Here is a 55,148-nt window from a genome sequence, read left to right as displayed (position 1 = left end):
CCGCAGCGCAGGGTGCCGCCGCAGTCAATAATGGCGATGCCAATTTCGCTTTCTGCCGGTTCACCTTCTTTAAATCCATCAACCGCCTGCCAACCGGTCAGGCTGGCGAGCTTATCGACGATCGCCGGGCGGGTGCCTGCGGTGATATAGACAATCTTTTTGCCCTCAACGATGTCGAGCTCAAGCGGGCCGCCCCAACCGCCGGTCCCTTTTTCAATACGAATACGGGTCATGATGTCGCTCCTGACAGATGCACTTTCTGGTCAAGTTGAATAGCCATTTTTCTTTCGAAAATAGAGGTGGTCAGGTCGGTGATCCAGCCGCGGAAGAAGTTGGTCACCAGGCCAACCAGCAGGTAGCTCACCGCCAGCGGGCCAAGCGGCAGGCCCAGCGTGGTGAGGCCGTTGGCGATGCCGAGATAAACAAACAGCTCGCCGGGGTTGATGTGCGGAAACAGCCCGTTCATCGAATGACAGCTATAGGAGGCCGCTGCGTAGTAGCTCGGTTTGTATTTCTCCGGCATAAAGCGGCCAAGGCTTAAGGTCATGGGGTTGCAGAAGACAAAGGTACCGATGCAAGGCAGCAGCAGGTAACGGGTAAGCGGGTTGCCGGCGCAGCGCTGCGCCAGCTTTTCGATCCGCTGCTGGCCGATAAAGTTGATCAGCGCGTTCATGATCACCAGCAGGCTTATCAGCAGCGGCAGGATCCCGGTCACCATACCGGTAAACACCTCGCCGCCTTTCTGAAACAGGCCGATGAACCACTCAGCGCCGTGGGTAACGATTTCAATCATTGTTCTCTCCTTCAGCGTATTATTTTTCTTGCTAACTGGAGGCTGATTTTAATCACTTTGAAAGGTTTAAAAGTGTTAAATTGATCGCAAAATGAAAGATAAATATTTTATTTTGAAAGTTCAGGGGCGGTGAGTGAAAAAATTAACGTGCGGATCGAACTCGGAGAACGTGCAAAAAAAGGACTATTTTGTCTGCAAATGTATTGCCGCTTCCTTGTTGGCGGGCGCATGCTTTACCATAATTACCCTTTGCCGATTTTGTTAAATGGAATTCCCATGTTGAAGCGTCGCTATCTGGCTTTACTCCCTTTATGTGCACTTCTGGCTGCCTGCAGCAGCAAACCTAAGACCCCCGCGGAAGCGGAGATGGCGAGCGGAACCGGCGGTTTTTTGCTGGAACCGCAGCATAACGTGATGCAGATGGGCGGCGATTTCGCCAATAACCCTGCGGCGGCGCAGTTCATCGATAAGATGGTGGCGAAACACGGCTTCGATAGACAGCAGCTCCAGGAGATCCTGTCGCAGGCTAAGCGCCTGGACTACGTGCTGCGGCTGATGGATCGCCAGGCGCCGAGCGGGTTGCCGCCGACCGGGCCAAACGGCGCCTGGTTACGCTATAAGAAACAGTTTATTACGCCGGATAACGTGCAGAACGGCGTGGTGTTCTGGAACCAGTATCAGGACGCGCTGAACCGCGCGTATCAGGTCTACGGCGTACCGCCGGAAATCATCGTCGGCATTATCGGCGTGGAAACCCGTTGGGGCCGGGTGATGGGCAAAACCCGCATCCTCGATGCGCTGGCGACGCTGTCGTTTAACTATCCGCGCCGCGCTGAATACTTCTCCTCTGAGCTGGAAACCTTCCTGCTGATGGCGCGCAGCGAAAGCGATGACCCGCTGGATCTGAAAGGCTCCTTTGCCGGCGCGATGGGCTACGGCCAGTTTATGCCGTCGTCGTATAAGCAATACGCGGTGGACTTCAACGGCGACGGTCATATCAACCTGTGGGATCCGGTTGATGCCATCGGTAGCGTGGCGAACTACTTTAAACAGCACGGTTGGGTGAGCGGCGATACCGTCGCGGTGCAGGCTCTGGGCCAGGCGCCGGGTCTGGATAACGGCTTTAAAACCAAATACAGCGTTTCACAGCTGTCGGCGGCGGGGTTAACCCCAACGCAGCCGCTGGGCAACCATCAGCAGGCCAGCCTGCTGCGGCTGGATATCGGCACCGGGTACCAGTACTGGTATGGCCTGCCGAACTTCTACACTATCACCCGCTATAACCACAGCACCCACTACGCGATGGCTGTCTGGCAACTGGGGCTGGCGGTTTCGCAGGCCCGCGGCGGGTATTGATCCTTTCATCCAGCCGACAAATTTCGAGTTCCCCGGATGGCGGCGCGTAGCGCCTTATCCGGGCTACGGTCTGGTATCCGGTTGGTAGCCCCGGGACGCTGCGCTTATCCTCCGGTTTTTTCCCGTCTGCGTGCCTCTTGTTGACCTTTGTTACATTTCCTCTCGCTGACGCAGATTTACATTCTTTTCTGAATCCCATATTGTTATGTTATAACATTTTGATGGGCGGGAATATGTTCACATCGGTTTTTATGGCATCCGGCGCGGCGCGCGTGGCAATCGCCAGCGGACTGCTGGCGGCGCTATGGCTGGCCACATGGTGGGCGGTGGCGCTGCCATGATTGAGCTGGATCACCTGGTTGCCGGGTATGAAGGCATGGCAATCACTCCGGCGCTAAGCGGCGTGATTGCGGCGGGAAGCCTGACGGCGATTGTCGGGCTTAATGGCTGTGGTAAATCGACGCTGCTGAAAACGCTGGCTGGATTTATTCCACCGGTTAGCGGCCGGCTGAACTGGCGCAAAGGGCGGCCAGTGGTCGGCTGGCTGGCGCAGCGCCATGCCCTGGAATCACAGTTTCCGCTGCTGGTGCGCGATGTCGTCAGCCAGGGGGCATGGCCGCGAGTCTCGCTGCTGCGCGGTCTGGGCGGCGGCGAGCGTCAGCGCATCAAGGCGGCGCTCGAGCGGGTGGGGCTCAGCGCGCTGGCCAATACGCCGATTGAAGAACTCTCGGGCGGCCAGTTCCAGCGCATGCTCTTTGCCAGGGTGATGGTGCAACAGGCGCCGCTGGTGATGTTGGACGAGCCGTTTACCGGCGTCGATGAGGCCACCAGCCGCGAGCTGATGGCGCTTATCGTCGATATGCATCGCGAGGGGCAAACGATACTGGCGGTGCTGCACGATAACCAGTGCGTGGCCGATTTCTTTCCCGAGACGCTGCTGCTTGAACCCCAGCACGCGCGCTGGGGCGAGACGTCAAGTGTGCTTCCTGCCTTCAACACCGCGAGGCAGGCATGATCTGGCATACCTTTTTTCAACCTTTTATTGAATTTGGCTTTATGCGCCGGGCGCTGGTGGTGTGCTTCGCGCTGTCGCTGAGCACCACCATGTTAGGCGTGCTATTGCTGCTGCGACGGATGAGCCTGATGGGCGATGCGCTGTCGCACGCCATTCTGCCGGGGGTGGCGGCGGGTTATCTCCTTAACGGCATGTCGCTGCTGGCGATGAGCGTTGGCGGATTTATCGCCGGGATCGCGGTGGCGCTGGTGGCAGGCTGGGTCAGCCGGCGAACGCCGCTGAAAGAGGACGCCAGTTTTGCCGGGTTTTACCTCGGCTCGCTGGCGCTTGGCGTCACGCTGGTCTCGCTGCGCGGCTCCAGCGTTGATCTGCTGCACCTGCTGTTCGGTTCGATTCTGGCGGTGGATAGCGACGCGGCGTTCTTTGTCACCGGCGTGGCGAGCCTGACGCTGCTGTGCATTGCGCTGTTTTATCGCGGGCTGGTCAGCGAGGCGTTCGATAGCGCCTGGCTACAGGTCAACGCGCGGCGGCTACCGGCGCTGCTGCACGGCCTGTTTCTCGCGCTATTGGTACTGAACCTGGTGGCGGGGTTTCAGGTGCTCGGCACGCTAATGGCGGTAGGGCTGATGATGTTGCCCGCGGTAGCGGCGCGCTGCTGGGCACGAACGCTGCCGGGCATTTTGTTGCTGGCGGCGGCGATCGGCGCGTTTTGCGCCTGGATGGGATTGAGCCTTTCGTGGGCAGTGAATTTACCCGCCGGGCCCGCCATCGTGCTGACCGCCAGCGTACTGTTTTTTATTTCAGTGTTTTTTGGCACGCGCAGCCGGCTGGTCGTTGGCTGGCGCAAATTGATGGGGTAAGGAAATGATGAAACGAAGTGCAGTGGTGATGGCGTTAGCCGTGGGGCTGATGGCGCAGGGGGCGATGGCAAAAACGCTGAACGTGGTAAGCAGTTTTTCGGTGTTGGGCGATATGGTGCAGCAGGTCGGAGGCGAGCATGTTCATGTCGATACGCTGGTAGGGCCGGATGGCGATCCGCACACCTTTGAACCCTCACCGAAGGATAGCGCGCTGCTCAGCAAAGCCGACGTGGTGGTGGTCAACGGGCTTGGCCTGGAAGGGTGGCTGGATCGGCTGGTGAAAGCGTCCGGTTTTAAGGGCGAATTAGTGGTGGCTTCAAAAGGGGTTAAGACGCATACCCTTGATGAAGACGGTAAAACGGTGACCGATCCGCACGCCTGGAATAGCGCCGCTAATGGCGCGTTGTACGCGCAGAATATCCTTGATGGCCTGGTGAAAGCCGACCCGCAGGATAAAGCGGCGCTCCAGAGCAGCGGTAAGCGTTATATCGAGCAGCTGACGGCAATTGACGGCTGGGCGAAGGCGCAGTTTAGCGCCATCCCGCAGGCGAAGCGTAAAGTGCTGACCAGCCATGATGCTTTCGGCTATTTTGGCCGCGCTTACAACGTGACGTTCCTTGCGCCGCAGGGGCTCTCATCCGAGAGCGAAGCCAGCGCGGCGCAGGTGGCGGCGTTGATTAAGCAAATCAAAGCCGATGGCGTACATACCTGGTTTATGGAGAACCAGCTGGACCCGCGTCTGGTGCAGCAAATCGCTGGCGCAACGGGGGCGCAACCGGGCGGCGAGCTCTATCCGGAAGCGCTGTCTAAGCCGGGCGGCGTGGCCGATAGCTACGTTAAAATGCTGCGCCATAACGTCGAGCTCATCGCCAATAGTATGAAGTAACAGGTTGTCTGGTCGTCCCGGTTGCAGCGGGACGGCCCATTTTTAGATCCCCCCTCGTAAAATCACCACCTCGTCCCCATATCTCTGCCGAAAGTGCTATCTTTGATGGCCTCTTTATCTGGCTTAAGCGGGGCAAAAATGACCGATTCAGAATTAATGCAGCTAAGCGAACAGGTTGGGCTGGCGCTGAAAGCGCAGGGCGCGACGGTGACCACCGCGGAGTCCTGCACCGGCGGCTGGATAGCCAAAGCGCTGACCGATATTGCCGGTAGCTCAGCGTGGTTTGAGCGCGGTTTCGTGACCTATAGCAACGAAGCCAAATCGCAGATGATTGGCGTGAGCGAAGTGACGTTACTGGATAACGGCGCGGTGAGCGAACCGGTGGTTGTCGAGATGGCGATTGGCGCGCTACGCGCGGCGCGCGCCACCTATGCGGTATCGGTCAGCGGTGTCGCCGGCCCGGACGGCGGCAGCGCGGAGAAGCCCGTCGGCACCGTGTGGTTCGGCGTCGCCTGTGCGAACGGGCAGGGCGTGACCCGCCGCGAATGCTTTGCCGGAGACCGCGAAGCGGTGCGTCGTCAGGCGACGGCCTATGCGTTAAATCTGCTCTGGCAACAATTTCTACAAAATACTTGATACTGTATGACCATACAGTATAATTGCCTCAACTGAACAAATATTAACGGCGAAGCGAACGCGCTTCACCTCGCATGACAGGAGTAACAATGGCGATCGACGAAAACAAACAGAAAGCGTTGGCGGCAGCACTGGGCCAGATCGAAAAGCAATTCGGTAAAGGCTCCATCATGCGCCTGGGTGAAGACCGTTCCATGGACGTGGAAACCATCTCCACCGGTTCGCTTTCTCTGGATATCGCGCTCGGCGCAGGCGGTCTGCCAATGGGCCGTATCGTTGAGATCTACGGGCCGGAATCATCGGGTAAAACTACCCTGACGCTGCAAGTTATCGCCGCAGCGCAGCGTGAAGGCAAAACCTGTGCGTTCATCGATGCCGAACACGCGCTGGATCCGGTATATGCCCGCAAGCTGGGCGTTGATATCGACAACCTGCTGTGCTCCCAGCCGGATACCGGCGAGCAGGCGCTGGAAATCTGTGACGCGCTGGCGCGTTCCGGCGCGGTAGACGTTATCGTCGTCGACTCCGTGGCGGCGCTGACGCCGAAGGCGGAAATCGAAGGCGAAATCGGCGACTCTCACATGGGCCTCGCGGCGCGTATGATGAGCCAGGCGATGCGTAAACTGGCTGGTAACCTGAAGCAGTCCAACACGTTGCTGATCTTCATCAACCAGATCCGTATGAAAATCGGCGTGATGTTCGGTAACCCGGAAACCACCACCGGTGGTAACGCGCTGAAGTTCTACGCTTCCGTGCGTCTGGACATTCGCCGCATCGGCGCGGTGAAAGAGGGCGACAACGTTGTCGGCAGCGAAACCCGCGTGAAAGTGGTGAAAAACAAAATCGCCGCGCCGTTCAAACAGGCTGAATTCCAGATCCTCTACGGTGAAGGCATCAACTTCTTCGGCGAGCTGGTTGACCTCGGCGTGAAAGAGAAGCTGATTGAAAAAGCGGGCGCCTGGTATAGCTACAACGGCGACAAAATCGGTCAGGGTAAAGCGAACGCTATCTCCTGGCTGAAAGATAACCCGGCGGCGGCGAAAGAAATTGAGAAGAAAGTTCGCGAACTGCTGCTCAACAACCAGGATTCCACGCCGGACTTCGCGGTTGACGGCAACGACGCAGAAGAAACCGAACAAGATTTCTGATATCGTCTAAAAGAGTGACAAAGGGCTGCTGATGCGGCCCTTTTGCTTTTCTTAGATTATCGAGGTGCCTGTGACTGAGACTTCACCACGCCGCTCCGGCTATGCGCGTCTTTTGGATCGCGCAATTCGTATTCTGGCGATGCGCGATCATAGCGAACAGGAGCTGCGGCGTAAGCTGGCGGCGCCGGTAATGAGTAAAAACGGGCCTGAAAAGCTGGACATCACACCGGAGGAGCTCGAACAGGTTGTCGGCTGGTGCCTGGAAAACCGCTATCTTGATGACCAGCGTTTTGTACGCCAGTTTATCGCCAGCCGGAGCCGCAAGGGCTATGGGCCGGCACGTATCCGCCAGGAGTTGAATCAAAAGGGCATTGGCCGCAGCGACATCGAAAGCGCGATGCGCGAGTGTGAAATCGACTGGGCGGCGCTGGCCAAAGAGCAGGCGCAGCGTAAATACGGCGAACCGTTACCTTCCGCCTTTACTGAAAAAGTTAAAATCCAGCGATTTTTGCTGTACCGCGGCTATCTGATGGAAGATATCCAGGAAATCTGGCGAAATTTTGCAGATTGACCCATCGGGGATTTTACTTCCCTCTAAAGAAAACTTATCTTATTCCCACTTTATTCCGTCGGGCCGCTGCTTGTGATTGCATAATCAGCGTCCAGGGCGATTATTCCTTATACACAAAATCATTCAAGCTGCATCACGGCGGCAAGAGAGAACAGCTTCTGGGGCGTACGTGAGTTCACTACCGGGAGAGGACGTTCCGCCAGGTCAGAGGCGACTTGAAGGATGAAGTGTAGCTTGATTTCAGGATAATTATGAGCAAGAGCACCGCTGAGATCCGTCAGGCGTTTCTCGACTTTTTCCATAGTAAGGGACATCAGGTAGTTGCCAGCAGCTCCCTGGTGCCGCACAACGATCCGACCCTGCTGTTTACCAACGCCGGGATGAACCAGTTCAAGGATGTCTTCCTTGGTCTCGACAAACGTAATTATTCGCGCGCGACCACCGCGCAGCGTTGCGTGCGTGCGGGCGGTAAACACAACGATCTGGAAAACGTCGGTTACACCGCGCGTCACCACACCTTCTTCGAAATGCTGGGCAACTTCAGCTTCGGCGATTACTTCAAGCAGGATGCCATCAAATACGCATGGGAACTGCTGACCGGTGAGAACTGGTTCGCCCTGCCAAAAGAAAAACTGTGGGTTACCGTTTACGAGACCGATGACGAAGCTTTCGACATCTGGGCCAATGAAGTGGGCGTTCCGCGTGAGCGTATTATCCGCATCGGCGACAACAAAGGCGCGCCGTTTGCTTCTGATAACTTCTGGCAGATGGGCGATACCGGTCCGTGCGGCCCGTGCACCGAAATCTTCTTTGATCATGGCGATCACATCTGGGGCGGCCCTCCGGGAAGCCCGGAAGAAGATGGCGACCGTTACATTGAGATCTGGAACATCGTCTTCATGCAGTTCAACCGTCAGGCTGACGGTACCATGGAGCCGCTGCCGAAGCCTTCCGTTGATACCGGTATGGGGCTGGAGCGTATTGCCGCTGTTCTGCAGCACGTTAACTCCAACTATGACATCGACCTGTTCCGCAACCTGATTGCGAGCGTGGCGAAAGTCACCGGCGCGACCGATCTCACTAACAAGTCGCTGCGCGTTATCGCCGACCACATTCGTTCTTGCGCATTCCTGATTGCTGATGGCGTGATCCCGTCGAATGAAAACCGCGGCTACGTGCTGCGTCGTATCATTCGCCGCGCGATTCGCCACGGCAACATGCTGGGCGCGAAGGACACCTTCTTCTGGAAACTGGTTGCTCCGCTTATCGACGTGATGGGCGCTGCCGGTGAAGAACTGAAACAGCAGCAGGCTCTGGTAGAGCAGGTGCTGAAAACCGAAGAAGAGCAGTTTGCGCGCACACTGGAGCGCGGGCTGGCGCTGCTGGATGAGGAACTGTCGAAGCTTAAAGGCGACACGCTGGACGGCGAAACCGCCTTCCGTCTGTATGACACCTATGGCTTCCCGGTTGACCTGACTGCGGATGTCTGCCGCGAGCGCAACATCAAGGTTGACGAAGCAGGCTTTGAAGCCGCGATGGAAGAGCAGCGCCGCCGCGCACGTGAGTCCAGCGGTTTCGGCGCTGACTATAACGCGATGATTCGCGTTGACGGCGCATCGGAATTTAAAGGCTACGATCATCTGGAGCTGAACGGCAAAGTTACTGCGCTGTTCATCGACGGCAAAGCGGTTGATAGCGTCAGCGCGGGTCAGGATGCGGTTGTAGTCCTTGACCAGACGCCGTTCTATGCGGAATCCGGCGGTCAGGTAGGCGATAAAGGCGAACTGAAAGGCGCTGGCTTCTCCTTCGCGGTCAGCGATACGCAGAAGTACGGCCAGGCTATTGGTCATATCGGTAAAGTCGCCAGCGGTTCCCTGAAAGTGGGTGACGCGGTGCAGGCCGATGTCGATCAGGCTCGCCGTCAGCGTATCCGTCTCAACCACTCCGCGACGCACCTGATGCACGCGGCGCTGCGCCAGGTCCTCGGTACCCACGTGGCGCAGAAAGGCTCACTGGTTAACGATAAAGCGCTGCGTTTTGACTTCTCGCATTTTGAAGCGATGAAGCCGGAAGAGATTCGTGCGGTAGAAGATCTGGTCAACGCGCAGATCCGTCGTAACCTGGCTATCGAAACCAATATCATGGATATCGATGCCGCGCGTGAATCCGGCGCCATGGCGCTGTTCGGCGAGAAATACGACGATCGCGTTCGCGTACTGCGGATGGGCGATTTCTCCACCGAGCTGTGCGGCGGTACTCACGCGGCGCGTACCGGTGATATTGGCCTGTTCCGTATTACCTCTGAATCCGGTACCGCCGCAGGCGTGCGCCGTATTGAAGCGGTGACCGGCGAAGGGGCGATTGCCAGCCTGCATGCGCAGAGCGATCAGCTCAGCGATATCGCGCAGCTGCTGAAGGGCGATAGCCACAGCATCGGCGATAAAGTTCGCGCGGCGCTTGAGCGTACCCGTCAGTTGGAAAAAGAGCTGCAGCAGCTGAAAGAGCAGGCTGCAGCGCAGGAGAGCGCTAATCTCTCCAGTAAAGCCGAAGAAATTAACGGCGTTAAGCTGCTGGTCAGCGAGCTGACCGGCGTTGAGCCGAAAATGCTGCGTACCATGGTTGATGATCTGAAAAACCAGCTCGGTTCGACGGTCGTTGTATTAGCTACGGTAGCGGATGGTAAGGTTTCTCTGATTGCAGGTGTGTCTAAGGATGTGACAGACCGCGTGAAAGCAGGGGAGCTGGTTGGTATGGTCGCCCAGCAGGTGGGCGGTAAAGGGGGCGGTCGTCCGGATATGGCGCAAGCCGGCGGTACCGATGCGTCTGCTCTCCCTGCTGCGTTAGCCAGTGTGAAAGGCTGGGTCAGCGCAAAACTGTAATAACTATAAACGCATTTACCCTAAATAATTCGAGTTGCAGGAAGGCGGCGACGCAGCGAATCCCCAGGAGCTTACTTAAGTAAGTGACTGGGGTGAGTGAGGAAAGCCAACACACATGCAACTTGAAGTATGACGGGTATAGGTGCCGTAACCTGATGGGAGCGGCATCTTGCGTCATAAGTACTGATAACGATAAAGTCGGGTTGAAGTTGTGTAGATCGGCTAAACTTAGGTTTAACAGAATGTGATGCCGTGACTGCTTACACCGCGAGGTGTTTGTCATCGCTTACTTTTTGGCGTTATATGATGGATAATGCCGGGATGCGAGAGACCCGACTCTTTTAATCTTTCAAGGAGCAAAGAATGCTGATTCTGACTCGTCGAGTTGGTGAGACCCTCATGATTGGAGATGAGGTCACTGTGACAGTTTTAGGGGTTAAGGGTAACCAGGTACGTATTGGTGTCAACGCCCCTAAAGAAGTCTCTGTACATCGTGAAGAAATCTACCAGCGTATCCAGGCTGAAAAATCCCAGCAGTCCAGTTACTAAGCTTTCCGCGCCTCGCTTTATTGTGAGGCGCATCCCTCCGGCGGTCGTTTTTCTCTTTTCTTCTCCTTTTTCTTCTCTCGCGACATCCTCTCTTTTGTTTTTATTCGCCGTGCGTCATTTTTCGTTGTCGCTTTTGAGTGGCCGTAAAGGGCTATTTCCTGTTGATAAAATACTCTTTTTGCCGTTTTTGCAGGCTAATTGCGCGTGAAGTGTGCAAACGGAAAAAGCTCTCGAAAAATTGTTTGACTTATAAGTCTCAGAAAGTAATATGTGCGCCATCGCAGCGACGAAGAGCAGAAACAAGTTCTTCGAAGCACTCGCAAGAGGCGTGTTGTGTGGTGAGGTGGCCGAGAGGCTGAAGGCGCTCCCCTGCTAAGGGAGTATGCGGTCAAAAGCTGCATCCGGGGTTCGAATCCCCGCCTCACCGCCATTTTGCATCCGTAGCTCAGCTGGATAGAGTACTCGGCTACGAACCGAGCGGTCGGAGGTTCGAATCCTCCCGGATGCACCATCTTCTCTCTGTAAACAGAAAGAAGAACGCTGTGAAAGCAGCGGCCCGCAGTGCGAGGCGTAATCGAGTCACTCTACCGATTACTCCATCATACTCAGTGTGGCATGTGTTAGTTGTGACACTGACGCGTAGTAAAGCAAGTTTCCCGATGCATCCGTAGCTCAGCTGGATAGAGTACTCGGCTACGAACCGAGCGGTCGGAGGTTCGAATCCTCCCGGATGCACCATATTCTCCTTAGTAACAGCAATATCGTTGTTACATGGTCTGCGAAATTATCGCCAGCACCAGGGAGGATAACGTTGCGTAAGCAACGGCCCGTAGGGCAAGGCGTAGACGAGTCATCCTCCCGGATGCACCATTCTTGCCTGATTCTGAATTATTCAGATGAATTCTGTAGTAAACTAGTTATTCCGATGCATCCGTAGCTCAGCTGGATAGAGTACTCGGCTACGAACCGAGCGGTCGGAGGTTCGAATCCTCCCGGATGCACCATATTCTCGCCACGAGATTTGCAACAGAATAACCTCGCAGTTAAATAGCTTTTCCGATGCATCCGTAGCTCAGCTGGATAGAGTACTCGGCTACGAACCGAGCGGTCGGAGGTTCGAATCCTCCCGGATGCACCATATTCTCCTTAGTAACAGCAATCTCAATGTTGCATGGTATGCGAAATTATCGCGAGTACCAGGGAGGATAACGTTGCGTTAGCAACGGCCCGTAGGGCGAGGCGCAGCCGAGTCATCCTCCCGGATGCACCATCTTCTCTTCAATAAAACTCTCCAATTTTCATCCCATCAGTACGACGCATTTTATCTCCTCGATAATCAACACATTTCTTATTGGCAAGTCGCTCTTTCCACTATAATTTATCCCTGTAGATCTACCTGAACCGGGTGTGATGAATGCAAGGAGAGAAATCAATGAAATGGTTCAAAGCAATACCTGCCTTTTGCGCAACGCTTCTGGTCGCCGTATCTCTGGCAGGCTGTGCCGGATCGTCCACCAAAGAAAGCACCGGCGGTTATATTGACGATACCGTGGTAACCACCAAGGTAAAAAGCGCGCTGTTTAACGAAAAAGATATCAAATCCTCAGAAATTAGCGTGCAGACCTTTAAAGGCCGCGTACAGCTGAGCGGTTTTGTATCGTCGGCTGAGAGCGCTAAACGTGCGGTAGAGGTCACCCGTCGCGTGCAGGGCGTGCGCGTGGTTGAGAACGACCTGCGAATCAAATAATACGGTTTTCGCTATCCCGAGTTGATTAAGGCGCCTGCAGGCGCCTTTGCTGTCTCTGGCCCCCCGCGACAAAACCCGCCTTTTGCGATACAGTAACGTTTCCTTATCCGGTTTGTGAGAACACGATGTACCAACGTTACGCAGGACTGATTTTCGATATGGATGGCACCATCCTCGATACCGAGCCGACGCATCGTAAGGCATGGCGTGAAGTATTGGGCCGTTACGGTATGCGTTTCGATGAGCAGGCCGTGGTCGCGCTCAACGGTTCTCCAACCTGGCGTATTGCCCAGGCGATCATTGAGCTGAATCAGGCTGATTTAGATCCGCATCGTCTGGCGCAGGAAAAAACCGTCGCCGTCAAAGCGATGCTATTGGATAGCGTACGCCCGTTACCGCTGATAGACGTGGTAAAAGAGTGGCATGGCCGTCGACCTATGTCGGTCGGCACCGGTAGCGAAAGCGCTGTCGCCGAAGCGCTACTGGCGCATCTTGGCCTGCGTCACTATTTCTCCGCGGTGGTGGCTGCCGATCACGTGACGCAGCATAAACCCGCGCCCGATACCTTCCTGCTGTGCGCGGAGCGCATGGGCGTCGCGCCGGAAACCTGCGTAGTCTTTGAAGATGCCGACTTCGGTCTCGAAGCGGCGAAGCGCGCGGGTATGGATGCTGTGGATGTGCGTCTGTTGTGAGCGACGCGCTGTCGCTCCTGTCGCTCTTTGCCAGCAGCTTTTTAAGCGCCACTTTACTGCCCGGCAACTCGGAAGTGGTGCTGGTTGCTATGCTTCTTACGGGGGCAAGTCAACCGTGGCTGCTGGTATTAATAGCAACAATCGGCAATAGCCTTGGAGGGGTAACTAACGTTATTCTGGGGCGCCTGTTCCCGCTGCGCAAGCAATCGCGCTGGCAGGAGAGGGCAACCGGCTGGCTTAAACGCTATGGCGCGGTGACATTATTATTGAGCTGGGCGCCTGTTATAGGCGATTTGCTGTGTTTACTGGCGGGATGGATGCGCATTTCCTGGGGACCAGTGCTCTTTTTTTTATGCCTTGGTAAGGCGTTGCGTTATATCGTCATTGCGGCGGCAACCCTTCAGGGCATGACGTGGTGGCACTAATTGGACTGATTGTTCAACCATTACAATTATGCTAATTCAAACGATTTCGACAGGCGGGAGGTCAAATTGATCCCGGATGTATCACAGGCGCTGGCCTGGCTGGAAAAAAATCCGCAGGCGCTGCAAGGCATTAAACGTGGGCTTGAGCGCGAAACGCTGCGCGTTAACGCCGACGGCACGCTGGCCACGACCGGCCATCCTTTAGCTTTAGGTTCGGCGCTGACCCATAAATGGATTACCACTGATTTTGCCGAAGCCCTGTTGGAGTTTATTACTCCAGTGGATGGCGATGTCGATCATATGCTGACTTTCCTGCGCGATGTGCATCGCTTCACCGCCCGCCAGCTCGGCGACGAGCGGATGTGGCCGCTGAGCATGCCGTGCTATATCGCGCCGGGTCAGGATATTGAACTGGCGCAATACGGCACCTCTAACGTTGGCCGGCTGAAAACGTTGTATCGCGAAGGACTGAAAAATCGCTACGGCGCGCTGATGCAAACCATTTCTGGCGTGCACTATAACTTTTCGCTGCCGATGGCGTTCTGGCAGGCCAAGTGCGGCGTGGAAGACGCGGAAAGCGGCAAAGAGGCGATCTCGGCCGGTTATTTCCGCTCGATTCGTAACTACTACCGTTTCGGTTGGGTGATCCCGTACCTGTTCGGCGCGTCGCCAGCGATTTGCTCCTCGTTCCTGCAGGGTAAACCGACGACTCTGCCGTTTGAGAAGGCCGGAAACGGCATGTATTACCTGCCATACGCCACTTCTCTGCGTCTTAGCGACCTCGGTTATACCAATAAGTCGCAAAGCAATCTCGGAATTACGTTTAACGATCTGCACGAGTATGTGGCAGGATTGAAGCGGGCGATTAAAACGCCATCGGAAGAGTACGCTAAAATCGGGCTTGAGAAAGACGGCAAACATCTGCAGATCAACAGCAATATTCTGCAGATTGAAAACGAGCTGTACGCGCCGATTCGCCCGAAACGCGTGACCCGTAGCGGTGAAACGCCGTCCGATGCGCTGCTGCGCGGCGGCATTGAGTATATCGAAGTGCGTTCGCTGGATATCAACCCATTCTCGCCGATCGGCGTGGATGAGCAGCAGGTGCGCTTCCTCGATCTGTTTATGGTCTGGTGCGTGCTGGCCGATGCGCCGGAAATGAGCAGCAGCGAACTGCTGTGTACCCGTACTAACTGGAACCGGGTGATTCTTGAGGGCCGTAAACCGGGCCTGACGTTGGGGATTGGCTGTGAAAGCGCGCAGTTCCCGCTGGCGCAGGTGGGTAAAGATCTGTTCCGTGATTTACGTCGCGTGGCGCAAACGCTGGACAGCATCCACGGCGGCGAGGCGTATCAACAGGTGTGCGATGAGCTGCAGGCCTGCTTCGACGATCCGGAATTAACTTTCTCAGCGCGCATTCTGCGTTCTATGATTGAAGAAGGGATTGGTGGTACCGGGCGTAAGCTGGCTGATGAGTATCGTACGATGCTGCGCGATGAACCGCTGGAAATTTTAAGCGAAGAAGATTTTATCGCCGAACGTGATGCGTCGGTCGCGCGACAGAAGAAAGTGGAAGCGGAAGATAGCGAGCCGTTCGAGGCGCTTTTAGCACGACACGCGTAGTAAAAAGCGCTACAAAAGAAAAAGGCCACATCACTGTGGCCAAACTTTCATCTCTGATTCAGGGATGATGATGATAATAAATGCGCGTCTTTCATATACTCAGACTCGCTGTTGAACGAAGAGTTCATTTTATTTTAAAAAAAATCACTATCGGAGGTGAAGAATGCCGTTGTTAGATAGTTTCACAGTCGACCATACCCGAATGGAAGCGCCTGCGGTGCGCGTCGCGAAGAAAATGAACACGCCGCACGGCGATCAAATCACCGTTTTCGATCTGCGATTCTGCGTACCGAACCAGGAAGTGATGCCGGAGCGCGGTATTCATACACTGGAGCACCTGTTTGCTGGTTTCATGCGCGATCACCTGAACGGTAATGGCGTGGAAATTATCGACATTTCTCCGATGGGCTGCCGTACCGGTTTCTACATGAGCCTGATTGGTACGCCGGAAGAGCAACGCGTGGCCGATGCCTGGAAAGCGGCGATGGCTGACGTGCTGAAAGTCAAAGATCAGAATCAGATCCCTGAGCTGAACGTCTACCAGTGCGGAACCTACACCATGCACTCGCTGGAGGAAGCGCAGGATATCGCCCGCCACATCATTGAGCGTGATGTTCGCATCAACAGCAACGATGAACTGGCGCTGCCGAAAGAAAAACTGCAAGAACTGCACATCTAGTGCGCTTGTGTCGGCCCGGCCATCGCGTCGGGCCGCTCTCCGCTTATCATGTCGACAACGCTCTCCTTTTCCTTCCAGCACCGCGCGCTGGTGCCATTTGCCCATGATTACGCCCACGGCGATAGCGAACCAATGCATTGCCACGACTGCGCTCAGTTATTGCATATTCTCAGCGGCGTGGTTCGGGTGGAAACGCCGGTCGGATTCTGGGTCGTGCCGCCGGGGCGCGGCGTCTGGCTACCGGCACATACGCCGCACGCGTTGCGCATAACCGGCAATGTGGCCGCACGGACGCTATTTATCGATCCGCTGGCCCGTGCCGATCTGCCCTCTACCTGCCAGATCGTACAGATCTCACCGCTGCTGCGTGAGCTTATCGTCGCGTCGCTGGCGCTGGAAGAGCGCTATTTCCCCGGCACCCGCGATGAACGTATCTATGAGCTGATGCTGGATGAGATTCGCGGGATGTCGGTATTACCTTTCGGTTTGCCGGAACCGCATAGCGATAGCCTGCGTCGGTTATGCCAGCGGGTGCGCGAAGCGCCCGGTGAACCGTGGGGCAGCCGTGAGGCGGCGCAAGCAGGCGGAATGAGCGAGCGTACGCTGAACCGCCATTTTCAACAGCAGACCAGCCTGACGTGGAGCGAATGGGTGCGCCGGGCGAAGCTGATGGAGGCGCTGGTTCGCCTGGCGCAGGGGCAGTCGGTACTTCGGGTAGCGCTGGATCTGGGTTACGGCAGCCACAGCGCTTTTAGCGCCATGTTCCGCCGGGTCATGGGGACCGCGCCCAGCGACTATTTTCGCCCGTTGGATTAATCCCTGGCGTGAACGGCATTACACAACGCCTGTAACGACGCGCGGGCAACGTCATTATCAATGCCGACGCCCCATCGACTTTCGCCATTGGCAAAGACGCAGCGAATATAGGCAACGGAGCGGCTGTCGCTGCGCGCCCCGAGGGTATGCTCGTGGTAGTCCTTGATAACGAAATGACGTTTTAACAGCGCGCTCAGGCCGTTGGCGGCGGCGGATAACAAACCGTTCCCGCGTCCGTTCAAGCGGCGGGTTTCGCCATTCATCCGCAGCGCAGCCTGTAACGTCAGTTCGCCATCCTGCTGGCCGTCGCTCTGATAGTCGAGTAACGCCAGCGTCGGCTGCGCCAGCAGGCCGTAACGGCTGCGAAACAGCTGCCATAACGCGTTATGGGTCATTTCTTTACCATGGCTATCCGTTTCTTGCTGAACGTACTGGCTGAAGTCCTGCTGCAATGCCCGCGGCAGCTTAAGACCGTGGTTCTGCTCAATCAGCCATGCGCTGCCGCTTTTACCTGACTGGCTGTTAACGCGGATCACTGCTTCATAGCTGCAGCCGATATCCTGTGGGTCGATAGGTAAATACGGCATTTGCCAGCGATCTCCCGGTTTACGGGCATCAAACCCTTTTTTAATGGCATCCTGATGCGAACCGGAAAAGGCGGTGTAGGCCAGACTGCCTGCCCATGGATGACGCGGATGTACCGGAAGCTGATTGCAGTTCTCGACGATCTCTACCACCCGATTCATCTGCATAAAGCGCAACTGCGGATCCACGCCCTGGCTATAGAGATTCATCGCCAGCGTGACCAGACAGACGTTGCCTGTGCGCTCGCCATTGCCGAACAGACAGCCTTCCACGCGATCGGCGCCGGCCATCACCGCCAGTTCGGCGCTGGCGACGCCGGTACCGCGATCGTTATGCGGATGCACGCTGATACACACATCCTGGCGGCGCGAGAAGTGGCGGCAAAAATATTCAATCCGATCGGCGTAGACGTTCGGCGTGTTGACTTCGACCGTTGCCGGAAGATTAATAATCATTGGCCGTTCGCCGCAGGGCTGCCAGATTTCCGCCACCGCTTCGCAGATTTCAAGGGCGAATTCCGGCTCGGTAAAACAGAAGGTTTCCGGTGAATATTCATATTGCCAACGGGTGTCCGGCTGCTGTTCGCAATGCTGACGAATAAGCCGGGTGGCGCGAGTGGCGAGCTCGATCACTTCGGCCTTTTCCATGCCGAAAACCAGCTCGCGAAACAGCGGCGCGGTGGCATTGTAGAGATGGATGGTTGCCTGTCGGGCGCCGCGCAGCGCTTCAAAGGTTCGCGCTATGAGTTCTTCCCGCGCCTGAGTCAGTACCTGAATGGTGACATCTTCAGGGATGCGCTGCTCGTCAATCAGCTGGCGCACAAAGTTGAAGTCGGTTTGCGAGGCGGAGGGGAAGGCGACCTCTATTTCTTTAAAACCGCACTCCAGCAACAGCTCCCAGAACTGCAGCTTGCGTGCGGCATCCATCGGTTCGGCCAGCGCCTGGTTGCCGTCGCGCAAATCGGTGGAAAGCCAGCGCGGCGCGGTAGTGATTTGCCGCTCGGGCCACTGGCGATCGGGCAGGGCGATAGGCGGATAAGGGCTGTATTTTTCGCAAGGATTGGTCAGCATGATGTTCTCCTGTAGTCGGAGCTTTATCCTGCATGACATAACGCATCGGCGGCTTTAGCGAAATGGACAGAAGCTAGCGCGAAATGGACAAAGTCGGGGCAATAAAAAAGGGACCCGCAGATCCCTTTTGTTGATACTTAGTGCGCGCCTCCGCCACCGCCGCCGGCGCTGAACGGCGGTCTGGCGAACCAGACCAGGCTTAGCAGCAGGATAAAGATCCCCGCCGAGACCCAGAAGATTTCGTTGGCGGAGATAATCAACCCCTGGTTGGTTATCTGCTGGGCAATCCAGCCGGAAGCCTGCTGCTGGGTCATTCCCATGCCCTGTAGTTGATCGTACATCTGCTGGGCGTTGGGGTTGAACGGCGTCACCGACTCGGTGAGCTGCGCATGGTGCAGCGCCTCGCGGTTGGTCCACATGGTGGTGGTAATTGAGGTACCGATGGAGCCGGCAAGGGTTCGCGTAAAGTTCGACAAGCTCGACGCCGCCGCCAGCCGCTCCGGCGGGAGGCCAGAGAGGGTGATGGTGGTCAGCGGCATGAAGAAACAGGCTACCGCAAAGCCCTGGATAAACTGCGGCCAGGCCGATGCGCCAAAGTCCATTCCCGGTTCGAAGGTCCACGCGCGCCAGTAGAAGCACACCGCATACATAATAAAGCTGAAGGTCACCAGCCGCCGCATATCGAGCTTATGGGCAAAGCGGCCGATAATCGGCGACAGAATGACCGGGATCACTCCGACCGGCGCCGAAGCCAAACCGGCCCAGGTGGCGGTGTAGCCGTATACCTCCTGCAGAAGCTGCGGCAGCAATACAATGGCGCCGAAGTAGAGCATATAGGCCAGACTGATACACAAACAGCCGATGGTAAAGTTACGCGACTTAAACAGCGACAGGTCGACTATCGGGTTATCGTCGGTCAACTCCCAGACGATAAGGAAACTTATCGCCACCACCGCCACGATGGTCAGGATGATAATCTCGTTGGAAGCGAACCAGTCGAGCTCTTTACCGCGGTCGAGCATAACCTGCAGGCTGCCGATCCCGATAATCAGCAGCGCCAGCCCGACGCCGTCGATACGCCGCTGTTCGGTGCGGGTTTCGCGGCCGCGCAGGGTTTGCAGCGTCATGAGAACCACCGCCACGCCAATCGGCACGTTGATGAAGAAGATCCAGCCCCAGTGGTAGTTATCGCTGATATAGCCGCCGAGAATTGGGCCGCAAATCGGCGCGACGATGACCGTCATCGACCACAGCGCCAGCGCGATTGAGCGCTTCGCTGGCGGGTAGTTGCTGAGTAGCAGACTCTGCGATAGCGGGATCAGCGGACCGGCGACGATCCCCTGAATCACGCGGAAGAAAATCAGCATCGTCAGGCTATTCGACACCCCGCAGGCCCAGGAGGCGATGGCGAATGCCACCGTCGACCAGACGAAGAGTTTCACTTCGCCGACGCGCTTCGCCAGCCAGCCGGTAATCGGGATGGAGATAGCATTCGCCACCCCAAACGAGGTGATGACCCAGGTTCCCTGACTCAGCGACGAGCCAAGGTTACCGGCAATGGTAGGAATAGCCACGTTGGCGATAGTGGAGTCCAGCACCTGCATGAAAGTCGCCAGCGACAGCGCAATGGTCATAATGACCAGTTGCGCGCCTTCGAGCGGTTTTTGCTGTTGCATTACGCTCACCCTGAATTATCCGGCGTTGGCCTGGATGATACCGTCGATCAGTTTATTTACCGGCTCAAGGCCGATTTCACGGGCATTACTTTCATAGACCGGCGAGCTACGTACCTGGCTTGCCAGCATCTCGCCTTCGCGATTGCTGGTGTCTACTTCAACCAGCGTCGACAGGCCGATGCGCAGCGGATGTTGCGCCAGCTGTTTAGCATCTATTTCGATACGAACCGGCAGACGCTGGACGACTTTGATCCAGTTGCCGGTGGCGTTTTGCGCCGGCAGCAGGGAGAAGGCGCTGCCGGTACCCATATCCAGGCCGACCACTTTACCGGTGTACTTCACGTCATCGCCGTAGATATCGCTGACGATGGTCGCCGGCTGGCCGATACGCATATGGGCAAGCTGGGTCTCTTTAAAGTTGGCGTCAACCCACAGGTTGGTGGCCGGAACCACCGCCATCAGCGGGGTAGTGGTGCCAATCTGCGCGCCAGGCTGCACCGAGCGGCGGGAAACGTAGCCGCTAATCGGGCTGACGATTTGCGTACGCTGCAGCGCCAGCCAGGCGTTGCGGACTTCGGTCGCCGCCTGCAGCACCGCAGGCTGCTGTTCCAGTTTGGTGCCCAGTACGATCGCCTGGTTGGCGTTGTACTGCTGAATCGCGACGTCGAGTTCGGCCTGGGCGCTGGCGACGGTGTCACGAGCGTGCTGCAGCTCTTCGCGGCCAATCAGGTTCGCGGCGCCCAGCGGGATACGGCGATTAAGGTCTGCCTGCGCCTGGGCGAGGGCGGTTTTTTTGACGTCGATATTCGCCTGCAGCTGCTTGCTGTTGATCATCTGCTGGCGAGTCTGGCGCACGCTTGCCGCCAGCTGGGTTTTGGCTTTTTCAAACGCCTGCTGGGCGTCGGTCTGGTCGAGGGTGACCAGCGGATCGCCTTGTTGCACAAAGTCGGTGTTGTCGGCCCAGACCTTGGTGACGCTACCAGAAACCTGCGCCATGATCTGTACCTGGTTCCCTGCCACATAAGCGTCATCGGTCTCTTCATAATGACGCAGGACTAAAAACCAATAAATGCCGTAGGCTACGGCCACAATAACAAAGAGCAAGGTCAGGAGCAGAAGGGCGCCTTTGCGTTTCCCTTTCTTGCTGCCTGATTGCTGCGGAGTTTGGCTCGCCGCATTTTCGCTCATCTGATTCTCCACAATTTTACATTCTTATTATTTCACATCGGCTGAGCCGACCTGTTTACCAGAAAGGCCAGCAGAAGATCTGCTGGCCTGACCGTGTTCCTTGCAACTCAAAATGTTGTGCGGCTCCGTGCTTAGCGCAGGGATCCCGCCAGCGCGCCGTCTTCTTCCATTTGGTCGAGGCGGCCAAGCAGTTTGCGGGTGATGTGCTCCAGCTGGTCTTTTTCCGCAGTGCTCAAAGAAGACCACAGCTGGTGCAGGCAGTTGTGCTGCGGAGGTAATACCTCGCGCAAGAATTGATGACCTTTGTCGGTTAGCTGCAGATGCAGGCAGCGACGATCGTTGTCGCTTTCACGGCGCTCGATCCAGCCGCGTTTTTCCAGTTCGTCGGCAATGCGGGTGGCATTAGTGCGTGACGAACCCAGCGCGCAGCTCAGCTCGGAAGGTTGAATGCTGTGATTTTCCTGAGACTCAAGCGTTATCAGCGCCATAAATAATGTCTCGTTAATCCCTTGCGCTTTCAGCATTTTGTTACGGTTTTCCAGCAGCTTACCCTGCATGTGCATACAGAGACGGGTGAGGAGAATCTCCTGGAAAGGGAAATCTTCATGGCGGCTGGCGCGGAATTTGAGCATCTGCTCAATGGGAGTAAACGAACTATCCATTTGGGTATAACCTCATTAATTACAGCCGATATAATAACTATTGTGACAAATAAAGCAAATGAATTATCGGTCACTATTAATACTTAAAATCTCCGGCGAGTCGCCGATTTTCCATGCCAAACCATAGGCTAAAGCGCTGAGTTGCGTAGGGATAATAATGCTGTTCGTCGCCTGTAAGCTCAACCTGAACGCGGCGCAACCTACCCGTGTTGGTAGCCAATGGCGCTGACGTCGGGGAGCAGGCGTTTCCATATCGGTGACTTATTGATAACGCTGGTGAAAATTACGCCTGGAAAGATTTGTTCACCTTAGCAGACGGCGTGACGGCTTCACAATCGCTAAAATGGGAAATCAGAAAATCCCTTTTTAGGCATATCTGTTTCGTATTGGTTCTGGGGAAGGGCGGTCCCCACGACGGTAAACGCCGTGGGGAGAGGGGAGAAATTACTTTTGCGCCGCCAGCGCTTCTTTCACCCAGCCGTCGAACAGCTGCTGGTGGGCTTTAATCCAACCATCAACGTGGCCGTTGATGTCGGCTTCTGAGGCATGGCCGGCATGCATCATCGCGTTTTCGGCGTTGATATCGGCAATCGGCAGCTTCATCAGGCTAAATAGCTTCGCCGCCGCCGGGTTCTTCTCAGCCCAGGCTTTGTTGGCGACGATGTGCATGGTGTTCACCGGGAAGCCATAGTTGACGCCGTTCGGCAGCTTGGTGTCGATATCTTTCTGTTCTCCCGGCAGAGAGGAGAACGGCACCTGCAGCCAGACCACATCTTTACCCGGTTTCAGCACGTCGCTGACCCAGTACGGCGTCCAGGTATAATAAAGAACCGGTTTGCCTTCTTTATAACGGGCGATGGTATCGGCCATCATCGCTGCGTAGTTGCCCTGGTTATGGACCACTTTATTGTTCAACCCATAGGCATCAATCTGATGGTTGATGACCGCTTCGCAGCCCCAGCCGGGGGTACAGCCGGTGAGATCGGCTTTGCCATCGCCGTTGGTATCAAACAGTTTGGCGATCTTCGGATCTTTCAACTGGTCGATGGACTTAATGTGGTACTGCTCGGCGGTTTTCTTGTCGATCAGATAGCCCTGCGCCGCGCCGGTGACGAAGGTTCCTTCACGGTAAAATTTTTTATCGCCGCCCGCCGCCGCGTACATATCATCGTGCAGCGGTTGCCAGTTGGTGGCAATAAAGGTGGCATCGCCGGAGGCGATGGAGGTATAGGCGACGTTATAGTCGACTTCGCTCGGCTTTTCGACGGTATAGCCCAGTTTTTCCAGCGCGCGGCTGACCAGCAGCGTCTGGAAAGTTTCTTCTGAAATGGTACTCTGCGCCGGTTTCACGGTGATGCCTTTACCCGGCAGCTCGGCAGCAAACGCGCTGGTTGTGACGAGGGCGGTAAACGCTGTGGCAAGGAGTGTAGTATGTCGCATCGTTATTCCTTCTCTTATTTACAGAAAGGGCGGGTAATCAGCCCCAGAGGTCCGGTGGTGTACCAGCGGCGGTTACCGCGGCTGCGGGAATCGCGGCCGACGGCCTGCGTCAGGCGGTCAAGGATTATCGCGAGGATAACGATCCCGACCCCGCCGACGCTCGCCAGCCCCATATCCAGGCGGCCAATACCGCGCAGCACCATTTGACCGAGGCCGCCGACGGCGATCATCGAGGCAATAACGACCATCGACAGGGCCAGCATCAGCGTCTGGTTGACGCCGGCCATGATGGTCGGCATCGCCAGCGGCAGCTGGACTTTAAACAGCAGCTGGCGCGGGCTGGCGCCGAAGGAGCGTGAGGCCTCAATGAGGTCTGCCGGCACCTGGTTAATCCCAAGGATCGTCAGGCGGACAATTGGCGGCAGGGCGAAGATAATGGTCACCACCACCCCCGGAACGTTGCCGATACCGAACAGCATGACGATCGGCACCAGGTAGACGAACGCCGGCGTGGTCTGCATCGCGTCAAGTAACGGGCGGATGATTTTCGCCGCTCGCGGGCTACGCGCCAGCCAGATCCCCAGCGGCAGGCCGATTATCATGCAGAACAGCAGCGCGGTAAGCACCAGCGCCAGGGTGACCATCGCCTGCGACCATGCGCCGATAGCGCCGATGGCTACCAGCGAGACCAGAGTGGCTATGCCCATGCCGACGCTGGAGATCTGCCAGGCGATCAGCGCGAAGAGAATAATCGCCACCGGCGCCGGCATTCCCAGCAACAACTGCTGGAAGGCGCTGAGAATATAATCCACCGGCACGCGGATCCCCTGGAACAGCGGACGGAAGTGCAGCACGATCCAGTCGATGGCGTGGGTGACCCAGCTATCGAGCGGAATCAGCGTTTTATGGAACGGATCCATAATATTGAAATGTTCTGGCTGCGGCGTAGGCGCGCTGTTAAGCCAGTCGGCGCCGCCGCCATCAGCGGGCGCGGGTGTTGGATTGCCCCAGGCGTCGGCGGACTGCGCCGCGTTATCCGCTGGCGCAGCGGTATCCCATGGGTTTGATTGATCAGCCATTGTTTGCCCCCTCGCGATCTAAAGCCTGTAGCAGCATGCGTTTTGAAATAATGCCGAGATACTGGTGCCCTTCATCCACCACCGGGACGGCGCAGGGCGCCTGGCCGACGTGGGAGAGCAGGTCGCTGAGCGGCGTTTGTGCCTCCACCGCCTGCGGGGAGTCAATTAACGCCGCATCGAGCCCCTGATTTTCGCTCAGCGCGCTTTTCAGGGAGTCGATGGAGACAATGCCGACAAACTTATTACCGCGTTCAATGACGTAACCATATTCGCGGTCTTCATCCTGCAATAATTTCAGCGCCGAACGCGGGCCGAAACCAGGGGTTTTACGAATCAGGCCAACCGGGCTACGGCGGGCAATATCTTTAGCGCTAAATACCTGGCTAATATCCACGCCGCGGAAGAAAGTACGAACGTAATCATTCGCCGGGTTATTCAGAATTTCGTCAGGGGTGCCAATTTGCACCACTTCGCCATTTTGCATAATGGCAATACGATCGCCAATACGCATAGCTTCATCAAGGTCGTGGGAAATAAAAACGATGGTACGTTGATGCTTCGCCTGTAATTTGGTGAGCTCATCCTGCATTTCGGTACGAATTAACGGATCAAGCGCTGAGAAGGCCTCATCCATGAGCAGAATATCGGGATTGATCGCTAATGCGCGGGCTAAGCCGACGCGCTGGCGCATCCCGCCGGAAAGTTCGTCGGGATAGGCGTGAGCGTAATTTTCCAGCCCCACCTGACGTAGCGCATCCAGCGCTTTCTGCTGGCGCTCTTCGGCGGAAACGCCGGCCAGTTCCATACCGAACGCGGTGTTATTCAACACGTTCATATGCGGCATCAGGGCGAATGACTGGAAAACCATCGCAATCTTTTTCCTGCGCACCTCGCGAAGCTCGGCATCTGAGATTTTGGCGATATCGACGCCGTCAATCAGCACCTGTCCGCGGGTGGGTTCAATCAGGCGATTGAGAAGGCGAACCATGGTGGATTTTCCTGAACCGGAAAGTCCCATGATGACGAATATCTCGCCTTCTTCAATGGCCAGACTGGCGTCTTTAACGCCAAGCGATAGCCCCGTTTTTTCCAGTATTTGCTCTTTGCTAAGTCCTTTTTCAATATATTTGAACGCGCGTTGCGGGTGCTCGCCAAATATCTTATAGAGATTCTTGATTTCTAATTTAATTGCCATGCAATAAATAATTTCCTGTCTTTAATTATATCGATATCGTACCTGGTGAAGATTATTACCTGTTTACACCCTAACATACTGAGATTCTGTGACAACCCTCGATGTGAATAGCTAGCCAAAATCTGAATGGGGAACTCTGGCTGAATTGCCCATGATATAAGGGCTGAGCCATCATATACGGCTGGTGATATTTTTTGATTATGCATGAATAATGAATGGGGAAATTGGCTTAAATGAAGGAAATATGACGAGGGAATGGCCAGTGGATTATTTGTGTGATAATAAAGAATAATGTGAAATAGATCACTGGAGAATATGTTGATATATTCCCCAGCGATTGCGAGGTTAAAAGTCCCAATCGTCGTCGGCGGTCGCTTCTGTTTTACCCATGACGTAAGAAGAACCGGAGCCGGAGAAAAAGTCGTGGTTTTCATCGGCGTTTGGCGACAGCGCCGCAAGAATTGCCGGGTTTACGGCGGCCATTTCCGCCGGGAATAACGTCTCATAGCCAAGGTTCATCAATGCCTTATTGGCGTTGTAACAGAGGAAAGCGTTGACGTCGTCAAGCCACGGGCTGTCGGCATACAATTCGCGGGTATAGGCCAGTTCGTTATCGTACAGATCCATCAGCAGATCGAAGGCGAAATTTTTCAACTCTTCGCGCTTAGCGGCGCTGACGATTTCCAGCCCTTTTTGATATTTATAGCCAATATAATAACCGTGTACCGCTTCGTCGCGAATAATCAGACGGATTAAATCGGCGGTATTGGTCAGCTTGCCGCGGCTGGAAAAGTGCATCGGCAGCCAGAACCCTGAATAGAAAAGAAAAGATTCGAGGAACACGCTGGCGATTTTTTTCTTCAGCGGCTCATCGGCTTGGTAGTAATTGAGCATCAACTGCGCTTTGCGCTGTAGGGGAGCGTTTTCCTCGCTCCAGGCGTAAGCGGCATCGACATCCTTGCTCTGGCACAGGGTCGAGAATATCGAACTATAGGAGCGAGCATGCACCGCTTCCATAAAGCTGATGTTCGACAGCACAGCCTCTTCATGTGGAGTGAGGGCGTCGGTCATCAACGCCGGGGCGCCGACGGTATTCTGGATGGTGTCGAGCAGCGTCAGCCCGGTAAAGACGCGGATGGTCAACTGCTGCTCCTGAGCCGTCAGAATCTGCCAGTGCGGAATGTCGTTGGATAGCGGCACCTTCTCCGGCAACCAGAAGTTGCTGGTCAGCCGGTTCCACACCTCGAGGTCTTTATCATCCTCGATTTTGTTCCAGTTAATGGCGCTGATGCGCGATAAATGGGTCATCCTGTTCTCCTTACAGCGCGCAGGACACGCAGCCTTCGATTTCGGTACCTTCCAGCGCCAGCTGGCGCAGGCGAATGTAATACAGCGTCTTGATACCTTTCTTCCACGCGTAAATTTGCGCTTTATTGATATCGCGGGTGGTGGCGGTATCAGGGAAGAACAGCGTCAGCGACAGCCCCTGATCGACATGTCGCGTGGCTTCGGCATAGGTATCGATAATTTTCTGCGGGCCAATTTCCCAGGCATCCTGATACAGCGCCAGATTGTCGTTGGTCATAAACGGCGCCGGATAGTACACGCGGCCGGTTTTTCCCTCTTTGCGGATCTCGATTTTCGCCACAATCGGATGAATGCTGGAGGTGGCATGATTGATGTAGGAGATCGAACCGGTCGGCGGTATCGCCTGCAAATTGCGGTTATAAATGCCGTAGCGCATCACGTCGTCACGTAGCTGTCGCCACATCTCACGATCGGGCAGGGTTATCCCCGCACGGGTGAACAGTTCGTGTACTCTGGCGGTTTTCGGCTGCCAGTCACCCTGCAAATACTGCTGGAAATAGTCGCCGCTAGCGTAACGCGACTGCTCAAACCCGGCAAAACGCACGCCGCGCTCGCGCGCCATCGCCATAGAGGTACGCAAGGCGTGCCAGGTGACGGTGTAGAAGTAGAGATTAGTGAAGTCCAGCCCTTCGGGGCTGCCGTAGGCGATCCCCTCACGGGCCAGATAGCCGTGCAGGTTCATCTGTCCAAGGCCGATGGCGTGCGATGCGGCGTTACCCGCCGCCACCGAGGGTACCGAGCGGATATCGCTCATATCGGAGACCGCCGTCAGGCCGCGGACCGCTACTTCGACGGTGCGGGCGAAGTCCGGCGAATCCATAGCGTGGGCGATATTCAGCGAGCCGAGGTTGCAGGAGATGTCCTCGCCAACGGTGGCGTAATCGAGATTTTCGTGAAAGGTGGAGGCGCTGTTGACCTGCAGGATCTCCGAGCACAGGTTGCTCATATTAATGCGCCCGGCAATCGGGTTGGCGCGGTTCACCGTATCCTCGAACATGATGTACGGATAGCCGGATTCAAACTGAATTTCCGCCAGCCGCTGGAACAGATCGCGGGCGCGGATCCAGCGTTTGCGAACGCGGTCGTCGGCGACCAGTTGCACATACATCTCGCTGACCGCGATATCGCCAAAGGCTTTGCCGTACAGTCGCTCAACGTCATAGGGAGAGAACAGCGCCATCTGCGCGTCTTCTTTCGCCAGCTGGAAGGTGATATCCGGAATGACTACCCCCAGCGACAGGGTTTTAATGCGGATCTTTTCATCCGCGTTTTCCCGCTTGGTATCGAGGAAGCGCAAAATATCGGGGTGATGGGCGTGAAGGTAAACCGCGCCGGCTCCCTGACGCGCTCCCAGCTGGTTGGCGTAAGAGAAGGCGTCTTCCAGCATTTTCATCACCGGCACCACCCCGGAGGATTGGTTTTCGATACGTTTAATCGGCGCGCCCGCTTCGCGTAGGTTGGAGAGCAGGAACGCCACGCCGCCGCCGCGTTTCGACAGCTGCAGGGCGGAGTTCACCGCCCGGCCGATAGACTCCATATTATCTTCGATACGCAGCAGAAAGCAGGAGACCAGTTCGCCGCGCTGCTGTTTACCGGCGTTGAGGAAGGTCGGCGTCGCTGGCTGAAAGCGCCCGGCGAGGATCTCATCGGCCAGCTGTCGCGCCAGGATTTCATCACCCTGGGCCAGGGTTAGCGCCACCATGCAGGCGCGGTCGGCGAAATGCTCCAGGTAGCGTTTGCCGTCGAAAGTACGTAAGGCATAGCTGGTGTAGAACTTCCACGCGCCGAGGAAAGTACGGAAGCGAAAACCGTGTTGATGCGCGTGGGCGAAGAGGGCCAGTACGAAACGTCGCTCATAGCGGGCCAGCACTGCCGGATCATAATAACCTTCGTCGCTCAGCCATTGCAGTTTCTCCTCCAGCCCGGCGAACGGTACGCTGTTGGGGCGCACGTGGCTATGGATAAATGCTTCGACCGCCTGTTGGTCCTTTTCCAGGGGAATGCGGCCATTGCTGTCGTATAAGTTCAGCATCGCATTGAGGGCGTGGAAATCAGACGCCCCGGCGGTTACACGTTCTGCGGTTGTCGTTGCCAAAATTCGCTTACTCCTTTACGCACGTTGTCGACATCTTGCTGGGTACCCATCAGCTCAAAACGATACAGATACGGCACGCCGCATTTCTGCGCGATGACCTCTCCCGCCCGGCCATAGGCCTCGCCGAAGTTACGGTTACCGGCGGCGATGACGCCGCGAATCAGCCGGCGATTATGCGGGTCGTTTAAAAAGCGGATCGCCTGGCGCGGCACGGCGCCTGCCGTTCCGCCGCCGCCGTAGCTGGGGACGATGAGAATATAGGGTTCGTCTACCTGAATTCGCTCGCGCTCGTTGAGCGGAATGCGCACGGCAGGCAGCGCCAGACGCTGCACAAAGCGATGCGTATTTTCAGAGCTGCTGGAGAAGTAGACGATCAGGCTCATAGGCTGGCCGTAGCCGCGGCGGGACGCAGGCGATTAATCATATCGGGGCGGAAGCCAGACCAGCGGGTTTCCCCGGCCATCACCACCGGTAATTGCTGGAATCCCTGCTCGCGCAGCATGTCGATGGCTTCCGGGTGTTGGTCGATGTTGACCATATCGAAGGCGAAACCGCGGCTCTCCATCGCGCGTTTGGTGGCATGGCATTGCACGCAGTCATTTCGAGTGTAAATAATAATGCGCATGATTCGTATTTCCATTTAAGATAACAAGACGGCGTAAAACATCGCGTCGAACGTTATGGGCTTACTGTTCAGGAAATACTAGATGTAGTTATTTAAAACTTCAACCACGCAATATATAGAGTTTTTCGATAAGTTATCCCCCACCAACTAGCCTGGCGGGGGAGGGAAGTCGATACGCGAAAATTACATCCGCATCGCGATCGCCAGACGGTTAAAGGCGTTCATCAGGCTGATGGCGAAGGTTAAATCGCTAATCTGGCGGGGCGTAAAATGCTCTTCTAAAGGCAGGTACACCTCATCTTCGGCGTGGCTGGTTGCGATATCGGTTACCGATTCCGCCCATGCGAGGGCCGCGCGTTCCGCGGCGCTGAAATGGGCGCTTACGCGCCAGCCTGCCAGCGCATCCAGTTTGCTCTGGGCAACGCCGGCTTTACGTAGCGCTTTGCTGTGCATCTCAAGGCAAAAAGCGCAGCCGTTAATTTGCGACACCCGCAAATAGACCAGCTCCACCATCGTGCTGCCCAATTCGCTTTTTTCCAGCGCTATGCTGGCCTGAACCAACCCCTTATAGATTTCCGGGCTAAGTTCGCTATACGGCTGACGTAATGTGGTCATCTTGCAGTTCTCCTCTCTAAGACCCGGGCAAAATAGCACTATAATGGACTGCATTAGATAGCCATATTGTGATGAAAAAAGCAGACCATAATGGAAGCCAAAAAAGTGCCGCACTACCAGCGTATCGCCCGCCAGCTGAAATCAGCGATTGAGAATGGCGAGCTGGCGCCGGGAAGCCGTCTGCCCGCGAGCAGAGTTTATGCGCAGGAGCTTGGCGTATCGCGGGCGACAATTGAAAATGCCTGGGGCGAGCTGGTGGCCCAGGGCTGGCTGGAGCGCCGCGGCCAGGCGGGCACTTTTGTCAGCGAGCGCCTAAGCCCGCGGCAGGTCACGGCTCAGCGACCGGCGACGGGCCGGGGATCCGTAGCGCCGCAGCCTTTTCAAATGGGGTTGCCGGCACTGGATCTTTTCCCGCGCGGGCTGTGGGCGCGGGTGATGGGGCGGCGGCTACGGACGCAATCGCGCTTCGACCTCGCGCCCGGCGATCCCTGCGGCGAACCGGTTCTCCGTCAGGCTATTGTCGACTATTTGCGCCTGTCGCGCAGCATCGAGTGCCAGCCGGAGCAGGTTGTGATTAGCGGCAACTATGCGGCCTCGATGGCGTTGATTTTGCGTACCCTTGCGCAGCCGGGGCAGCATATGTGGATGGAGGATCCGGGATATCCGTTCATTCGCCCGGTGGTTAGCGCGGCGGGGGTCAATATCGATCCGGTACCTGTTGACCAACAGGGAATGAATATCGACTGGGCGCAGGCACACTATCCTCAGGCGCGCTTTGCGCTGTTAACTCCAGCGCATCAAAGCCCGCTCGGCGTGGCCCTATCGCTGGAGAGACGTCGACAGGTATTACAGTGGGCGGCGCAGCGCGATAGCTGGATTATTGAAGATGATTACGACAGTGAATTTCGCTATCAGGGGAAGCCGCTACCGCCGCTGAAAAGCCTTGATGCGCCGCAGCGGGTACTGTACGCCGGGTCATTTAGTAAATCGATGTTTCCCGCGCTGCGCACTGCCTGGCTGGTGGTTCCGCTGCCGTTGGCGGCGCGGTTTCGCCGTCAGGCCGAATTGAGCCATTGTAATGTACCGACCTTATGGCAGCAGACGTTAGCGGACTTCATCAATGACGGGCATTTCTGGCGTCATCTAAAAAAAATGCGCGCCAGCTACGCGTTGCGCAGGCAGTGGCTGGAGTCGGCGCTGCAGTCGCAGGGTTTTCAGGTGGTACCGCAGTCCGGCGGGATTCAACTGGTGATGGCGGTAAAGGGGGACGATCGCGAGCAGGCCCGTCGCTGCCAACATGCCGGGCTGGCGGTGCAGGCGTTGAGCGACTGGCGCATGCTTAGCCGTGGTGAGAGCGGGCTATTGATGAGTTTTACGAATATCACGTCGGCGGTGATGGCACGTGAAGTCGTAGGCGAACTTAAACAAGCGCTGGCCAGCGTGGAATAATAAAAAACCCTGCGCACCATTGGGACGCAGGGTTAGACGCGTATTTGTTATCTTCACATGTAGTCTATCGATACTATTATCGACGCAAATTAAGCAAAACGCCAATAAACACCCCAACGGCGGCGGCGGCGCCAACGCTCTGCCAGGGTTTATCACGCACGTAGCTGTCGGCGCAGCCGGCGGCATCGCGGGCGCGTTCAACGGTATCATAGGCTGCCTGGCGCAGGCGGGTATTGCCGTTCAGGCGGGCGCGCGTCTCTTTCAGCAGCGACTGCGCTTTTTTACGCGCGTTCTCAGCTTCATCTTTCGCATCGCTACCCCATGATTTCAGCACTTCTTCCAGCGTATCCGCTAATTGGCTGACTTCGTTATGAATATCCTCGGCGCTTTCATCAGTGTCGTTGCGGTTCACACGGTTAGCCATTGGTTTCTCCCTTTGTTCCATTCGAGTGATTAAGTGTAGGACATGATTTTGCATTATGCTTTTGCGGGAGTTTATGGAATTTTCTGAAAGCGCTGCTATTCGTGAATAAGGTAAGGTAAATGTGCGGTAAAAGATAACGAGGAATCAGTATGTATTTAAGACCCGATGAGGTGGCGCGTGTTCTTGAAAAAGCCGGCTTCACCATGGATGTTGTGACACAAAAAGCGTATGGATATCGCCGTGGCGATAATTATGTTTATGTGAACCGCGAAGCGCGCATGGGGCGTACCGCTTTAGTTATTCATCCGGCGCTTAAAGAGCGCAGTAATTCACTGGCTGAACCTGCCAGCGAGATTAAAACTTGTGATCATTATGAACAGTTCCCGCTCTATTTGGCGGGTGATGCGCAGCAGCATTACGGCATTCCACATGGTTTTAGTTCGCGGATGGCGCTTGAGCGTTTTCTGAATGGGCTGTTTGGCGAAGCGCAGCCGCAGATGTCTCACGGCTGAATAGTCTAATGCGGGCTGCTTTGAAGCAGGCGACTGGCAGCGACCAGTCGCCGAAAGAGGGGGATCAGGCTTTAGCTTGCTGATAAGGGCTGACGCGGAACAGGCGGCGGCAGAAGTCGAGGAAGTAGCCGTACACCGCGCCCATCATCATTGATACCAGAATGTTTGAACTGACCGCGGCGGCAATTTGATGCCAGTCCGCGCCTACCGACAACAGAATCAATACATACACCGGTGACTGGAAAGTCACATACGCGACGACATCAGCAATGTTTTTCATCCATCCCGAGGTGCTGATCCGGCGCGCCTGGCGCATGGCGAAGTCGCGATAGAAACCATAAGGCACTGCAATAATAATGTTGACCGGGATCGCGACCAGTCGTGAAGATAACGACTGCTCAAAGGTCATTCCGGAGAGGAAAATTTCGATCATCATGTTGACAACGGTGCAGTAGACCACCATTGCAAAGGTGTCTGCTACCGCATGACGCAAGCGGGATTGAGCAGAGAACATCGGTGTGCTCCTCGAAAATGAAGTCAATAACGCCGAAAAGTGCGCATGGTGTAGCGGTTTTGGGCTGCCTGTTTTGATGTGTGTAGAGTATATCTCTGTGTTGTAAGTGACAACTAGCTATAAATTTTTATTTATCGCCTTTTTGTCGATAAAACACTCTGTGAACTGGCGTTTTTCTCAGCTTGCGCTACTTTTGTTCCTTTAATTGATTATATCGTTTAATATCAATTAGATATGATTTTGTTTTGTCAGGGGGCGAGTGCGCATGGCAGGAGAAGTAGGGTTGGTAAAGCGGATGCCTGATTGCGTTATGTGATAGTGGTCACTATTGGCGTTATTTACCGTATAAATGCCGATTTTCCAGCATTTACTGCTGCATGCAAAGTGTGTGTTTTATTCTGATTATATGAATTTTAATTCATTACCACAAAGCCATTGGCGTTCCCCTGCATGGGCGTTGATTTTATAACTCACTGACGTGGCTATAAATATATTATTATGTCGCGCTATGCATTATTCATCTGCGCTAGTCAGAGTTTGTGTTCTATTTCGATATTAACCGCCAATAAATTTTAGTGAGTCTATGGGCGCAAACCTGTTCATATTTATTTGAATAATCAAAGGCTGGAAATATATATACATATATATTAAACTGCCCAGGTAATTCTTGTTTTATTTTTTCGATTTGGGATTTTTGATCTTTATGTCTTTTATGTTACAAAAACTGAATAATATTCGCTCACTGCGTGCTATGGCGCGTGAATTCTCCACTGACGTGCTTGAAGAGATGCTGGAAAAACTCAGGATCGTCACTGAAGAAAAACGTGAAGAGCAGCAGAAGATGCAACAGCAGCAGGCGGAATATCAGGAAAAAATTAATACCTGGTTGGAATTAATGGTTGCTGATGGTATTTCACCTGATGAATTAGCGCTGCATGAAATGGCCCCGGCGAAAAGCAGTAAAAAACGTCAGCCGCGCCCGGCTAAATATCGTTATACCGATCATACCGGCGCAGAAAAAACCTGGACTGGCCAGGGCCGTATGCCCAAGCCGATCGCTTTGGCCGTCGCGCAAGGGAAATCGCTTGAGAGCTTCCTGATCTAAACAGAGATTGTTTAAACGGTGGGGAAACCCACCGTTTTGCTTAGCAAACGCCGAAATCGCCTTCTTCTGTATAAGGCGTGACATCAACCGCTTTCAGAGTAAATTTCTCACCCTGTTCGTTACTTGCCTGAACAACGATCAGACTATCGCCATTCACTTCCACTACCTTCAATTTTGGCCCGCCGACGCGCGGTTGTACCAGATCGCCTGTTGCAAACATGGTGTTTCTCCTGAGCATGGGTAACAACTAAGAACCTAAACGATAGCTCAACGACGCTGACGGATTCAATGGTCGTGCTGCTTTTTGTTAAAACAATTTATGGGTAGATGTATTATCTTTGTTAATGGTTTTTGTGGCGCTGCGGTGAGGGAAACTTATACTGTTGGCGCGGAATGATTCAAAACAGAACATGGTCAGATAAGCGAATATGAAGTATATCATTTTACTGATTATTATAATTGCTGTGCTCTACGTCCATTATCGCGGAAAAGTTCGCTATCGTTTCTGGCGTCAGCTTTCAGACCATTCAACTTTTACTGCCCCACTTAACGGGTTTATGTACCTCTTTTCACGTGTGCCGAACACCCCGTTTCTGCGTCCTGAAACGTTTCCGGAGCTTGCGATATTACAAAAGAACTGGCTGGTTATTCGTGAAGAGGGGATTAACCTGCAGCGACTGGAGCAAATAAAAGCGGCGGAAAAATATAATGATGCCGGATTTAACTCATTCTTTAAAACCGGTTGGAAACGGTTTTACCTGAAATGGTATGAAGATGCACATCCCTCCGCCAGCCAGCTGTGTCCAAAAACGACCGAACTGCTGCGCGGTATTCCTTCGGTTAAAGCTGCGATGTTCGCCACGTTACCCGATGGTAGCCGTTTGCCTCGCCACCGCGATCCTTATGCCGGGTCGCTGCGTTTCCATCTTGGGCTGGCGACGCCGAATGACGATCGCTGTTTTATTGAAGTGGACGGCGAACGCTATAGCTGGCGCGATGGTGAAGGTGTGCTATTTGACGAAACCTATATTCACTATGCGGAAAATACCAGCGGTGAGAACCGGCTGATTCTGTTTTGCGATATCGAACGGCCCATGCGTTACCGCTGGGCGCAGAAGGTGAACCACTGGCTGGGGCGAAATTTAATGAGCGCCGCCGCCGCGCCGAATGATATCGGCGACCGTACCGGCGGAATTAACCGCAGCTTCCGCTACATTTATCAAATCCGCATTGTCGGCAAGCGTTTGAAAAAATGGAATAAAACGGTTTACTACATCGTCAAATGGCTACTTTTCGGCGGCATTGCGCTACTCATCTGGCAGGCGTTTTAACGTCGGTTCCACGGCATGACCGCCAGCAGGCGCGCCATGCCGCAGAAACCGGTGAGGCCAGCGAAAGTGAGCCCCGCGCCAACGAAACCACTCAGCAAGAAAAAGCCGCTGTTGACGGCGTATCCCAGCACCACGCCCAGCAAAATCAGCGCGCCGGCGGCGATTTGCACCTGGCGCATTAGCGGCAGCGGCTGGGATTTATCTTCGACTATCGGCAAACCCGCCGCTCGCCATGCCTGAATACCGCCAGCCAGTAGCTTAACCTGCGCGGGCGCGGCGGCGGCGGCCAGAAGGCTGGCGTTATTTTGCGTGCGCGAGCCGGCCTGGCAGTGAAAAATGATTGTTTCTCCCGGCTGCGCATTGAGCGCCGCGCCGTGAGTCAGTTGCTCTAATGGCAGCAGCGTCGCCGCCGGAATATGCTCACGAGCGTATTCGTCGGCAGCGCGGATATCAATCAGCCGCGCGCCCTGGGCGATAAGCGCCTAGGCTTCGTTGGCTGTAACGGTGGCGATAGTCATAAGGACTCCTTACGGGCAGTAAATGGTTTTCAGCGTGGTGATGACCTGCTGAACGGCGGGATGGGTAATGAAATAGCGCAGGCGCTGCGCATCGCGTTCGCAGTCGATTAGCCCTTCATCACGCATTCGCGCGAGGTGCTGAGAGGTGGCTGAAGGGCTCAGGCCGGTGATTTGCGCCAGCTCGCCTGCGGTTGTACGCGGGGCTTCGCAGAGCATGCATAGAATCAGTAATCGGTGGGGATTGCTCATCGCTTTCAGCAGGACAGCGGCTTCCCCGGCGCTGGCCTGCAGTTGTTGTGCTGTGGTCATTTTATTTTAGTCTTTTCTAAATTTAGATTATTCTAAAATAAAAGATGACCCTTTACCAGCCCGCATAAAGAATCGACCTCACGCCAGCTGAGCGGCCCTGGCGATATGCTGGCGGGCGTGGGCGATGCCCGCGTCGCGGCCGTGCGGGCGAATATCCATCCCTTCAGCATAGATAAATTCGACGTCGCTAATCCCCATCAATCCCAGCACCGCGCGCAGGTAAGGGGTGACCGCATCGCTGGGTTGCCCGTCATGGACGCCGCCGCGCGAACTAATAACCACCGCACGCACGCCTTCAACCAGCCCCTGCGGCCAGGTCTCGGTATAGCGGAAGGTTTCCCGCGCTCGCGCCACCAGATCGAACCAGTTTTTGAGATCGGTTGGCACGTTGAGGTTATACATCGGTGCGCCGATCACTAGCAGATCGCTAGCCTTTAACTCGGCGATGAGTGAATCAGAGAGGGCAACTCCTTGCTGGATCGCCGGGCGCGTATCTTGCGCGCCGCGCAGCGCGGCAAACAGCGCGCCATCGAGTTTCGGCAAGGCGAGGGTGGTCAGATCGTGTTCGACAACCGAGTCCTGATGGCCGGCTTCGCGGCGAATCTGCATATATTCATCTATTAGCTGGTTAGTTAGCGACGCCGGGCCGTTGATGCTGGATTTTAAAATCAATACGTTACTCATGACGGACTCCTCATAAAGTTGATGGTCCGCAGGGTAACACTGTCTTTTTTTCTCCAGTAGTGACATTATTTTTTATAATTGTATCCACTCAGGAACCAATCAATGCGCAGTGACTTGAACGCGATCCCGGTATTTGTCGCCGTCGTCGAATGCGGTAACTTTGCGCAAGCCGCAGAGAAGCTAAACGTGACGCGATCCGCCGTCGGCAAGACGATTTCCCGGCTGGAGCAGCGGCTCGGCGTCGCGTTGTTCCAGCGCACTACTCGCCGGCAGGCGTTGACCGAAGAAGGCGAGGTTTTTTATCTACAATCCCGCCGGGCGCTGGATAACCTGCGTGATGCGGAAAATGAAATACAGCGTGGAAAAACCCAGGTACAAGGGCGACTGCGAATCAGCCTGCCTGTGCTGTTTGGCCAGCGCTGCGTGGCGCCGATCTTGTTTCCTCTTAGCCAACGTTATCCTGAGCTTAAGCTCGAGCTGTCGTTTAGCGACCGCCAGGTCAATCTGTTTGAAGAAGGATTCGATATGGCGATACGGATCGGCACCTTGAGCGACTCCAGCTTTCTTAAGGCCCGGCGTTTAGGCCAGCATGGCATGATTCTCTGCGCATCGCCGTTATATCTACGACATCGGCCAGCGCCGCAGGCGCCGGAAGAACTACACGGGCATCTTACCATTGGCTATCTCTACGCCGGGCAGATGCAGAAATGGCATCTGCGCGATGCGCAGGGAGCGGCGCTCGCGTTCCGCCCGCAGCCCGGGCTGGCAATGGATGATTTCGCCGCCATCGCCGCGGCGGCGAAAAGCGGACTGGGAATCGCCTGGCTGCCGGATTGGCTGGCGGCAGACGAGATAGCGCGGGGAGAACTTCAGCAAATATTGCCGTCGTCCGTCAGCGGCAGTTTTGCGATTAGCGCCGTCTGGCCGGAAGCTGCATGGGTACCGCAGAAAATTCGCGTAGTGGTAGATGAACTGCTGGCGCGGCTGCCGCAGCAGTTAGCTGGTGGAGAAAACCAGGAGGATTCTTCAGCGCCAGGTTAATCCTGGCTTAAGGTATCCCGGCGATAATGACAGCATGATGACTGTGACGAGAACTCGCCATGAACCTGTTAGAAACGTTTAACCAGAGCGCCTTCCTCGCGCTGAATGCCGGGCCTGGTACGCCGGACAGCCTATTGCTGCTGGCGCGATTCTCCGCCAGCTGGATTATCCTTTTAGTCCCGGCGATATTGCTGGGATTATGGTTCCTCGGCGGTCGTCAGGGACATCGACAGGCGCTGTTTTGCGCCATGACGATTTTGATAGCGTTAGGGCTTGGGTTTGCCTGCGGAACGCTGTGGTTCCATCCGCGGCCGTTTATGATCCCGCTGGGCCATACCTGGATAAGCCACCCGGCGGATAACTCTTTCCCAAGCGATCACGGCACCGTGATGTTCAGCGCCGCTTTCGCGCTGCTATCATTACGCCTGCGCGGCATGGGGCTGCTGGTGCTGGCGGCGGCGCTGCCGGTGGCGTGGGCGCGTATTTTTCTCGGCGTCCATTTCCCGCTGGATATGCTGGGCGCGGCGTTGATTTCAGCACTGGGCGTCTGCGTGGCGAAAGTGGTCTGGCAACGGCTGGGGCAGACGCTGGTGGCCTTGTGCGAAGCGCTGAGTCGCCGTCTCTTCTCCTGGCTGCCGGCGCGCTTTACGCCGTAGTCACTTCCTTTGTACGCGCGCGGCCCGCCGATACAGCGTGCTGCGCGCGACGCCTAACGCCTGCGCCGCTTTACTCACGTTGCCGTTAAAGCTGGCCAGCGTATCGGCAATCAGCTTTGCATCATGTTGTTGAAGCCCGCCTGGAGCGCTGGTTTGCGGCGCGCTTTGATACTCCTCCGGCAGCGCCGCGACGCCCAGGCATTCGCCATCGTCCGCCAGCGCCAACAGAACTTTGAGCAGGCTTTGCAACTGACGCACGTTACCCGGCCAACGGCATAATGTCAGTTGATTAATCAGGGCATCGGAGAGAGTGATATGGCGTTCTGCCGCGCCAAGCGAGCGCCACAGCGCTGGAATAAACTGCTTGAGTTCAGGCCATTGGCGTAGCGGCGGGATGGTAAAAGCATACTCGCGCAGGCGATAGAGCAGGTCTTCGCGAAATGCGCCTTCGGCGACGCGCTGCGCGAGATGACGGTGGGTGGCGCAAATCAAGGCGAAGTTTACCGGCGCGCTGCGATTCCCGCCCAGCGGCATGACCTCTTTTTCCTGCAGCACCCGCAGCAGACGGGTTTGCAGAGCCAGCGGCATATCGCCGATTTCATCGAGAAACAGCACCCCGCCATCGGCTTCGCGAATTTTGCCGATATAGCCGTTTTTATTCGCGCCGGTAAAAGCGCCCGCCTGATAACCGAAAAGCTCCGATTCAATCAGCGATTCGGGGATGGCCGCGCAGTTGATGGCGACGAATTTACCGCTGCGCCAGCGGCTATGTGCATGTAGTTCGCGGCTGAGGAACTCTTTACCGCAGCCGGTTTCTCCTTCGATACACAGCGCGATACCGGCATTGAGCAGGCGGACCATTTTCTCGCCTTCGCCGGACGGGCAAAACGGCAGGTTAAGCGCTGGTTGCGCGGGGACAGCGACGCTGGTGCAGGTTGGCGCACGCAGGCGGTAGTAGTAGCCACGTTGCTGGAAGGTCATCGGCAGCGGCACGCTAACCGCCGTTTGCGTCAGGCGGGGGAACAACTGCTGGAAGGTCATTTGCCCTATCTGACCGGACTGCAGGCCCAGTTCGCGAATGGCCAGCCGATTGGCCGCGGTCAGCAGGTTATCGGAGAAGACCAGCAGCAGCTCTTCGGCGCTATCGAGCTTCTGCACCCGCGAGTGCAGGCTCATTAACCACTGCTGCGGATGCAGGCTCTGTTTCACCCACAGATATTCAATCTGTTTGGCCGCCTCTTTAATCCACGCCAGAGAGTGGGGATGCGGGATATGCGCCGGGCCGGAAATATCCAGCGCCCCGGCAATCTGGCCATCGGGGCTCTGTAGGGGGACCGCCGCGCAGTACAAATCCTGATTACGGGTTAAATAGTGTTGGCGGCCTTCGACTTCGCAGCTGTCATCAATCGCCAGCGCGGTACCGATAGCGTTGGTGCCGCGACCGCTTTCGCTCCAGATATTGCCAGGCTCCAGCGCGAAGCTCTGCGCTTTTTTCATTGCCGCGCTATTGCCGAAGGTTTGGAGCACCAGCCCGCTGGCATCGGAAAGAATCACTACCGATTGCAGCCCGGCAGCACGTTGCGCCAGCGGCGTCGCCACCGGTTGCGCCAGCCGTTGCAGGCTGCGGTTGCTTTCCAGCACGTCGGCCAGTTCGCCGCCGCGCAGGCGCGGAAACTCGTCGCTCGTTGGCTGCAGGCCGTAGCGCTGGCTGCGTTGCCAGGAGTCGCTCAGCAGGGCGCTTGACTGCGTCTCGGCGGTGATAGTGAACGGATTTCCTTGCACGGCGCACCTCGTGGTCGGCTGGGTTGTGTTGCAATATTGTAGCTATTTGGTTTTCTTGGTGTTGCGATTCGCAACACAGAAGCGGGATCTTGTGCGACAAAGAGGACGCGAATCGGCAGAGGGATATATGTAATTATTTGGAAGTTATGAATTTTATGTGAAGTACGCAAAATTGGCATAACCCCTGCTACAGGAGAAAGCGTGCAGCGGACAATAGCAAAAACCACCACGCCGCTGCGCCTTAACCCTACAGAAGGAGATTGCTATGCGTTATGTTCATCCTGGCAAACCGGGCGCTTTGGTTTCATTCAAATCGGCCTACGGCAACTTCATAGACGGTAAATTCGTCGAGCCGTTAAGCGGCGAATATTTCATGAATACTTCTCCCGTCGATGGGAGCAACATTGCGCAGTTTCCCCGTTCCGACGCCAAAGATATCGATTTGGCCCTTGATGCGGCACACCGGGCGGCGGACGCCTGGGGGCGAACCTCGGTACAGCAGCGTTCTCATCTTCTGCTGCAGGTCGCCGACCGCATTCAGGAGAATCTGGAGTATCTGGCGGTAGCGGAGAGCTGGGATAACGGCAAACCGATCCGCGAAACCCTGAACGCCGACCTGCCGCTGGCGGTCGATCATTTCCGCTATTTCGCCGGTTGTCTGCGCGCGCAGGAAGGCAGTACCGCCGAAATTGACGACACCACCGTGGCTTATCATTTCCACGAACCGTTGGGCGTGGTCGGACAAATTATTCCGTGGAACTTCCCGCTGCTGATGGCGGCATGGAAACTGGCGCCCGCGCTGGCGGCAGGCAACTGCGTGGTCTTAAAACCGGCGGAGCAGACGCCGCTGAGTATTACTTTGCTGATGGAAATCATCGGCGATCTCTTCCCGGCAGGGGTGTTGAACGTGGTGCAGGGCTTTGGCAAAGAGGCTGGCGAAGCGCTGGCGACGAGCAAGCGGATCGCCAAAATCGCTTTTACCGGTTCGACGCCAGTAGGCCGTCACATTATGGCCTGCGCGGCAGAGAATATTATTCCCTGCACCGTTGAGCTGGGCGGCAAATCGCCGAATATCTATTTCGCCGACGTGATGGATGGCGAGGAGGAGTTTATTGAGAAGGCGGTGGAAGGGCTGGTACTGGGCTTCTTCAATCAGGGTGAAGTTTGTACTTGTCCATCGCGCGCGTTGATCCACGAATCGATCTATGAGCCGTTTATGGAGCGGGTTATGGCGAAAGTGATGCAGATCCGTCGCGGCGATCCGTTTGATACCGAAACGATGATCGGCGCTCAGGCGTCACGTCAGCAGTTTGATAAGATCCTGTCGTATATCAAGATCGCTCGTGATGAAGGCGGGCAGATCCTCACCGGCGGCGATCGGGCGAGCATTACCGCCGAGCTGGATAGCGGCTTCTATATTCAGCCGACGCTGATTAAAGGGCACAACGAGATGCGCAGCTTCCAGGAGGAGATCTTTGGCCCGGTCATCGGCGTGACCACCTTTAAGGACGAGGCGGAGGCGCTGGCGATCGCGAACCAGACGCAGTTTGGTTTAGGGGCCGGGGTGTGGACGCGGGATACTAACCTGGCGTACCGCATGGGGCGCGGCATCAAGGCCGGACGAGTGTGGACTAACTGCTATCACGTTTATCCGGCGCATGCCGCATTTGGCGGCTATAAGCAGTCCGGCGTCGGGCGAGAAACCCACAAAATGGCGCTGGAAGCCTATCAACAGACCAAAAACCTGCTGGTGAGCTACGGCACCGCGCCGTTGGGGCTGTTCTGATTAATTTATAACGGCTAACCCGGGGGCGGCGTAACCGCCTTCCCCGGGCTACAGGACTGGCGACCGGTCTCATCTTATTGTTTGCGCTTTCCAGCAGCGGACCTGCGCGCCATTCGCTTGCGCCTCCAGCGGCTGCGGCCGTTCGCAGCCCTGGCTGGCGTAAGGACAGCGTTCCCGAAAGTAGCAGCCCGTCGGCAGCCGGCGGTTACCCGGTAGTTCGGTATTGCGCACACCTTCGCCTAATGGCGAACCGATGCGTGGTACCGACTCCATCAATAGCCGGGTATAAGGATGCGCGGGATTATCCAGTACCTGCCGGGCCTCCCCCATCTCAACGATTTGCCCGAGATACATCACCGCCACCCGATCGCTCATATGGCGTATCACCGAGACGTTATGCGAAATCAGCACGTAGGTGAGATTCTGCCGCTGCTGCAGTTCGACCAGCAGATTAAGGATCTGCGCCTGCACCGAGATATCCAGCGCCGAAGTCGGCTCATCGAGCACGATAATCTCCGGCTGCGACGAGAGCGCGCGGGCGATGGCGATACGCTGGCGCTGGCCGCCGGAAAAAGCGTGCGGCAGCCGATCGAGATATTCGCTACGGATCCCCACCTGTAGCGCCAGCTGCTCGGCGAGATCGCGACGTGCCTTTTCAGGCATGCGCGACTGGATCCACACCGGTTCGGTGATGGTGCGCCAGACCGGTAGCCGCGGATCCAGCGATGAGAGCGGATCCTGAAACACCATTTGCATGCGTCCGCTCTGGTTTTCGCCGCGCGCCGGCGCGCGGGTGAAGTGGCCGGAAGAGGGCTTTAACATGCCCATCAGTAGCTTCGCCAGGGTGCTTTTTCCACAGCCGGATTCGCCAACGATCCCTAAGGTTTCGCCGCGCCTGGCTGTCATATCCAGACCATTTAGCGCATAGACGCGTTCGATGACTTTCCCGCGCCAGTTTTTCTGCGCGGCAAAGGTCAGGTGCACATCATTGAGGGTTAATAGCGTCTCAGACATGGGCGTTCTCCCGTTGCGGGTACCAGCAGGCAGCCTGTCTATCGGCGGCGCTACCATGAGCCTGCAGCGTGGGGGTGATACCGCAGGCTTCACCCGCGGCGAAGCAGCGTTCGCGGAAGGCGCAGCCGGCAGGAAGACGCGCCAGATTCGGCACGGTGCCGGGAATAGAACGTAGCGGCGCGCGCGGTTCGCCATTATCGGGGGCGCTGTTTAACAGTCCGATAGAGTAGGGATGCTGCGGCTGCTGCAGCACTTCCCCGGTGTTGCCGCTTTCAATGACCGCGCCGGCGTACATGACGTACAGCCGATCGCACACCTGAGAGACCACCGCCATATCGTGGCTGATAAACAGCACGGCGGCACCGGTCGCCTGGGCCTTTTGCTTTAACAGGCGCAGCACCTGACGCTGCACGGTGACGTCCAGCGCGGTGGTTGGTTCGTCGGCAATCAGCAGGTCGGGCTCGCAAGAAAAGGCGATAGCGATCATCACCCGCTGGCGCATGCCGCCGGAGAGTTCGAAGGGATAGCGCTTGAGCACGCTTTGCGGATCGGCAATTTGCATATCCGCCAGCAGTTCGACGGCGCGTGCGCGCGCCTCACGCATCGACATGGGACGGTGCTGGCGAATGACGTCTACCATCTGCTTACCGATGCGTCGGGTAGGGTTTAGCGCGGTCATCGGCTCCTGAAAAATCATCGCGACCTTACTGCCGCGAATATCGCGCAGCGTTTTTTCCGTTAGGTTGAGCATATCGTGACCCATCAGGGTGATAGCGCCGCTATGAATGTGGTAGCTGCCGGCAGGCAGCAGACGCATCGCCAGCATCGCGGTCACCGATTTACCGGAACCCGACTCGCCCACCACGCCGACGATTTCACCGCGATCGATGTGCAGCGAGATATTATTCAGCACGTTGACCTGGCCCTGATAGACCGGGAAACTCAGGCGAACGTTATCGATAGTTAAGACCCGATTTTCCATTAGTTGCGCCCTCCGGCCTTGGGATCCAGCAGATCCTGAATGCCATCGCCAAACAGGTTAAAGCCGACGGCGGTGATCAGGATCGCCGCGCCGGGGAAGGCGCAGTACCACCACTGATCGAGCACGTAGTTGCGGCCGTTAGCGACCATCGCGCCCCACTCCGCGGTGGGCTGCTGGGCGCCGAGGCCAATAAAACCGAGCGTGGCGGCCATCAGGATCGCGCTGCCGATATCCAGCGAGGCCTGCACCACCAGCGGCGGCAGGGCGTTACGCAGAATATGCCAGCTGATCAGATGCCAGCGCGAGGCGCCAAACGTCACCGAGGCCTCGACGAAAGTATGCTGACGAACCACCAGCGTCTGGCCGCGCGCCAGGCGCACGTAAAATGGAATACGCACGATGGCGATCGCCAGCATCGCGTTGAACAGGCTCGGGCCTAACGCCGCCGCCAGCGCCATGGTCAACACCAGCGACGGAATCGACAGCATAATGTCCATCAGACGCATAATCAGCGCGTCGCTGCGCCCGCCAAGCACCCCGGAGAGACAGCCCAGCAGCGAGCCGCTGATCCCGGCGATCAATACCACCGCCAGCCCGGCGGCTACCGATTGCTGGCTGCCGATCAGTACGCGGCTGAACAGATCGCGGCCGACCTCGTCGGTACCAAACCAGTGATCGAACGACGGCGCCTGCAGACGCGCGGCAAGGTTGATAGCGTTAGGATCGTGCGGCGTCAGCCACGGCGAGAAGATCATTAAAAACAGCATGATCAGTATGATCGCTGCGCCAATCAGCGTTAGCGGGCTCTGGCGGATCAACCACCAACGACGCTTCCAGTGGCCGCTTTTTTCAGCCTTTGGCCGTGGAAGCGGTTGTTCCTGAGTCATCATCACTTAGCTTTCTCCCCGACCCATGCGCGGGTCGATCCATAAATAGAGCAGGTCGACTACCAGATTGACCAGTACGTAAGCAAAGGAGACCACGATGGCGAAGCCCATCACGGCGGGGAAATCGAGCGCCTGAATCGAAGACACCACGTAGGCGCCCATCCCCGGCCAGGCGAACACTGTTTCCGTGAGCACCGCGCCGTACAGCAGATCGCCCAGCGCCAGCCCGAGCACGGTGATGGAGGGAATCAGCGCGTTGGGTAGCGCATAGCGCACCACAATGGTGAATTTCGGCAGGCCGCTGGCCAACGCGGTCCGAATGTAATCCTCATTGAGCTGTTCGAGCATCGCCGAGCGGATCTGCCGGGCGACGATGCCAAGATGAACGAAGGCAAGGGTGGCCGCCGGCAAAATGAGGTGCTGCAGGGCATTGAAGAAGACCTCGATATTGCCTTCCAGTAGTGAATCCAGCAGATAAAAGCCGCTGACGCGGGTGGGCGGATCGAACCAGTCATCGAGCCTGCCGCTGCCGGGCAGCCAATCGAGCTTGCCGTAAAACAGCACGATCACTCCGAGACCGAGCCAGAACGCCGGGGTTGAAATGCCGGTCAGCGCCATCAGGCGCACCAGGTGATCGGTCCAGCGATTGCGGTAAACCGCCGACAGCACGCCGAGCGGGATGCCGACCAGCAGGGCAATCAGCAGCGCGCAAAAGGCCAGCTCCAGCGTCGCCGGGAAGAAGGTTTTTAAATCTTCCAGGACCGGGCGGCCGGTGCGAATCGAGGTGCCGAGATCGCCGTGGAGCAGGGCGTCAACGTAGCGGGCAAACTGCTGCCATAGCGGTAAATCCAGCCCCAGCTGCTGGCGAATATGGCGGACGATTTCATCGCTGGCGCGATCGCCCGCCAGCAGCCGCGCCGGGTCGCCGGGAATCAGGTGCGAAATAATAAACGTAATCACGCAGACGCCGGCGACGACTAAAATCAGCCCCCAACAGCGCTGTCGTATTAAACCCCAGAAACTCATGATGGCGCTCCTCGGCCGGGCCTGCGACGGCCCGACCCGACAAGATGGAGAGACGGCCCGCTACTTGTGCATGTCGGCGATATTGTAAATCTGCTCAAGCATCGGGTTGAAAACGAAGCCTTTCACCTCCTTGTTCATGGCGACCTGATAGTTTTTCTGGAACAGGTAGACGTAGGCGGCGTCATCAATGACGGTTTTTTGCGCCTGCTGATAATCTTTGGTTCGCGCCGCCTGATCGGTGGTGGCAACCGCCTGTTTCAACAACGCATCAACCTGTGGGTTGTCGTAGAATGCGCGGTTTCCCGGCAGCCCTTTTTTGTCCGACTCGAACCAGTAGTTCATAAACATATAGGGGTCGGCGAAGTCCGGGCTCCAGTTACCGATAGCGATGTCGTAATCACCTTTACCCACGCGCTCGCGCATGGTGGCGTTGGCCAGTTTCTCCAGCTTGACCTGGATACCCAGCGCCTGCAGGTTGGCCTGAGTAGAGAGCGCAATCGGCTCCCAGTTCGGATCGTTATCGGAGTAGAGGAACGTCAGCGTTTTCGGCTTATCCGCCACCTTATCCAGCGCCGCTTTGGCTTTGTCGGGATCTAATGAATACTGCATGGCGCTGGCGTCGTAGCCCCACATGCCATCGGGGATCGGCCCGCGCATCTGCTTACCGTTACCGCCAAGAATGCCGTCGACCATGCCTTTATAGTCCGTTGCCCACGACACCGCGCGGCGCAGATCCGCCTGGTTCATCGGCGCTTTACTGTTGTTGAGATACAGGTAGGTGACGCGCAGCGCCGGGTAGTCGTAGACCGCGACCTTGTCCTCTTTCTTCAATGCCGCAAACTGATCGACCGGCAGAGCGTCGGCGATATCCAAATCGCCCTTGGTCAACTGCAGACGACGGGCGGCGCTTTCGCCGATGATTTTCACCGTGACGCGCTTAAAGGCCGGCTTGTTGCCGCTGAAGTGCGGGTTGGGCACCAGCACCAACTGTTGCCCTTTCTGCCAGCGCTGCAGGCTATACGCGCCGGAGCCCGCGGTGTGCTCGGCCAGATAGGCGCGGGCGTCATCGGCGGCGTTGGCTTTCAGCACCGCCGGGTTAATGATGGAGGCGCCGTCATTGGCGAGCGTATGCAGGAACGGCGCGAAAGATTCCGGCAGCGTGAAGCGAACGGTGGCCGGATCGACGGCATCCACCTTCAACCCGCTGGGAAACGCCTCCGATGGCCCCTGTTTAATGCGCATTAGCCGTTCGAAAGAGAGTTTGACCGCCTCTGCCGTCACCGGCGAGCCGTCGTCAAACTGCGCGCCTTTGCGCAGAGTGAAGGTCCAGGTTTTGCCGTCGTCGGAGGCCTGCCAGTTTTCGGCGAGATCGCCTTCGACATCGGTTGAACCTTTGCCATTATCGGTTTTGTATTTGACCAGCCGCTGATAGGCCGGGTAGGTCACCGTCCAGTCGTTGTTATCGATGGTGACGGCCGGGTCGAGCGTTTGCGGGTCGGCGGCTTTGCCTATCACCAGCATATCTTTCGGCACCGCGGCAAAGGCGGAGGGGACAGCGGCGCAGAGCGCGGCGGCTAACAGTAACGGGCGAAAACCTACGGATGCTGGGCGAGTCATGTTCATGGTGAAACTCCGTCAATCTGAGCGGGGGAGAAACAGGCGAAAACATCATCGAGTAGCGGATAACCGGCCGCGTCCGGTAGTTCGAAGTGCCACCATTCCGTGGTAATACCTTTAAATCCGCCGCCGAACATAATGGCGTTCAGCAACAGGCGATTGCGCTGGGCCTCCTGCGCTACCGCCGGGTGGTAGGGATGCGAGCGATCGTCCATTTCGTCAAAGGCGGTGCCCATGTCGAGTAGGTTGTTGTGGTCATCGAGTAGCGTTACGTCGATGGCGGTGCCGCGGCTGTGGTTGGAGCCGATATTGGCCGGTACGACATAATCCTGGTTCGGGCAGGCATTCCACAGCAGTTGCTGGGCGCGCTGTGGACGATAGGCGTCAAGCACCAGCAGGCGATAGCCCGCCAGCGCGGCGATGGCGATAGATTTCTCCAGCGCGGCGGCCGCGTCTGGGTGCAGCAGGCAGCGGGCTTCGCGATAAATCGGTTGGCCGGTAATATTATCTGCGGTGGCGTATTTCAGGTCGACAGGCAGCGTGGGAAAACGCGCGGCGATATCCACCAGGGAAAGATGGCTCATCGAAAATTTCCTTAACGTTCAAACTGACCAAATTCCTGCTGCAGCGCGCGGTTCGCGGCAAGGCGGCTGGAGAGGCTCGGTCCCAGCCGTTCCACCACCGCGGAGAGCAGCAGATTAAAAAGACAACCGATCGGCGCCAGTGAATCCCAGAAGTGGCCGGTATCGGTTTTCACCTGTAATAAATCAACCGGATAGTCGCGCGCCCATGGGCACCAGATATCGGTGACCAGCGCGGTGGCAACCCCGCGCTCGCAGGCGACCCGGCAAAACTGGCGCGCGGCGACGGAGTAAGCGCGGGTATCGGTCAGCACCACATAGGGGCGCTGGTATTCAGAATTTAATGATTCCAGCCAGCTACCGGAGCTGCCGTCGGCGTAGGTCACGCGCGGGCGCAGGTATTCCAGATGGCTGAAGAACGTGTTGGCGATGCCGCGGGTCGACTGAATGCCAATGATGATAACCGCGTCGGCTTCGGCGATGCGTTGACTGACGCGGGCGAAGAGCGGTTCCTGCGCCAGTTGGTAGACATAGCGAATGGCATCCAGCTCCATCTGCAACGACAGGCTGGCGCGATCCGGCTGCGCCTGCTGCTGTGACCAGGAGTCAAGCCGGTCAATCACTCCCCATTGGCGGTAGGGCGTTGAAGCGGGCTCCTTCAGGCTGTGCTTCACGTCATCGAGATTGCGATAGCCCAGCTTGCGCAGATAGCGGCCTACGGTTATCCCGCTGGTGCCGGTGGCCTGCGCAATGCTGTCGGCGGTCTCAAACGGGATATGCTCCCGATGGCTTAACAACCAACTGCCAATACGCTTTTCGCTCGGCGTGAGCTGGCTGAAAGTGGATTCAATAATGTGAAACAAGCCGTTGCTATCGTTCATCTCTGCCCTTAATGATAGTTCGCTCTCATTTAACAGAATTCTGATACTCAATTAACAAAGCACGATGCGTGCCAGCTGTGCCAGAAAGCGTTATTTCCAGCAATATCGCGAATGTAATGGGGACGTGTCGGATCTTGAGCGTAGATTTTGGCGATTCATTGCACAAAGAGGGTGCAATGAATCCTGGTTGTGCATCACAAAAATAAAACATATGGTTAACAAAGTGGTTATAAGCCGGAGCGGTAGAGAGATAATTTTGCTTGCCGTCAGAGACAGACAGAGTGATAACCAAAAACCTGATGATTAAAAAAGGATCATGAAATGAAAGTGAAGGCGGTGCTTGCCCTGACGCTATCCCTGGCCGCACTGGTGGGCCATGCGCGTGATATGCAGTCGATTCAACAAAGCGGCGAGTTAAAGGTTGGCGTGCCGGGGGATTATGCACCGTTGGCGTTTCATAACGGCGCCGGCGAACTTATCGGCTACGACGTCGATATGGCACACGATCTGGGGAAAACGCTGGGGGTGAAGGTGACGTTTATTATCACCAGCTGGCCAACGCTATCGACTGATTTAAAAGCCGATAAGTTTGATATCGCTATGGGAGGCGTAACGGAGACGGCGGCACGGGCGAAAGATTTCTCCCTGAGCCATCCGGTGGTGGCCAATGGCAAAATCGCCCTCGCTAACTGCAGCGCCGCGCCAGCGCTCGGCAGCCTTGAAAAAATCGACCAGCCGAATGTGAAGGTGATTGTGAACCCCGGCGGCACCAACCAAAGTTTCGTTGATGAGCACATCAAGCATGCGCAGATCATTCGCGTGCAGAACAATGTCGATAATCTGCAGGCGCTACGGCAAAAAACGGCCGATATGATGGTGACCGACCTGATTGAAGGGGAGTATTACCAGAGCAAGGAGCCCGGCGTGTTCTGCGTAGCGAATGAGACGCCGTTTCCCGGTACCGCCAGCTATAAGGTCTATATGATGAATAAGGATAATCCGGCGCTGCTTGAGAAAGTGAACCACTGGCTGGACAGCCAGGACAAAAATGTGCTCAAGCGGAAGTGGAAAATTCAGGGGTAATTCATGATTCGTGCTGCCGCCAGAGCATCAGATTCTGGCGGCGCAGTGGATTAGCTTTTCTGTCGCGCCTGATAGCGGAAGTAGCAGTAGTAGCCAATCGAGGCGGTCAGACAAAGCATGTAGCCGAACGACTCGCTACCCTCTTCAACGGTGTTTTTCACCACCCGCGCGTAATTTTCATCGAGTACGGCATACCATAAGCCATGCATGCCGAACAGCCGTGAGAAGACCAGAATCGCCAGCAGGCCGCTTATCATCATGCCGTAGTAGGGCGTGCGGGTGTATTGCGCCAGTTGCGACAGCGTTTGACGAGCGTGGCGCAGCGGAGCGATCAGCGCGGCTATCGTCGCTGCCAGCGCGAACCACACCCAGCTACCGTGAGTAATAAGATCAAACAGCGCATCCAGTTCGCGGATCAGCATCGCCAGGAAGAAGCCGCCAACGAGGATATTACAGTAGCGCAGGAGCTCATATTTTTTCGCCAGCAGGAAGTGAATCAGCACGATTATCGTCAGCACGACCTCCTGCACCACCTCGGTAAGCGAAATCTCCGGAATATCGTTGCCAAACACCCGGATATCCATCCATAGACACAGTACCGCAATGGCGGAAGCCGCCGCCGCGCCGAGAAAGAAAAGTAAGCTTCTGATGACAGACATTAACACCACTATTTATATTCAAAACAGTAATGATAAATATCGTGAATGTGACTTCCTGTTCACTTTGTGCGACATCGCGGCGTGTTTTAAACCTTTTGAGCTATTTAGCGCTAAATAACGCAACTGCAGGTGAGAAAGGGGAGCTTTGCTCCCCTGCTTAGCGGGATAATTCAGACAATATCATCGACTACGCCGCCATCGACCCGCAGCGCGGCGCCGGAGGTGGCAGAAGCCTGCTGCGAACAGACGTAGACCACCATATTGGCCACCTCGTCCACCGAGGCTGCACGCTGAATAACGGAAGCGGGGCGCTGCGCCATAACAAACTCTTTCGCCAGTTGTTCCAGCGGCTTACCGGTGCGGGCGACTTCCTCTTTCATCATTTCGGCAAAACCGTCAGAAAGCGTTGGGCCGGGCAGCACGCTGTTTACGGTGACGCCGCTGCCGGCGACGTATTTCGCCAGCCCGCGGGCCAGCGACAGCTGCGCGGTTTTGGTCACGCCGTAGTGGATCATGTCGGCGGGAATATTGCGTGCCGATTCGGAGGAGATAAAGACCACCCGACCCCAGCCTTTACGCACCATGGCGGGCAACAGCGCGCGTGACAGGCGAACGCCGGACATCACGTTGGTTTGCCAGTAGTTTTCCCAGGTGGCGTCATCGGTGGCGTAAAAATCCTGCGGGCCGTAAATACCGGCGTTATTCACCAGGATATCGACTTCATTCACCGCCTGCAGCAGTTGACTCACCCCGGCGGCGTCACTGAGATCGGCCACCGCGGGATAGGGCCGGAATCCCGGCACCTCCTGTTGCAGTCGCGCCATCGCCGCATTAACGCTATGTTCGCTGCGGCCGTTGATTATCACTTCCGCACCGCTGGCCGCCAGCCCCTTCGCAATGGCGTAACCAATACCGGCCGTGGATGCCGTCACCAGCGCGACTTTCCCCGATAAATCAATATTCATGGTTGAGCCTTTTTTATGGAATGGAGTAGTAAGCGTAGCAGGTGGGAATTGGGGGGCTTTACCACATCAACAAATTCGATAGCGATATCGAAATTATCCGTTAGAGCACAGGATTAAATTACTCTAATAATACTAGCAGTACTAACAAGATAAGAACATTTATCCGATGTTAATGCGGGAAATAACCTCACGTTTTTCCTGATGAGTGCGCTTGCGGGATAGCTTAAACAGATAAACATTTCTTTGGTATAACCGTGCGTCTGAGCCTGTGTACCGGCATCCGGAGTCAATGATAAAAGTAAAAATAAGCATACGGAGATTTTAAATGTTTATCCGACCACTGAAATTAACTCAGCATGTCGATGTACAGGGCCCAGAAAATGCGACGACAGTGATTCTTCTTCACTCGTTAGGAACGGATATGCATCTTTGGGATCTGCAAATGCCGCGATTAACCGAGCGTTATCGAGTAGTCCGCCTGGATATTCGCGGACATGGGCTCAGTGCCGTCGACGCGTTGCCTTTTTCAATGGAAGATCTTGCCGATGATGTTATTGCTGTCGTCGATCATCTGAACATCAATAAGTTCTATGTCGTCGGTGTTTCAATTGGCGGCACGATAGCACAATGGATTGGCTTCAAATTACCGCAACGCGTACAGGGGATGGTGATTATTGATACTTCGCTGGTGAATGCCGCTCCGCCCTCGCTATGGCGCGCAAGGGCGGAGGATGTTTTCCAGCATGGTCTTGAGCACCTTGAGAGAGGAATTATCAGTAATTGGGTCACGCCGCAATTTATCGACTCGCCTGAGGCTGACGGTCTGAGGAAAATGCTGCGCAATACAACAGTCGAAGCTTTCTCCGGGTGTTCTTTAGCTATTGCCGATACTGATTTGACTAATATGGATATCCACGGCGTTAGTGCGGTTATAGTCAGGGGAGCGGAAGATAAGCTGACTCCGCAAGACTACGCGCAACGTCTGGCGAAAAAGCGTAATGCCGAATTACATGTTATCCCCGGCGCTTCACATTTACCTAATTTAGAAAAACCGGATGCGCTTACCGATGAGATCATTACATTTATTGAGAAAGCGCAAACACATTAATAGATCAATGCCGCGATAAGGGGCCAATCAGCGCGGCTAATGAGCAAGTGCAGCGACAGGCGGTAATTTCTGTCGCCAGAATGGAGTAAATGATATGAATCGTCGGTTATTTATTGGCGGCTGCCTGGGATTATGTGCGGGCGCCGTCGCGTTGCCTGCCGCGTTAAAATGGCTAGGTTCTGCAGATGATACTATTGAGATGGAGTTGGATAGTGGTATCGTCACGATAAAGTTATTTTCTGATATTGCCCCTAATCATGTGGCGCGGATTAAGACACTCGTACAGTCTAAATTTTATGATGGTATGCCTTTTTCCAGGGTTATTGATGGGTTTATGGCGCAAACTGGTGAGCCGCTACAAAATACACGGTTTGATCCCCGCGTAATGCCAAAACTGGCTGCGGAGATTAATCATTTGCCGTTTGAACGCGGCACTATTGGCATGGCCAGATCGCGAAATCCGCACAGTGCTTGCCATCAATTTTTTATTACCTCAACCCGCGCTCGATATTTAGATCAAAACTATACCGTCGTTGGTCAGGTTACCAAAGGAATGGAATGGGTGGATAAACTCCGCCGTGGTGATGCCGAGTTGGGCACGGTGGTTAATCCGGATGTGATTAAACGCATGCGTCTGGTGACTACCCATACCTTGTAGTTCCACGTTGCTAAAATACCTGTTGCAGGAGTAGTTTCTAAATGCCCAGTATTACTGTATCTACATCAGCAAGATATCGGTTGGATTCCGCCGCCTTTGCTGAATTTTCGATTGCCCTGGCAAATTTAGCCAAAGAGATACTGCAAGCTAAAGACAATAATATCCACATTACTTATCTCACTGCTGAAATCGGCTATGGTACGCCGGTTTATGTCGAGGCAAAACTCAGACAAGAAATATTTCGTAGCGAACCGGTGATGAATGAATTTTTACATCAGGTAGATTTGTTAATTAAAGAGAGGATCGGCGTTGTGGCGAGAATTCGCTGTTTCCTTTATCAAGCCAATAATATTTTCGCTAAAAATTAAAGGATAAAATATGAATGAAAAATTGCCAATGAAGGACCTTGGGGATGTCTTAGTGACTGCGGTTAGCGATGGCTACTTGCAGGTTGACTTCGGGCTACTGGCAAATGTAGATGAAACGGAGTGCAGGGCCATTCAGCAAAAATCCTGTCCTGAGGAACCAAATTCAGTTCATATCAATACCTTTTTAGTGCAGCAGCAGGGGAAGAATATCCTCATTGATAGCGGTGCTGGTGGCATTAAAGGTTGGGGGGGCGGTTTAGTTAAGAATTTAGCTAAACTGGGCTTGCAACCAGATGATATTGATGCCGTTCTACTCACTCATGCTCATCCCGATCATATTGGTGGCCTGGTTAATGCTCAGGGAGAAGCTATATTTCCTCGCGCGGAGCTATTCATCAGTCGTGATGAATATGATTATCTGCAAGACGATAACCAGTTTGCGACGGTCAGCGATCGCGTTAAAGGTAATTTCCTGTTGGCGCGCAGCGTTTTTAAACAGTATCAAGATCGGCTTCAGTTAATTGATGATGGTGAAGTGCTTGCCGGCATACGTGCTATTCCCTTGAAAGGCCATACACCTGGACATACCGGCTATAGCATTGTCGGGAGTCATAACAGCCTATTGATTTGGGGGGATATTGTGCATTTCCCACATATTCAGCTATTAAAGCCGGATGTCACTATCGCCTTTGATTATGATCCACAGTTGGCAGCGGAGACGCGTGCGCGCATCCTTGAGATGGCCAGCTCCGATCAAGTTCTTGTTGGCGGTATGCATTTTGGTCTGCAGGGTTTTGGTTATATTAAAAAGCTTAACACAGGATATTGCATTATTACCGATGAGTAATAGACATTAATCTGAGTCGATACTGCTTTGCCGTTATTAATTTTTATACCAGTAATCATCTTTCTATTTCAGAATAACTTGGTGATAT

Annotated in this window: 57 protein-coding genes, 5 tRNA genes and 1 pseudogene (1 of these 63 only partly in view); 32 read left to right on the top strand and 31 right to left on the bottom strand. The window is 55.7% G+C overall.

Annotation, left to right across the window (positions count from 1 at the left end; all coding sequences use genetic code 11):
• Positions 1-233: the beginning of a PTS glucitol/sorbitol transporter subunit IIB gene (gene srlE, locus PGR79_RS05185; RefSeq protein ID WP_430921194.1), read on the bottom strand. 739 nt of this gene lie to the left of the window's left edge; 233 of the gene's 972 nt are visible here — the first part of the coding sequence; the start codon lies at positions 231-233; its stop codon lies off the left edge, out of view.
• Entirely contained in the window at positions 230-793 is a 564-nt protein-coding gene (gene srlA / locus PGR79_RS05180) for a PTS glucitol/sorbitol transporter subunit IIC (protein WP_087859294.1), read from the bottom strand. Before srlA ends, srlE begins: the two co-directional genes overlap by 4 nt.
• 276 nt (positions 794-1,069) lie before the next feature.
• On the opposite strand from srlA, the gene mltB reads away from it, so the two are divergent.
• The 20 genes from mltB to PGR79_RS05080 all read left to right on the top strand — a co-directional run bounded on the left by mltB (position 1,070) and on the right by PGR79_RS05080 (position 16,675).
• Entirely contained in the window at positions 1,070-2,149 is a 1,080-nt protein-coding gene (gene mltB / locus PGR79_RS05175) for a lytic murein transglycosylase B (protein ID WP_020078114.1), read from the top strand.
• Between the two features lie 304 nt (positions 2,150-2,453).
• Entirely contained in the window at positions 2,454-3,164 is a 711-nt protein-coding gene (locus tag PGR79_RS05170; protein WP_162750228.1) for a metal ABC transporter ATP-binding protein, read from the top strand.
• On the top strand, positions 3,161-4,024 hold the full coding sequence (locus tag PGR79_RS05165; RefSeq protein ID WP_015370052.1) for a metal ABC transporter permease: 864 nt from the start codon (positions 3,161-3,163) through the stop codon (positions 4,022-4,024). Before PGR79_RS05170 ends, PGR79_RS05165 begins: the two co-directional genes overlap by 4 nt.
• A 7-nt stretch (positions 4,025-4,031) precedes the next feature.
• A complete protein-coding gene (locus PGR79_RS05160) occupies positions 4,032-4,910 on the top strand; it encodes a metal ABC transporter substrate-binding protein (protein ID WP_087859293.1) in 879 nt (292 codons plus the stop codon).
• 138 nt (positions 4,911-5,048) lie between these two features.
• Positions 5,049-5,546: a nicotinamide-nucleotide amidase gene (gene pncC / locus PGR79_RS05155; protein ID WP_087859292.1), complete on the top strand. Its 498-nt coding sequence runs from the start codon at positions 5,049-5,051 to the stop codon at positions 5,544-5,546.
• An 89-nt stretch (positions 5,547-5,635) separates the two neighbouring features.
• Positions 5,636-6,694 carry a recombinase RecA gene (recA, locus tag PGR79_RS05150; protein WP_015370055.1) on the top strand — a complete coding sequence of 353 codons (1,059 nt, stop codon included), beginning with the start codon at positions 5,636-5,638 and terminating at the stop codon, positions 6,692-6,694.
• 70 nt (positions 6,695-6,764) lie between these two features.
• Positions 6,765-7,265 (top strand): recombination regulator RecX, encoded by a 501-nt coding sequence (gene recX, locus PGR79_RS05145; protein ID WP_015370056.1) that lies wholly within the window; start codon positions 6,765-6,767, stop codon positions 7,263-7,265.
• 251 nt (positions 7,266-7,516) lie between these two features.
• Positions 7,517-10,144, top strand: coding sequence for an alanine--tRNA ligase (gene alaS, locus PGR79_RS05140; protein WP_047080551.1), 2,628 nt, complete (start codon positions 7,517-7,519; stop codon positions 10,142-10,144).
• A gap of 363 nt (positions 10,145-10,507) precedes the next feature.
• Positions 10,508-10,693, top strand: coding sequence for a carbon storage regulator CsrA (csrA, locus tag PGR79_RS05135; RefSeq protein WP_000906486.1), 186 nt, complete (start codon positions 10,508-10,510; stop codon positions 10,691-10,693).
• A 337-nt stretch (positions 10,694-11,030) separates the two neighbouring features.
• A tRNA-Ser gene (locus tag PGR79_RS05130) sits at positions 11,031-11,123 on the top strand.
• Positions 11,124-11,127: 4 nt separating this feature from the next.
• Positions 11,128-11,204, top strand: a tRNA-Arg gene (locus PGR79_RS05125).
• Positions 11,205-11,354: 150 nt separating this feature from the next.
• A tRNA-Arg gene (locus PGR79_RS05120) sits at positions 11,355-11,431 on the top strand.
• Between the two features lie 189 nt (positions 11,432-11,620).
• Positions 11,621-11,697: transfer RNA gene (locus tag PGR79_RS05115), tRNA-Arg, on the top strand.
• 57 nt (positions 11,698-11,754) lie between these two features.
• Positions 11,755-11,831 (top strand) — tRNA-Arg (locus tag PGR79_RS05110).
• A gap of 294 nt (positions 11,832-12,125) precedes the next feature.
• On the top strand, positions 12,126-12,440 hold the full coding sequence (locus PGR79_RS05105) for a BON domain-containing protein (RefSeq protein ID WP_015370060.1): 315 nt from the start codon (positions 12,126-12,128) through the stop codon (positions 12,438-12,440).
• 125 nt (positions 12,441-12,565) lie between these two features.
• Positions 12,566-13,132, top strand: a complete 567-nt coding sequence (yqaB, locus tag PGR79_RS05100) for a fructose-1-phosphate/6-phosphogluconate phosphatase (protein ID WP_045395223.1) — start codon at positions 12,566-12,568, stop codon at positions 13,130-13,132.
• Positions 13,129-13,557, top strand: coding sequence for a YqaA family protein (locus PGR79_RS05095; RefSeq protein ID WP_047044328.1), 429 nt, complete (start codon positions 13,129-13,131; stop codon positions 13,555-13,557). Before yqaB ends, PGR79_RS05095 begins: the two co-directional genes overlap by 4 nt.
• Before the next feature lie 66 nt (positions 13,558-13,623).
• On the top strand, positions 13,624-15,180 hold the full coding sequence (gene gshA / locus PGR79_RS05090) for a glutamate--cysteine ligase (protein WP_308957887.1): 1,557 nt from the start codon (positions 13,624-13,626) through the stop codon (positions 15,178-15,180).
• Between the two features lie 163 nt (positions 15,181-15,343).
• Positions 15,344-15,859, top strand: coding sequence for an S-ribosylhomocysteine lyase (gene luxS, locus PGR79_RS05085; RefSeq protein WP_015370064.1), 516 nt, complete (start codon positions 15,344-15,346; stop codon positions 15,857-15,859).
• Between the two features lie 48 nt (positions 15,860-15,907).
• Complete coding sequence (locus PGR79_RS05080; RefSeq protein WP_015370065.1) at positions 15,908-16,675, top strand: AraC family transcriptional regulator; 768 nt, start codon at positions 15,908-15,910, stop codon at positions 16,673-16,675.
• On the opposite strand, the gene leuA is transcribed toward PGR79_RS05080, so the two are convergent.
• The 13 genes and pseudogenes from leuA to PGR79_RS05015 form a co-directional block, all read right to left on the bottom strand.
• Positions 16,672-18,330 carry a 2-isopropylmalate synthase gene (gene leuA, locus PGR79_RS05075; protein ID WP_430921190.1) on the bottom strand — a complete coding sequence of 553 codons (1,659 nt, stop codon included), beginning with the start codon at positions 18,328-18,330 and terminating at the stop codon, positions 16,672-16,674. The genes PGR79_RS05080 and leuA overlap by 4 nt on opposite strands.
• A gap of 137 nt (positions 18,331-18,467) precedes the next feature.
• Complete coding sequence (gene emrB, locus PGR79_RS05070; protein WP_045395214.1) at positions 18,468-20,006, bottom strand: multidrug efflux MFS transporter permease subunit EmrB; 1,539 nt, start codon at positions 20,004-20,006, stop codon at positions 18,468-18,470.
• A gap of 15 nt (positions 20,007-20,021) precedes the next feature.
• On the bottom strand, positions 20,022-21,194 hold the full coding sequence (gene emrA / locus PGR79_RS05065) for a multidrug efflux MFS transporter periplasmic adaptor subunit EmrA (RefSeq protein WP_015370068.1): 1,173 nt from the start codon (positions 21,192-21,194) through the stop codon (positions 20,022-20,024).
• A gap of 131 nt (positions 21,195-21,325) precedes the next feature.
• Positions 21,326-21,856 (bottom strand): transcriptional repressor MprA, encoded by a 531-nt coding sequence (gene mprA / locus PGR79_RS05060; protein WP_015370069.1) that lies wholly within the window; start codon positions 21,854-21,856, stop codon positions 21,326-21,328.
• 63 nt (positions 21,857-21,919) lie between these two features.
• Positions 21,920-22,075 (bottom strand): annotated as a pseudogene (locus PGR79_RS05055) (hypothetical protein); the annotation flags it as partial.
• Between the two features lie 225 nt (positions 22,076-22,300).
• Positions 22,301-23,296, bottom strand: coding sequence for a glycine betaine/L-proline ABC transporter substrate-binding protein ProX (gene proX / locus PGR79_RS05050; protein WP_087858681.1), 996 nt, complete (start codon positions 23,294-23,296; stop codon positions 22,301-22,303).
• A gap of 14 nt (positions 23,297-23,310) precedes the next feature.
• The gene (gene proW, locus PGR79_RS05045; RefSeq protein ID WP_430921188.1) at positions 23,311-24,375 is read right to left on the bottom strand and encodes a glycine betaine/L-proline ABC transporter permease ProW; all 1,065 of its coding nucleotides are present in this window, start codon (positions 24,373-24,375) and stop codon (positions 23,311-23,313) included.
• The gene (gene proV, locus PGR79_RS05040) at positions 24,368-25,570 is read right to left on the bottom strand and encodes a glycine betaine/L-proline ABC transporter ATP-binding protein ProV (protein ID WP_260841906.1); all 1,203 of its coding nucleotides are present in this window, start codon (positions 25,568-25,570) and stop codon (positions 24,368-24,370) included. Before proV ends, proW begins: the two co-directional genes overlap by 8 nt.
• 345 nt (positions 25,571-25,915) lie before the next feature.
• On the bottom strand, positions 25,916-26,878 hold the full coding sequence (gene nrdF / locus PGR79_RS05035; protein ID WP_430921186.1) for a class 1b ribonucleoside-diphosphate reductase subunit beta: 963 nt from the start codon (positions 26,876-26,878) through the stop codon (positions 25,916-25,918).
• 10 nt (positions 26,879-26,888) lie between these two features.
• Positions 26,889-29,033 carry a class 1b ribonucleoside-diphosphate reductase subunit alpha gene (gene nrdE, locus PGR79_RS05030; RefSeq protein ID WP_430921184.1) on the bottom strand — a complete coding sequence of 715 codons (2,145 nt, stop codon included), beginning with the start codon at positions 29,031-29,033 and terminating at the stop codon, positions 26,889-26,891.
• Positions 29,006-29,416, bottom strand: a complete 411-nt coding sequence (gene nrdI / locus PGR79_RS05025) for a class Ib ribonucleoside-diphosphate reductase assembly flavoprotein NrdI (protein ID WP_015370076.1) — start codon at positions 29,414-29,416, stop codon at positions 29,006-29,008. The genes nrdE and nrdI overlap by 28 nt, the downstream gene beginning before the upstream one ends.
• Positions 29,413-29,658 carry a glutaredoxin-like protein NrdH gene (gene nrdH, locus PGR79_RS05020; RefSeq protein WP_015370077.1) on the bottom strand — a complete coding sequence of 82 codons (246 nt, stop codon included), beginning with the start codon at positions 29,656-29,658 and terminating at the stop codon, positions 29,413-29,415. The genes nrdI and nrdH overlap by 4 nt, the downstream gene beginning before the upstream one ends.
• A gap of 183 nt (positions 29,659-29,841) precedes the next feature.
• Positions 29,842-30,273: a carboxymuconolactone decarboxylase family protein gene (locus tag PGR79_RS05015; RefSeq protein WP_430921181.1), complete on the bottom strand. Its 432-nt coding sequence runs from the start codon at positions 30,271-30,273 to the stop codon at positions 29,842-29,844.
• Between the two features lie 90 nt (positions 30,274-30,363).
• Between PGR79_RS05015 and PGR79_RS05010 the strand changes: the two genes are divergently transcribed.
• Positions 30,364-31,722 carry a PLP-dependent aminotransferase family protein gene (locus tag PGR79_RS05010; RefSeq protein WP_430921179.1) on the top strand — a complete coding sequence of 453 codons (1,359 nt, stop codon included), beginning with the start codon at positions 30,364-30,366 and terminating at the stop codon, positions 31,720-31,722.
• A 76-nt stretch (positions 31,723-31,798) separates the two neighbouring features.
• Here PGR79_RS05010 and PGR79_RS05005 read toward each other — a convergent pair whose 3' ends face one another.
• Positions 31,799-32,146, bottom strand: coding sequence for a DUF883 family protein (locus PGR79_RS05005; RefSeq protein ID WP_430921177.1), 348 nt, complete (start codon positions 32,144-32,146; stop codon positions 31,799-31,801).
• A 149-nt stretch (positions 32,147-32,295) separates the two neighbouring features.
• Here PGR79_RS05005 and PGR79_RS05000 point away from each other — a divergent pair, with 149 nt between their 5' ends.
• Positions 32,296-32,658, top strand: coding sequence for a DUF2002 family protein (locus PGR79_RS05000; RefSeq protein WP_015370081.1), 363 nt, complete (start codon positions 32,296-32,298; stop codon positions 32,656-32,658).
• Between the two features lie 64 nt (positions 32,659-32,722).
• Here the strand turns inward: PGR79_RS05000 and alaE are convergent, their stop codons facing one another.
• Positions 32,723-33,172 (bottom strand): L-alanine exporter AlaE, encoded by a 450-nt coding sequence (gene alaE / locus PGR79_RS04995; RefSeq protein ID WP_015370082.1) that lies wholly within the window; start codon positions 33,170-33,172, stop codon positions 32,723-32,725.
• A 703-nt stretch (positions 33,173-33,875) separates the two neighbouring features.
• Between alaE and stpA the strand changes: the two genes are divergently transcribed.
• Positions 33,876-34,277, top strand: coding sequence for a DNA-binding protein StpA (stpA, locus tag PGR79_RS04990; protein WP_213793435.1), 402 nt, complete (start codon positions 33,876-33,878; stop codon positions 34,275-34,277).
• Between the two features lie 40 nt (positions 34,278-34,317).
• Here the strand turns inward: stpA and PGR79_RS04985 are convergent, their stop codons facing one another.
• Positions 34,318-34,497 carry a hypothetical protein gene (locus PGR79_RS04985; protein ID WP_087858676.1) on the bottom strand — a complete coding sequence of 60 codons (180 nt, stop codon included), beginning with the start codon at positions 34,495-34,497 and terminating at the stop codon, positions 34,318-34,320.
• 208 nt (positions 34,498-34,705) lie between these two features.
• On the opposite strand from PGR79_RS04985, the gene lpxO reads away from it, so the two are divergent.
• Complete coding sequence (lpxO, locus tag PGR79_RS04980; RefSeq protein ID WP_045395192.1) at positions 34,706-35,608, top strand: lipid A hydroxylase LpxO; 903 nt, start codon at positions 34,706-34,708, stop codon at positions 35,606-35,608.
• Here the strand turns inward: lpxO and PGR79_RS04975 are convergent.
• The 3 genes from PGR79_RS04975 to PGR79_RS04965 form a co-directional block, all read right to left on the bottom strand.
• Positions 35,605-36,084: a rhodanese family protein gene (locus PGR79_RS04975; protein WP_430921421.1), complete on the bottom strand. Its 480-nt coding sequence runs from the start codon at positions 36,082-36,084 to the stop codon at positions 35,605-35,607. The genes lpxO and PGR79_RS04975 overlap by 4 nt on opposite strands.
• Before the next feature lie 51 nt (positions 36,085-36,135).
• Complete coding sequence (locus PGR79_RS04970) at positions 36,136-36,435, bottom strand: ArsR/SmtB family transcription factor (protein WP_430921175.1); 300 nt, start codon at positions 36,433-36,435, stop codon at positions 36,136-36,138.
• 78 nt (positions 36,436-36,513) lie between these two features.
• Complete coding sequence (locus tag PGR79_RS04965; RefSeq protein ID WP_087858673.1) at positions 36,514-37,119, bottom strand: FMN-dependent NADH-azoreductase; 606 nt, start codon at positions 37,117-37,119, stop codon at positions 36,514-36,516.
• A gap of 102 nt (positions 37,120-37,221) precedes the next feature.
• Here PGR79_RS04965 and PGR79_RS04960 point away from each other — a divergent pair, with 102 nt between their 5' ends.
• Entirely contained in the window at positions 37,222-38,160 is a 939-nt protein-coding gene (locus PGR79_RS04960) for a LysR family transcriptional regulator (protein ID WP_213793432.1), read from the top strand.
• Between the two features lie 59 nt (positions 38,161-38,219).
• Positions 38,220-38,816: an undecaprenyl-diphosphatase gene (locus PGR79_RS04955; protein ID WP_087858671.1), complete on the top strand. Its 597-nt coding sequence runs from the start codon at positions 38,220-38,222 to the stop codon at positions 38,814-38,816.
• Here the strand turns inward: PGR79_RS04955 and PGR79_RS04950 are convergent, their stop codons facing one another.
• Positions 38,817-40,598 carry a sigma-54-dependent Fis family transcriptional regulator gene (locus PGR79_RS04950; protein WP_316424860.1) on the bottom strand — a complete coding sequence of 594 codons (1,782 nt, stop codon included), beginning with the start codon at positions 40,596-40,598 and terminating at the stop codon, positions 38,817-38,819.
• A gap of 265 nt (positions 40,599-40,863) precedes the next feature.
• Between PGR79_RS04950 and exaC the strand changes: the two genes are divergently transcribed.
• Entirely contained in the window at positions 40,864-42,384 is a 1,521-nt protein-coding gene (gene exaC, locus PGR79_RS04945; protein ID WP_015703226.1) for an acetaldehyde dehydrogenase ExaC, read from the top strand.
• A 69-nt stretch (positions 42,385-42,453) separates the two neighbouring features.
• Here the strand turns inward: exaC and PGR79_RS04940 are convergent, their stop codons facing one another.
• The 7 genes from PGR79_RS04940 to PGR79_RS04910 are packed head-to-tail and all read right to left on the bottom strand — an operon-like array spanning position 42,454 to position 49,372.
• Positions 42,454-43,398, bottom strand: a complete 945-nt coding sequence (locus PGR79_RS04940) for an oligopeptide/dipeptide ABC transporter ATP-binding protein (RefSeq protein WP_015370095.1) — start codon at positions 43,396-43,398, stop codon at positions 42,454-42,456.
• A complete protein-coding gene (locus PGR79_RS04935) occupies positions 43,391-44,380 on the bottom strand; it encodes an ABC transporter ATP-binding protein (RefSeq protein ID WP_213793429.1) in 990 nt (329 codons plus the stop codon). The genes PGR79_RS04940 and PGR79_RS04935 overlap by 8 nt, the downstream gene beginning before the upstream one ends.
• Entirely contained in the window at positions 44,380-45,273 is an 894-nt protein-coding gene (gene ddpC / locus PGR79_RS04930; RefSeq protein WP_113374611.1) for a D,D-dipeptide ABC transporter permease, read from the bottom strand. Before ddpC ends, PGR79_RS04935 begins: the two co-directional genes overlap by 1 nt.
• The gene (locus PGR79_RS04925; RefSeq protein ID WP_015370098.1) at positions 45,274-46,293 is read right to left on the bottom strand and encodes an ABC transporter permease; all 1,020 of its coding nucleotides are present in this window, start codon (positions 46,291-46,293) and stop codon (positions 45,274-45,276) included. It abuts the gene before it with no gap.
• A gap of 60 nt (positions 46,294-46,353) precedes the next feature.
• Entirely contained in the window at positions 46,354-47,916 is a 1,563-nt protein-coding gene (locus tag PGR79_RS04920) for an ABC transporter substrate-binding protein (protein WP_113374610.1), read from the bottom strand.
• Positions 47,913-48,494: a D-alanyl-D-alanine dipeptidase gene (gene ddpX / locus PGR79_RS04915; RefSeq protein WP_113374609.1), complete on the bottom strand. Its 582-nt coding sequence runs from the start codon at positions 48,492-48,494 to the stop codon at positions 47,913-47,915. The genes PGR79_RS04920 and ddpX overlap by 4 nt, the downstream gene beginning before the upstream one ends.
• Positions 48,495-48,505: 11 nt before the next feature.
• Complete coding sequence (locus PGR79_RS04910) at positions 48,506-49,372, bottom strand: MurR/RpiR family transcriptional regulator (protein WP_113374608.1); 867 nt, start codon at positions 49,370-49,372, stop codon at positions 48,506-48,508.
• A 321-nt stretch (positions 49,373-49,693) separates the two neighbouring features.
• On the opposite strand from PGR79_RS04910, the gene PGR79_RS04905 reads away from it, so the two are divergent.
• Entirely contained in the window at positions 49,694-50,455 is a 762-nt protein-coding gene (locus PGR79_RS04905) for a transporter substrate-binding domain-containing protein (RefSeq protein ID WP_113374607.1), read from the top strand.
• Between the two features lie 50 nt (positions 50,456-50,505).
• On the opposite strand, the gene PGR79_RS04900 is transcribed toward PGR79_RS04905, so the two are convergent.
• Entirely contained in the window at positions 50,506-51,114 is a 609-nt protein-coding gene (locus PGR79_RS04900; RefSeq protein ID WP_113374606.1) for a transporter, read from the bottom strand.
• Positions 51,115-51,284: 170 nt separating this feature from the next.
• A complete protein-coding gene (locus PGR79_RS04895) occupies positions 51,285-52,079 on the bottom strand; it encodes an SDR family NAD(P)-dependent oxidoreductase (protein ID WP_113374605.1) in 795 nt (264 codons plus the stop codon).
• Between the two features lie 325 nt (positions 52,080-52,404).
• Between PGR79_RS04895 and PGR79_RS04890 the strand changes: the two genes are divergently transcribed.
• From PGR79_RS04890 to PGR79_RS04875, 4 genes are all read left to right on the top strand, one after another.
• On the top strand, positions 52,405-53,187 hold the full coding sequence (locus PGR79_RS04890; RefSeq protein ID WP_087858658.1) for an alpha/beta fold hydrolase: 783 nt from the start codon (positions 52,405-52,407) through the stop codon (positions 53,185-53,187).
• A gap of 94 nt (positions 53,188-53,281) precedes the next feature.
• Positions 53,282-53,845 (top strand): peptidylprolyl isomerase, encoded by a 564-nt coding sequence (locus PGR79_RS04885; protein ID WP_113374604.1) that lies wholly within the window; start codon positions 53,282-53,284, stop codon positions 53,843-53,845.
• A 41-nt stretch (positions 53,846-53,886) separates the two neighbouring features.
• Positions 53,887-54,213 carry a hypothetical protein gene (locus PGR79_RS04880; RefSeq protein ID WP_045395158.1) on the top strand — a complete coding sequence of 109 codons (327 nt, stop codon included), beginning with the start codon at positions 53,887-53,889 and terminating at the stop codon, positions 54,211-54,213.
• Between the two features lie 10 nt (positions 54,214-54,223).
• Positions 54,224-55,060, top strand: a complete 837-nt coding sequence (locus tag PGR79_RS04875) for an MBL fold metallo-hydrolase (RefSeq protein ID WP_113374603.1) — start codon at positions 54,224-54,226, stop codon at positions 55,058-55,060.
• Positions 55,061-55,148: the final 88 nt, after the last annotated feature.

Source organism: Klebsiella sp. 141161 (assembly GCF_050600815.1).
GTDB lineage: Bacteria > Pseudomonadota > Gammaproteobacteria > Enterobacterales > Enterobacteriaceae > Klebsiella > Klebsiella aerogenes.
The sequence above is the reverse complement of the archived record's forward strand: the minus strand, read 5'-3'. Positions and strand labels throughout refer to the sequence as shown.

What these genes read in the sequence shown, in the direction of transcription:
- mprA (WP_015370069.1), bottom strand. Translation starts at nt 21,856, where the DNA reads ATGGATAGTTCGTTTACTCCCATTGAGCAGATGCTCAAATTCCGCGCC.
- yqaB (WP_045395223.1), top strand. Translation starts at nt 12,566, where the DNA reads ATGTACCAACGTTACGCAGGACTGATTTTCGATATGGATGGCACCATC.
- PGR79_RS04920 (WP_113374610.1), bottom strand. Translation starts at nt 47,916, where the DNA reads ATGAACATGACTCGCCCAGCATCCGTAGGTTTTCGCCCGTTACTGTTA.
- recA (WP_015370055.1), top strand. Translation starts at nt 5,636, where the DNA reads ATGGCGATCGACGAAAACAAACAGAAAGCGTTGGCGGCAGCACTGGGC.
- proX (WP_087858681.1), bottom strand. Translation starts at nt 23,296, where the DNA reads ATGCGACATACTACACTCCTTGCCACAGCGTTTACCGCCCTCGTCACA.
- proW (WP_430921188.1), bottom strand. Translation starts at nt 24,375, where the DNA reads ATGGCTGATCAATCAAACCCATGGGATACCGCTGCGCCAGCGGATAAC.
- leuA (WP_430921190.1), bottom strand. Translation starts at nt 18,330, where the DNA reads ATGCTGACCAATCCTTGCGAAAAATACAGCCCTTATCCGCCTATCGCC.
- exaC (WP_015703226.1), top strand. Translation starts at nt 40,864, where the DNA reads ATGCGTTATGTTCATCCTGGCAAACCGGGCGCTTTGGTTTCATTCAAA.
- PGR79_RS04900 (WP_113374606.1), bottom strand. Translation starts at nt 51,114, where the DNA reads ATGTCTGTCATCAGAAGCTTACTTTTCTTTCTCGGCGCGGCGGCGGCT.
- alaE (WP_015370082.1), bottom strand. Translation starts at nt 33,172, where the DNA reads ATGTTCTCTGCTCAATCCCGCTTGCGTCATGCGGTAGCAGACACCTTT.
- PGR79_RS05080 (WP_015370065.1), top strand. Translation starts at nt 15,908, where the DNA reads ATGTCGACAACGCTCTCCTTTTCCTTCCAGCACCGCGCGCTGGTGCCA.
- PGR79_RS04895 (WP_113374605.1), bottom strand. Translation starts at nt 52,079, where the DNA reads ATGAATATTGATTTATCGGGGAAAGTCGCGCTGGTGACGGCATCCACG.
- emrB (WP_045395214.1), bottom strand. Translation starts at nt 20,006, where the DNA reads ATGCAACAGCAAAAACCGCTCGAAGGCGCGCAACTGGTCATTATGACC.
- alaS (WP_047080551.1), top strand. Translation starts at nt 7,517, where the DNA reads ATGAGCAAGAGCACCGCTGAGATCCGTCAGGCGTTTCTCGACTTTTTC.
- PGR79_RS05160 (WP_087859293.1), top strand. Translation starts at nt 4,032, where the DNA reads ATGAAACGAAGTGCAGTGGTGATGGCGTTAGCCGTGGGGCTGATGGCG.
- PGR79_RS04890 (WP_087858658.1), top strand. Translation starts at nt 52,405, where the DNA reads ATGTTTATCCGACCACTGAAATTAACTCAGCATGTCGATGTACAGGGC.
- PGR79_RS04985 (WP_087858676.1), bottom strand. Translation starts at nt 34,497, where the DNA reads ATGTTTGCAACAGGCGATCTGGTACAACCGCGCGTCGGCGGGCCAAAA.
- pncC (WP_087859292.1), top strand. Translation starts at nt 5,049, where the DNA reads ATGACCGATTCAGAATTAATGCAGCTAAGCGAACAGGTTGGGCTGGCG.
- PGR79_RS04880 (WP_045395158.1), top strand. Translation starts at nt 53,887, where the DNA reads ATGCCCAGTATTACTGTATCTACATCAGCAAGATATCGGTTGGATTCC.
- stpA (WP_213793435.1), top strand. Translation starts at nt 33,876, where the DNA reads ATGTCTTTTATGTTACAAAAACTGAATAATATTCGCTCACTGCGTGCT.
- PGR79_RS05005 (WP_430921177.1), bottom strand. Translation starts at nt 32,146, where the DNA reads ATGGCTAACCGTGTGAACCGCAACGACACTGATGAAAGCGCCGAGGAT.
- PGR79_RS04960 (WP_213793432.1), top strand. Translation starts at nt 37,222, where the DNA reads ATGCGCAGTGACTTGAACGCGATCCCGGTATTTGTCGCCGTCGTCGAA.
- csrA (WP_000906486.1), top strand. Translation starts at nt 10,508, where the DNA reads ATGCTGATTCTGACTCGTCGAGTTGGTGAGACCCTCATGATTGGAGAT.
- PGR79_RS04965 (WP_087858673.1), bottom strand. Translation starts at nt 37,119, where the DNA reads ATGAGTAACGTATTGATTTTAAAATCCAGCATCAACGGCCCGGCGTCG.
- PGR79_RS04905 (WP_113374607.1), top strand. Translation starts at nt 49,694, where the DNA reads ATGAAAGTGAAGGCGGTGCTTGCCCTGACGCTATCCCTGGCCGCACTG.
- proV (WP_260841906.1), bottom strand. Translation starts at nt 25,570, where the DNA reads ATGGCAATTAAATTAGAAATCAAGAATCTCTATAAGATATTTGGCGAG.
- nrdH (WP_015370077.1), bottom strand. Translation starts at nt 29,658, where the DNA reads ATGCGCATTATTATTTACACTCGAAATGACTGCGTGCAATGCCATGCC.
- srlA (WP_087859294.1), bottom strand. Translation starts at nt 793, where the DNA reads ATGATTGAAATCGTTACCCACGGCGCTGAGTGGTTCATCGGCCTGTTT.
- PGR79_RS05170 (WP_162750228.1), top strand. Translation starts at nt 2,454, where the DNA reads ATGGCTGGCCACATGGTGGGCGGTGGCGCTGCCATGATTGAGCTGGAT.
- nrdF (WP_430921186.1), bottom strand. Translation starts at nt 26,878, where the DNA reads ATGACCCATTTATCGCGCATCAGCGCCATTAACTGGAACAAAATCGAG.
- PGR79_RS05105 (WP_015370060.1), top strand. Translation starts at nt 12,126, where the DNA reads ATGAAATGGTTCAAAGCAATACCTGCCTTTTGCGCAACGCTTCTGGTC.
- PGR79_RS04885 (WP_113374604.1), top strand. Translation starts at nt 53,282, where the DNA reads ATGAATCGTCGGTTATTTATTGGCGGCTGCCTGGGATTATGTGCGGGC.
- PGR79_RS04925 (WP_015370098.1), bottom strand. Translation starts at nt 46,293, where the DNA reads ATGAGTTTCTGGGGTTTAATACGACAGCGCTGTTGGGGGCTGATTTTA.
- PGR79_RS05000 (WP_015370081.1), top strand. Translation starts at nt 32,296, where the DNA reads ATGTATTTAAGACCCGATGAGGTGGCGCGTGTTCTTGAAAAAGCCGGC.
- PGR79_RS05165 (WP_015370052.1), top strand. Translation starts at nt 3,161, where the DNA reads ATGATCTGGCATACCTTTTTTCAACCTTTTATTGAATTTGGCTTTATG.
- PGR79_RS05015 (WP_430921181.1), bottom strand. Translation starts at nt 30,273, where the DNA reads ATGACCACATTACGTCAGCCGTATAGCGAACTTAGCCCGGAAATCTAT.
- PGR79_RS04940 (WP_015370095.1), bottom strand. Translation starts at nt 43,398, where the DNA reads ATGTCTGAGACGCTATTAACCCTCAATGATGTGCACCTGACCTTTGCC.
- mltB (WP_020078114.1), top strand. Translation starts at nt 1,070, where the DNA reads ATGTTGAAGCGTCGCTATCTGGCTTTACTCCCTTTATGTGCACTTCTG.
- PGR79_RS04955 (WP_087858671.1), top strand. Translation starts at nt 38,220, where the DNA reads ATGAACCTGTTAGAAACGTTTAACCAGAGCGCCTTCCTCGCGCTGAAT.
- PGR79_RS04970 (WP_430921175.1), bottom strand. Translation starts at nt 36,435, where the DNA reads ATGACCACAGCACAACAACTGCAGGCCAGCGCCGGGGAAGCCGCTGTC.
- luxS (WP_015370064.1), top strand. Translation starts at nt 15,344, where the DNA reads ATGCCGTTGTTAGATAGTTTCACAGTCGACCATACCCGAATGGAAGCG.
- PGR79_RS04935 (WP_213793429.1), bottom strand. Translation starts at nt 44,380, where the DNA reads ATGGAAAATCGGGTCTTAACTATCGATAACGTTCGCCTGAGTTTCCCG.
- PGR79_RS05010 (WP_430921179.1), top strand. Translation starts at nt 30,364, where the DNA reads ATGGAAGCCAAAAAAGTGCCGCACTACCAGCGTATCGCCCGCCAGCTG.
- ddpX (WP_113374609.1), bottom strand. Translation starts at nt 48,494, where the DNA reads ATGAGCCATCTTTCCCTGGTGGATATCGCCGCGCGTTTTCCCACGCTG.
- lpxO (WP_045395192.1), top strand. Translation starts at nt 34,706, where the DNA reads ATGAAGTATATCATTTTACTGATTATTATAATTGCTGTGCTCTACGTC.
- nrdI (WP_015370076.1), bottom strand. Translation starts at nt 29,416, where the DNA reads ATGAGCCTGATCGTCTACTTCTCCAGCAGCTCTGAAAATACGCATCGC.
- PGR79_RS04910 (WP_113374608.1), bottom strand. Translation starts at nt 49,372, where the DNA reads ATGAACGATAGCAACGGCTTGTTTCACATTATTGAATCCACTTTCAGC.
- emrA (WP_015370068.1), bottom strand. Translation starts at nt 21,194, where the DNA reads ATGAGCGAAAATGCGGCGAGCCAAACTCCGCAGCAATCAGGCAGCAAG.
- PGR79_RS04875 (WP_113374603.1), top strand. Translation starts at nt 54,224, where the DNA reads ATGAATGAAAAATTGCCAATGAAGGACCTTGGGGATGTCTTAGTGACT.